This window comes from Flavobacterium sp. FG68 (genome assembly GCF_057808895.1).
Genome location: NZ_JBMDIY010000014.1, coordinates 57,672 through 115,342 on the forward strand (window position 1 = coordinate 57,672; position 57,671 = coordinate 115,342).

The 57,671-nt window shown below is 34.3% G+C and carries 51 protein-coding genes (2 of these 51 cut by a window edge); 17 read left to right on the forward strand and 34 right to left on the reverse strand.

Annotation, left to right across the window (positions count from 1 at the left end; genetic code table 11):
- From ACODSB_RS10805 to ACODSB_RS10825, 5 genes are all read right to left on the reverse strand, one after another.
- Positions 1-470: the 5' portion of a hypothetical protein gene (locus ACODSB_RS10805; RefSeq protein ID WP_488937041.1), read on the reverse strand. It extends 367 nt beyond the left edge of the window; only the first 470 of its 837 coding nucleotides appear in the window; its start codon is at positions 468-470; its stop codon lies off the left edge, out of view.
- A 43-nt stretch (positions 471-513) separates the two neighbouring features.
- On the reverse strand, positions 514-1,164 hold the full coding sequence (locus ACODSB_RS10810; protein ID WP_488937042.1) for a hypothetical protein: 651 nt from the start codon (positions 1,162-1,164) through the stop codon (positions 514-516).
- Positions 1,165-1,203: 39 nt separating this feature from the next.
- On the reverse strand, positions 1,204-2,298 hold the full coding sequence (locus ACODSB_RS10815; protein WP_488937043.1) for an acyltransferase family protein: 1,095 nt from the start codon (positions 2,296-2,298) through the stop codon (positions 1,204-1,206).
- Between the two features lie 133 nt (positions 2,299-2,431).
- Entirely contained in the window at positions 2,432-3,211 is a 780-nt protein-coding gene (locus ACODSB_RS10820; protein WP_488937044.1) for a bestrophin-like domain, read from the reverse strand.
- A 121-nt stretch (positions 3,212-3,332) separates the two neighbouring features.
- Positions 3,333-4,763: an FAD-dependent oxidoreductase gene (locus ACODSB_RS10825; RefSeq protein WP_488937045.1), complete on the reverse strand. Its 1,431-nt coding sequence runs from the start codon at positions 4,761-4,763 to the stop codon at positions 3,333-3,335.
- Positions 4,764-5,116: 353 nt separating this feature from the next.
- Between ACODSB_RS10825 and ACODSB_RS10830 the strand changes: the two genes are divergently transcribed.
- Entirely contained in the window at positions 5,117-6,751 is a 1,635-nt protein-coding gene (locus ACODSB_RS10830; RefSeq protein WP_488937046.1) for an NADP-dependent glyceraldehyde-3-phosphate dehydrogenase, read from the forward strand.
- Between the two features lie 72 nt (positions 6,752-6,823).
- Entirely contained in the window at positions 6,824-7,402 is a 579-nt protein-coding gene (locus ACODSB_RS10835) for a Crp/Fnr family transcriptional regulator (protein WP_053470378.1), read from the forward strand.
- 91 nt (positions 7,403-7,493) lie between these two features.
- On the opposite strand, the gene ACODSB_RS10840 is transcribed toward ACODSB_RS10835, so the two are convergent.
- From ACODSB_RS10840 to ACODSB_RS10850, 3 genes are all read right to left on the reverse strand, one after another.
- Positions 7,494-8,240: an SDR family oxidoreductase gene (locus ACODSB_RS10840; RefSeq protein ID WP_488937047.1), complete on the reverse strand. Its 747-nt coding sequence runs from the start codon at positions 8,238-8,240 to the stop codon at positions 7,494-7,496.
- Between the two features lie 45 nt (positions 8,241-8,285).
- Complete coding sequence (locus ACODSB_RS10845) at positions 8,286-8,885, reverse strand: NADPH-dependent F420 reductase (RefSeq protein ID WP_488937048.1); 600 nt, start codon at positions 8,883-8,885, stop codon at positions 8,286-8,288.
- A gap of 116 nt (positions 8,886-9,001) precedes the next feature.
- A complete protein-coding gene (locus tag ACODSB_RS10850; RefSeq protein ID WP_488937049.1) occupies positions 9,002-9,610 on the reverse strand; it encodes a Crp/Fnr family transcriptional regulator in 609 nt (202 codons plus the stop codon).
- Positions 9,611-9,772: 162 nt separating this feature from the next.
- Here ACODSB_RS10850 and ACODSB_RS10855 point away from each other — a divergent pair, with 162 nt between their 5' ends.
- Positions 9,773-10,270, forward strand: a complete 498-nt coding sequence (locus ACODSB_RS10855; protein ID WP_488937050.1) for a DinB family protein — start codon at positions 9,773-9,775, stop codon at positions 10,268-10,270.
- 268 nt (positions 10,271-10,538) lie between these two features.
- Here ACODSB_RS10855 and ACODSB_RS10860 read toward each other — a convergent pair whose 3' ends face one another.
- The 8 genes from ACODSB_RS10860 to ACODSB_RS10895 all read right to left on the reverse strand — a co-directional run bounded on the left by ACODSB_RS10860 (position 10,539) and on the right by ACODSB_RS10895 (position 18,375).
- Positions 10,539-11,120 (reverse strand): Crp/Fnr family transcriptional regulator, encoded by a 582-nt coding sequence (locus tag ACODSB_RS10860; RefSeq protein ID WP_488937051.1) that lies wholly within the window; start codon positions 11,118-11,120, stop codon positions 10,539-10,541.
- 94 nt (positions 11,121-11,214) lie between these two features.
- On the reverse strand, positions 11,215-12,201 hold the full coding sequence (locus ACODSB_RS10865; RefSeq protein WP_488937052.1) for a VOC family protein: 987 nt from the start codon (positions 12,199-12,201) through the stop codon (positions 11,215-11,217).
- 59 nt (positions 12,202-12,260) lie between these two features.
- Positions 12,261-13,328 (reverse strand): alpha/beta fold hydrolase, encoded by a 1,068-nt coding sequence (locus ACODSB_RS10870; protein ID WP_488937053.1) that lies wholly within the window; start codon positions 13,326-13,328, stop codon positions 12,261-12,263.
- A gap of 7 nt (positions 13,329-13,335) precedes the next feature.
- A complete protein-coding gene (locus tag ACODSB_RS10875; RefSeq protein ID WP_488937054.1) occupies positions 13,336-13,971 on the reverse strand; it encodes an NAD(P)H-dependent oxidoreductase in 636 nt (211 codons plus the stop codon).
- A gap of 65 nt (positions 13,972-14,036) precedes the next feature.
- A complete protein-coding gene (locus tag ACODSB_RS10880; protein ID WP_488937055.1) occupies positions 14,037-14,894 on the reverse strand; it encodes an SDR family oxidoreductase in 858 nt (285 codons plus the stop codon).
- Positions 14,895-15,024: 130 nt separating this feature from the next.
- Complete coding sequence (locus ACODSB_RS10885) at positions 15,025-15,603, reverse strand: Crp/Fnr family transcriptional regulator (protein WP_488937056.1); 579 nt, start codon at positions 15,601-15,603, stop codon at positions 15,025-15,027.
- Positions 15,604-15,698: 95 nt separating this feature from the next.
- On the reverse strand, positions 15,699-16,148 hold the full coding sequence (locus ACODSB_RS10890; RefSeq protein WP_488937057.1) for a VOC family protein: 450 nt from the start codon (positions 16,146-16,148) through the stop codon (positions 15,699-15,701).
- Positions 16,149-16,383: 235 nt separating this feature from the next.
- Positions 16,384-18,375, reverse strand: coding sequence for a response regulator (locus ACODSB_RS10895; RefSeq protein WP_488937058.1), 1,992 nt, complete (start codon positions 18,373-18,375; stop codon positions 16,384-16,386).
- A 315-nt stretch (positions 18,376-18,690) separates the two neighbouring features.
- Between ACODSB_RS10895 and ACODSB_RS10900 the strand changes: the two genes are divergently transcribed.
- The 4 genes from ACODSB_RS10900 to ACODSB_RS10915 all read left to right on the forward strand — a co-directional run bounded on the left by ACODSB_RS10900 (position 18,691) and on the right by ACODSB_RS10915 (position 21,137).
- Complete coding sequence (locus tag ACODSB_RS10900; RefSeq protein WP_488937059.1) at positions 18,691-19,335, forward strand: GNAT family N-acetyltransferase; 645 nt, start codon at positions 18,691-18,693, stop codon at positions 19,333-19,335.
- A 108-nt stretch (positions 19,336-19,443) separates the two neighbouring features.
- Positions 19,444-19,638 (forward strand): hypothetical protein, encoded by a 195-nt coding sequence (locus ACODSB_RS10905; RefSeq protein ID WP_488937060.1) that lies wholly within the window; start codon positions 19,444-19,446, stop codon positions 19,636-19,638.
- Between the two features lie 290 nt (positions 19,639-19,928).
- Positions 19,929-20,576 carry a hypothetical protein gene (locus ACODSB_RS10910; protein WP_243408700.1) on the forward strand — a complete coding sequence of 216 codons (648 nt, stop codon included), beginning with the start codon at positions 19,929-19,931 and terminating at the stop codon, positions 20,574-20,576.
- Between the two features lie 108 nt (positions 20,577-20,684).
- Positions 20,685-21,137: a hypothetical protein gene (locus ACODSB_RS10915; protein WP_053470390.1), complete on the forward strand. Its 453-nt coding sequence runs from the start codon at positions 20,685-20,687 to the stop codon at positions 21,135-21,137.
- Between the two features lie 86 nt (positions 21,138-21,223).
- Here the strand turns inward: ACODSB_RS10915 and ACODSB_RS10920 are convergent, their stop codons facing one another.
- Complete coding sequence (locus ACODSB_RS10920; protein ID WP_488937061.1) at positions 21,224-22,444, reverse strand: DUF763 domain-containing protein; 1,221 nt, start codon at positions 22,442-22,444, stop codon at positions 21,224-21,226.
- Between the two features lie 71 nt (positions 22,445-22,515).
- Positions 22,516-23,073 carry a GNAT family N-acetyltransferase gene (locus ACODSB_RS10925; protein WP_488937062.1) on the reverse strand — a complete coding sequence of 186 codons (558 nt, stop codon included), beginning with the start codon at positions 23,071-23,073 and terminating at the stop codon, positions 22,516-22,518.
- Positions 23,074-23,463: 390 nt separating this feature from the next.
- On the opposite strand from ACODSB_RS10925, the gene ACODSB_RS10930 reads away from it, so the two are divergent.
- Positions 23,464-26,406, forward strand: a complete 2,943-nt coding sequence (locus ACODSB_RS10930; RefSeq protein WP_488937063.1) for an Ig-like domain-containing protein — start codon at positions 23,464-23,466, stop codon at positions 26,404-26,406.
- Between the two features lie 249 nt (positions 26,407-26,655).
- Positions 26,656-27,414 (forward strand): phosphatase PAP2 family protein, encoded by a 759-nt coding sequence (locus ACODSB_RS10935; protein WP_488937064.1) that lies wholly within the window; start codon positions 26,656-26,658, stop codon positions 27,412-27,414.
- A 69-nt stretch (positions 27,415-27,483) separates the two neighbouring features.
- Here ACODSB_RS10935 and ACODSB_RS10940 read toward each other — a convergent pair whose 3' ends face one another.
- From ACODSB_RS10940 to ACODSB_RS10965, 6 genes are all read right to left on the reverse strand, one after another.
- On the reverse strand, positions 27,484-28,368 hold the full coding sequence (locus tag ACODSB_RS10940; protein ID WP_488937065.1) for a diacylglycerol/lipid kinase family protein: 885 nt from the start codon (positions 28,366-28,368) through the stop codon (positions 27,484-27,486).
- Positions 28,368-30,320, reverse strand: a complete 1,953-nt coding sequence (locus ACODSB_RS10945; protein ID WP_488937066.1) for an LTA synthase family protein — start codon at positions 30,318-30,320, stop codon at positions 28,368-28,370. Before ACODSB_RS10945 ends, ACODSB_RS10940 begins: the two co-directional genes overlap by 1 nt.
- 75 nt (positions 30,321-30,395) lie before the next feature.
- Positions 30,396-32,807 carry a TonB-dependent receptor gene (locus tag ACODSB_RS10950; RefSeq protein ID WP_488937067.1) on the reverse strand — a complete coding sequence of 804 codons (2,412 nt, stop codon included), beginning with the start codon at positions 32,805-32,807 and terminating at the stop codon, positions 30,396-30,398.
- 63 nt (positions 32,808-32,870) lie between these two features.
- Entirely contained in the window at positions 32,871-34,136 is a 1,266-nt protein-coding gene (locus ACODSB_RS10955) for a sensor histidine kinase (RefSeq protein ID WP_488937068.1), read from the reverse strand.
- Positions 34,129-34,806 (reverse strand): response regulator transcription factor, encoded by a 678-nt coding sequence (locus tag ACODSB_RS10960; RefSeq protein ID WP_057119489.1) that lies wholly within the window; start codon positions 34,804-34,806, stop codon positions 34,129-34,131. Before ACODSB_RS10960 ends, ACODSB_RS10955 begins: the two co-directional genes overlap by 8 nt.
- A 55-nt stretch (positions 34,807-34,861) precedes the next feature.
- Positions 34,862-35,623, reverse strand: coding sequence for a phosphatase PAP2 family protein (locus ACODSB_RS10965; RefSeq protein ID WP_488937069.1), 762 nt, complete (start codon positions 35,621-35,623; stop codon positions 34,862-34,864).
- Positions 35,624-35,776: 153 nt separating this feature from the next.
- On the opposite strand from ACODSB_RS10965, the gene ACODSB_RS10970 reads away from it, so the two are divergent.
- Positions 35,777-37,159, forward strand: coding sequence for a leucine-rich repeat protein (locus ACODSB_RS10970; protein ID WP_488937070.1), 1,383 nt, complete (start codon positions 35,777-35,779; stop codon positions 37,157-37,159).
- Positions 37,160-37,246: 87 nt separating this feature from the next.
- Here the strand turns inward: ACODSB_RS10970 and ACODSB_RS10975 are convergent, their stop codons facing one another.
- The 4 genes from ACODSB_RS10975 to ACODSB_RS10990 form a co-directional block, all read right to left on the reverse strand.
- Entirely contained in the window at positions 37,247-38,857 is a 1,611-nt protein-coding gene (locus ACODSB_RS10975; protein ID WP_488937071.1) for a class I SAM-dependent methyltransferase, read from the reverse strand.
- A 138-nt stretch (positions 38,858-38,995) separates the two neighbouring features.
- Positions 38,996-42,211 (reverse strand): TonB-dependent receptor, encoded by a 3,216-nt coding sequence (locus tag ACODSB_RS10980; RefSeq protein ID WP_488937072.1) that lies wholly within the window; start codon positions 42,209-42,211, stop codon positions 38,996-38,998.
- Between the two features lie 681 nt (positions 42,212-42,892).
- The gene (locus ACODSB_RS10985; RefSeq protein ID WP_488937073.1) at positions 42,893-44,260 is read right to left on the reverse strand and encodes a HAMP domain-containing sensor histidine kinase; all 1,368 of its coding nucleotides are present in this window, start codon (positions 44,258-44,260) and stop codon (positions 42,893-42,895) included.
- On the reverse strand, positions 44,250-44,942 hold the full coding sequence (locus tag ACODSB_RS10990; protein ID WP_488937074.1) for a response regulator transcription factor: 693 nt from the start codon (positions 44,940-44,942) through the stop codon (positions 44,250-44,252). The genes ACODSB_RS10985 and ACODSB_RS10990 overlap by 11 nt, the downstream gene beginning before the upstream one ends.
- Before the next feature lie 608 nt (positions 44,943-45,550).
- Here ACODSB_RS10990 and ACODSB_RS10995 point away from each other — a divergent pair.
- The 3 genes from ACODSB_RS10995 (at position 45,551) to ACODSB_RS11005 (ending at position 51,150) form a co-directional block, all read left to right on the forward strand.
- Entirely contained in the window at positions 45,551-48,733 is a 3,183-nt protein-coding gene (locus ACODSB_RS10995; protein ID WP_488937075.1) for a SusC/RagA family TonB-linked outer membrane protein, read from the forward strand.
- Between the two features lie 12 nt (positions 48,734-48,745).
- A complete protein-coding gene (locus ACODSB_RS11000; protein ID WP_488937076.1) occupies positions 48,746-50,170 on the forward strand; it encodes a SusD/RagB family nutrient-binding outer membrane lipoprotein in 1,425 nt (474 codons plus the stop codon).
- Between the two features lie 377 nt (positions 50,171-50,547).
- Positions 50,548-51,150, forward strand: a complete 603-nt coding sequence (locus ACODSB_RS11005; protein ID WP_053470418.1) for a murein L,D-transpeptidase catalytic domain-containing protein — start codon at positions 50,548-50,550, stop codon at positions 51,148-51,150.
- A 214-nt stretch (positions 51,151-51,364) separates the two neighbouring features.
- Here the strand turns inward: ACODSB_RS11005 and msrA are convergent, their stop codons facing one another.
- Positions 51,365-51,856, reverse strand: a complete 492-nt coding sequence (gene msrA, locus ACODSB_RS11010; RefSeq protein WP_488937077.1) for a peptide-methionine (S)-S-oxide reductase MsrA — start codon at positions 51,854-51,856, stop codon at positions 51,365-51,367.
- Between the two features lie 135 nt (positions 51,857-51,991).
- The gene (locus ACODSB_RS11015) at positions 51,992-52,318 is read right to left on the reverse strand and encodes a helix-turn-helix domain-containing protein (RefSeq protein WP_488937078.1); all 327 of its coding nucleotides are present in this window, start codon (positions 52,316-52,318) and stop codon (positions 51,992-51,994) included.
- A gap of 168 nt (positions 52,319-52,486) precedes the next feature.
- On the opposite strand from ACODSB_RS11015, the gene ACODSB_RS11020 reads away from it, so the two are divergent.
- Positions 52,487-52,696 (forward strand): hypothetical protein, encoded by a 210-nt coding sequence (locus tag ACODSB_RS11020; RefSeq protein ID WP_488937079.1) that lies wholly within the window; start codon positions 52,487-52,489, stop codon positions 52,694-52,696.
- Between the two features lie 158 nt (positions 52,697-52,854).
- Here the strand turns inward: ACODSB_RS11020 and ACODSB_RS11025 are convergent, their stop codons facing one another.
- Together ACODSB_RS11025 and ACODSB_RS11030 are read right to left on the reverse strand one after the other, a co-directional pair.
- Positions 52,855-53,178, reverse strand: a complete 324-nt coding sequence (locus tag ACODSB_RS11025; RefSeq protein WP_488937080.1) for a nuclear transport factor 2 family protein — start codon at positions 53,176-53,178, stop codon at positions 52,855-52,857.
- 39 nt (positions 53,179-53,217) lie between these two features.
- Positions 53,218-54,012: an SDR family oxidoreductase gene (locus tag ACODSB_RS11030; protein WP_488937081.1), complete on the reverse strand. Its 795-nt coding sequence runs from the start codon at positions 54,010-54,012 to the stop codon at positions 53,218-53,220.
- 123 nt (positions 54,013-54,135) lie between these two features.
- Here ACODSB_RS11030 and ACODSB_RS11035 point away from each other — a divergent pair, with 123 nt between their 5' ends.
- Positions 54,136-54,516 carry a winged helix-turn-helix transcriptional regulator gene (locus ACODSB_RS11035; protein ID WP_488937082.1) on the forward strand — a complete coding sequence of 127 codons (381 nt, stop codon included), beginning with the start codon at positions 54,136-54,138 and terminating at the stop codon, positions 54,514-54,516.
- Between the two features lie 33 nt (positions 54,517-54,549).
- On the opposite strand, the gene ACODSB_RS11040 is transcribed toward ACODSB_RS11035, so the two are convergent.
- Together ACODSB_RS11040 and ACODSB_RS11045 are read right to left on the reverse strand one after the other, a co-directional pair.
- Entirely contained in the window at positions 54,550-55,020 is a 471-nt protein-coding gene (locus ACODSB_RS11040) for a hypothetical protein (protein WP_488937083.1), read from the reverse strand.
- Positions 55,021-55,022: 2 nt separating this feature from the next.
- Complete coding sequence (locus tag ACODSB_RS11045) at positions 55,023-56,003, reverse strand: cytochrome P460 family protein (protein WP_488937084.1); 981 nt, start codon at positions 56,001-56,003, stop codon at positions 55,023-55,025.
- Between the two features lie 191 nt (positions 56,004-56,194).
- On the opposite strand from ACODSB_RS11045, the gene ACODSB_RS11050 reads away from it, so the two are divergent.
- The gene (locus ACODSB_RS11050) at positions 56,195-57,319 is read left to right on the forward strand and encodes a LytTR family transcriptional regulator DNA-binding domain-containing protein (protein WP_488937085.1); all 1,125 of its coding nucleotides are present in this window, start codon (positions 56,195-56,197) and stop codon (positions 57,317-57,319) included.
- 228 nt (positions 57,320-57,547) lie between these two features.
- Positions 57,548-57,671, forward strand: partial view of a TetR/AcrR family transcriptional regulator gene (locus ACODSB_RS11055; protein WP_488937086.1) — the 5' portion only. It continues 467 nt past the right edge of the window; the window shows 124 of its 591 coding nt (coding positions 1-124); the start codon lies at positions 57,548-57,550; the stop codon falls past the right edge of the window.

Consider the following 57,671-nt stretch of genomic DNA (forward strand, 5'->3'; position numbering starts at 1 on the left):
CTGCAATCATCAATTCTACAGATTACTTCATCAACCTTCATTTCTGCAAAACCTTTAGTTCCGTAAACATAATATTTAGGTTCGATGATTTTTTTAATCTCCTTTTCTAAGTTTTTACTTTTAATAAGTTTGACAATTCCTAAAGTATCATAAAATTCAAGTTTTTTATTTTTTACAGCTTTAGGATCATAAAAACCAGCTTCTAATGAATCTGTTTCATTTATTCGTCTGTAAATTTCTTCGTATTTGGATATGGTGTCAGATTCAAACATGGTAATAACAATGGCTGTAGTATTATCTGCCAGATCATAAACAGGATAAATGCTATCCTCTTTTATTTCTAATTCTAATTTTGAGTTATCTTCTGCTATTTCTTTTAACGGGATATTCTTGTGTTTTTTCTTTTTTTCCTGACAAGAAAGGAACAGGGAAAATGAAATTATAAAGAGTATAAAAGTTGTTTTTTGCATTGGATATTTTTAAATAGATTTCGAAATGTTTTTATAAAGATGATTAACAACAGCCTATAATATCAACTGCTTTTTTCAGTCTTTTAGAATATCCAATATAAGTCATATCTTCTTCTGCAAGTGAAATGGAGAACAAAGGCCTTTTATCATTTTGACATTCTATAAAGGCATCATAGTTCATAAACTCATCTTTTGACTGACCGAGAACATCATCCTTTTCTATTTCATTTTTGTCAGATATATCAGTAAAAGAATTTGGATCAACCATTTCTTTAGCTTCAGTTAAAATGTACTTTTCCATTTCTTCATCATTTTTAATATATATCAAATGATAACCATTTGCTATGTATCTTGTTTTAAAAGATTTTTCATATATCAATTCACCAATGCTGTTAAAAATTTGAAATACTGATGTTGTCTCATTTATATTTCCCTTTGGAACAGTAATAATAAATTTATCATCAGTTGACAAATCTGAGAATTTTGCAGACAAAGAGTCTTTAAATTCTTCTTTGATTACAGTATTAACAGGATCAAAATATACTTCTGCCGGCGGGTGTGCAACGGTTAAAGTATCTTTTTTGGATAAAGTATCGCTTACAATTGCAGTTTTTTTGATTGGCTTTTTTTCAACTTTATTGCAGGCATAAAAAAGTAAAACAGATAAGAAAAAAATCAGCGTATTTTTATACATATTTGAGTATTTGATTTGAGTTTTAATATTTTAAATAACTTATTTAACCGCTTTCCCATTCCATTTCTCAGTCAAATATTTTCGAAGCGGAATATCATAAAATACCATTCCCAAATAAGCAAATGCAACCAGCAAAATTGTTCCGGAAATAGTAATAATAGTTAGCTGTAAAGTATCTGGTTTATGAGAAGTATAATAATTACCAAACATCCACAAGGCGGCATAATGCGTCATGTACAACGGATAAGAAATCTTTCCGGAAAATACGCAGATCTTTTTCAGGTTTGGCGTCAGTTCTGCGCCGGCTCCCAAAGCAATTAACAAAGGAAAATAAAATAAAACAATCAAAGGTTCAGAAAGCCAGTTCCATTCTGAAGACGGCATTAAAAAAGCCATAAGTAATAATATAGTCAGACTAATAAATCCAAGTTTGTTTTTAATAACCCAGTTGCAGCGATAAATAAGCAAACCCGCTAAAAAAGAATAAGAAATTCGGGCACAGCCGTCCCAAAATGTCGGACCGCTCCAGCCTCCCAGTAAATTATCTGAATTATAAGCTACATAACAAATAGCCAAAGCAGCCAGAATTGTTAGAATTTGAAGGTAAAATCGATTAATACGACACAGTACAAAAGCATATACAATATTGGCAATATATTCCCAAAAGAGCGACCAGGCCGGAGCATTAAAGCTGAACAAATTAAAACCACGATCAGCAATTACAGGCAGCGGAATAAGAAATAAAGAACAAATAAAAGTTAGAACAATTTTACCCGTACTATACAATTCTGGATGACCGCCAAAAGGATCAAACAAAAACGCCAGTAAACCTAACACAGAACCTATAATTACAAGTGGATGAAGCCTAATAATTCTCGAAATAAAAAACTTACGAAGTCCCATTTTTGCTATACGATCATCATAAGCATAACCGATTACAAATCCGGAAAGACAGAAGAAAAAGTCAACCGCTAAAAATCCATGTCCGATAAAATTTTGAGTAGGATCAGTAAAAACCCATTCCATAAAATGAAAAATCACAACCGCAATCGCAGCAATGCCTCTTAGTCCGTCAAGAATTTCAAAATGTTGTTTGGTTTGTAGGTTTGATGCAGTAATTGTATTCGTATTCATTTCAATGTATATCCGGTCATAATTAAACTAAAGGCGTCGATAAGCACACGCATACTTTCATGGCAAGATATATAAAATTATCTTGCCAAGTAACCAGAAAAAGACAAAAAAATGATGATAATTGTTAGAATAATTACTCAAAATTTTTCCTCAAATCAATTATAGTTTGATTTGGAACATCAAGATTTACAAAACCTCTGCGTGGTCTGTCTAAATCGAGTGTAAATAAAATTACTAGCGAAACCAAAAGACAAAAACCAATTTGAACTAACCAGTCAATTTTGCCTTTAAGCCCTTCAGAATATCCAGAATAAAACGCAATTATCATAGAAAGAAAAAACAGCATAACTAAAATGCTTTCGGGAACTTTTGCTTTTTCTCCGGATAGGCGGGAAGTAGTAACATCAATTAAGTCATTAAGTGCTGGAATCATTTGCTGTGTCGCAGCAAGATTAGCCGGATCTTTTGAAAGAGTGGTCGCACGTTTCCATAATTTCGCAGAAATAACCTGTGATAAACTATCAGCTTTTAAAATTCCTTTTGTGTCGGGACCTACTTTGTAGTATGAAATTCTTGTTTCGACATAATCCTTAAAATCTTTTCGAAACAATGCACGTGTTGAATCCGGATATAAATCACTTCTCAGTATAGCAGTACCAATAATATTGGATTCTTCAACCACAATTTTTCTTCGGGAATCGTAACGATCGCTGCTCATGCTAAATGTAAACGCTAGTAAGAAAAAAAGCAAGGCAATAAGTGAAGATGTTTCTGTCGTTTTTTCTTCTTCAGGGTTTTTCTTCCGAATATGATTTCCGGCTACTTTCCCAATAAAACTTGAAATAAGCATTAATACAAAAAGCAATAGCGCAATTACCCACGCTTCAGTTTGATAGAGAATACCTGTATCCATACGATTAGCTGTTTTTTAGAAATAATGAAACGACTGAATTAACAGAAAAAGACTCTCAAATATAACAAAAAAATGTAGGATTTAATTATGATACAGCAAGTTATAATTTGCAGTTAGTTTGTCAGGCTTCTTTTTTCTTCAAACATCGTCCTCTCGGTTCATCACCTTCATGAAGCACAATATCAGAATGCAAAAACTGAGCAGCATCAGCAGAATCTCTTACTTTGGCTGCGCTGCGTTCTAACATTTCAGTTTCAAACTCTGTTAATACACTTTTCCTGATTCCGGATTTTCTCCATTGCGATAAAGGTTTACATCCTTTTGCAATTGCTCTTGCGAGCGACAATGCATCCAGTAACGCTTGATTGGCGCCTTGTCCTTTAAACGGACTCATTGGGTGCGCAGCATCTCCAATTAATGTTGACGAGCCTCCTTTATCTAATAATTCAGAATCAAGTAATTGACGATCATAAACAGGATAACCCGAAATCTGAGTGGCTAAAGTTGCCTCTAAAATCTGCGGAATTGGATTGTGCCATTGTGTTCTTCGGCAAGCTTCTTCTTTTAAAGCTGAAGGCCCTAAAGCACTTAAAGATTTTGCTTCATCTTCAGACATTGGAAAACTCAATTGCCACATCACAGAATCTGAAGTATAAGGCATGATATAAATTCGTTCATTGCCATTTGCGGTTTGAAATACAGTTGCAGAATCCAGTAAAGAACTATCAATTCCTTCAAGCGCGCTTAAAGGGCAAATGCCTAATATTACAATACAATCCAAATAACGTAAAGGTGTAATATCATCGCTAATTAAAAGCTTTCGTACCGAACTGCGAATACCATCGGCACCCACAATAAGATCAGCTTTTGTGCTTTTTATTTCACCATTTACCAGAAAATTTATGTCGAGACTTTCATCCTCACATTCTTTAAAATCAACTAATTGATGTCCCCATTGTACAACATCATCTCCGCCAAGCTGTTCGAGAAGTTCTAAGCGAAGCGATTGTCTTGCGATATGCACATTAGAACGTTTTGCAGCTACTTTAGCATCAGTCTGCAGCCATTTTCTAATTCCCCATTCGCCAACCACTTTTCCTTCGGGAGTATGAACCAAATGTCGTGTAGAAACTACGCCGTCTTTTAAGGAAAAAATACCTAAACCTTCGATCGCTTTACTAGCTTGCTGTAAAGTAAGTCCGTAACCCTGAGAACGGGCAGAGAAGTTGTCATCGCGCTCATAAATAGTAAAAGGAATTCCTCGGTGCAAACAAGCCACAGCAAGCGCAGTTCCGCCAATTCCGGCACCAATAATAGCAACGTGAGGGAAGTTTTCTGTATCTGGCTTGGGAAAAAAGTTAGATTCAATTAATCCAGATCCGTTGCAGTTAAGGCATTTGTATAAGTTAGCCTTAGGACGAACAGGAGGAGTTCCATTGCCTTGTGTTTTTTCAAATTCTTCGAATGCCATTTGGTAATTAAGCCGTACTTTTTTGCTAAGCCTTCGACTTTTTTTACCGCGACCTTGGCATTCAGGGCAAGTAGTCCACATATTCGTTTGTTTAAAACTAAATTTTTGTACCAAATTTAGAATGGGCAAATTTAGAGCGAAATTAGTATATACACAAATTCAATTTTTATTGAAGTACAATCGCGGTTCTATTTTTTAAATATCAATAATTTTCAATAACAAATTAGCGAAATAAAATAAATAAGATTTTTTCTATAGCTGTAAGGTGTTGAATTCTTTGGTTTTACTAAAAATGTATATTGATTGCTTATGAATTGAAACTGATAACAGAATTTTAACATAGTTCTGTTTAACATTCCTTAATTTGTTAAGGAAATAAATTAAAAACCAAAAACGAATTTTATTAAAATTAATTCCCAATTAAACATTTGTATATGGAAAATTTAAAAGCATCCCAAACGGCTATTGACGGCCTTTTTACAGCAGAAAATCTAATCCCCCAAGAATATCAGATTTCAGAAATTCATCAAAGAGAATATCTCTTAAACGGTAAATTAGTTCCCTGGAACGGAGAAGTTACAGAAGTTTTTTCTCCTGTTTTTGTGAATGGAGCAGACGGACTTAAACGCAAACTCGTTGGAACAATTCCGCATACGTCTGCCAAAGAAGCATTAGAATCGCTAGACGCAGCGGTTGCAGCTTACGACGACGGACAAGGCGTATGGCCAACAATGAGCGTTGAAGACAGAATTAAATGCATGCAGAAATTTGTGTATTTAATGATTCAGCAGCGTGAACTGGTGATCAAACTTTTGATGTGGGAAATTGGAAAAAGTCTTCCCGATTCAACCAAAGAATTTGACAGAACTGTAGAATATATCAATGCCACAATTGATGCCTTAAAAGATTTAGACAGACAATCATCACGATTTGAAGAAGCAGAAGGCGTTTTGGCACAAGTGAGACGATCTTCTCTTGGTGTTGTTTTGAGTATGGGACCATTTAATTATCCTTTAAATGAAATTTTTACCACGCTGATTCCGGCCTTAATAATGGGAAATACCATTTTATTTAAATTACCAAAACATGGCGTTTTAGCACATTATCCTTTATTGAATGCCTTTAAAGAAGCATTTCCTCCGGGAACGGTAAATACACTTTATGGAAGAGGCGCAGAGATTATTTCTCCATTAATGGAAAGCGGAAAAGTAAATGTATTGGCTTTCATTGGGTCAAGTAATGTAGCAAATGGATTAAAGAAACTGCATCCAAAAGCCAACAGACTGCGTTCTATTTTAAGTCTTGATGCAAAAAACGCAGCCATTGTAACGAAACACGCCGATATAAATGTGGCTGTAAATGAATGTTTACTCGGAGCCTTATCTTTTAACGGACAACGCTGTACGGCATTAAAATTAATTTTTGTGCAGAAAGATGTTGCCGATGAATTTGTTCAAAAATTGAGCGAAGCAGTCGCAGCCTTAAGACCGGGACTTCCTTGGGATAAAGATGTGAAAATTACGCCGCTTCCGGAAGTTGATAAACCAGCTTATCTTAAAAATTGTTTAGATGATGCGTTGGCAAATGGAGCAAAAATTATAAATGAAAACGGAGGATATACCAATAATTCATTTGTATTTCCGTCTGTTGTTTATCCTGTAAATGATAAAATGAAATTGTATCACGAAGAACAATTTGGGCCAATTATTCCGGTTGTTCCTTTTGATTCTATCGATGAACCAATCAATTACCAAATCAACGCATCGCACGGAATGCAGGTGAGTATTTTTAGTGAAGATCCGAGAGAAGTAGCAAGTTTAATTGATCCGTTTGTGAATTTAGTAAGCCGTGTCAATATCAACTGCCAGTCACAGCGCGGACCGGATGTTTTCCCGTTTACCGGAAGAAAAGACAGCGCAGAAGGAACTTTATCAATTTCTGATGCATTGCGTTCGTTTTCAATTCGTTCGCTTGTTGCCACGAAAGCTACAGACGCCAATAAAAAATTGTTTAACTCAATTGTAAGAGATCACGATTCTAATTTCTTGAGTACAGATTATATATTTTAATAGAAAACGAGCAATTGTATTATCTTTGTTAGGCTAGAAAAATTAGCTTTTTAAAGTTTTTATACCCAAGATATGTTTGAAGTTTTTGCCAAATATTTACTGAATCAGATACAACTGAGTGATGAAGAATTAGAAATGATTCGGGAAGTTACCGTTGTACGCAAACTTAGAAAAAATCAATACCTGCTTCAGGAAGGCGATATCTGGCGTTTTAATGCTTTTATAACAAAAGGCTGTTTGCGAACGTATAGTGTAAATGATAAATCAAACGAACACATTATTAATTTTGCTATTGAAAATTGGTGGATAGGAGACCGGGAAAGCCTTTTGAACGGAACGCCTTCACGTTTTAATATCGATGCAATCGAAGACAGCGAAGTATTATTGATAAGTAAAGATAATTTTGCAATGCTTACCAAAAGTATTCCTCAATTTCAGGATTTGGTGAACCTTATTATTGAAAGAAGTTTTGTCGCAAGTCAAAACCGAATTAACAGCAGTATCAGCCATTCTGCCGAAGAAAAGTATAAAAACTTTATGGAAAAACAGGCTCATATTGCCTTAAGAGTTCCACAGCATATGGTCGCTTCTTATTTGGGAATTACGCCTGAAACTTTAAGCAGGATTAGAAAGCAGACTTTAAAGAAATGAGTTGATAATTGTTAATTATTAATTGCTAATCTGAATACAAAAAGGGTAGAAAACATTGTTTTCTACCCTTTTTTATTTTTATAAAATTGAATTATGCATTTTGTCCGCCGTCAACTGTGATTGTTGTTCCAGTTACGAAAGAAGCTTCGGGGCTTGCGATAAATGCAACCACATTTGCAATTTCAGATGGATCAGCATAACGTCCTAATGCTACACTTGCTTTTACAACATCTGAGAAATCAGTATTATCAGGATTCATATCTGTAGCTGTTGGCCCAGGATGAATGGTGTTTACCGTAATTCCTTTTTTTCCTAAATCCCAAGCCCAACCTCTTGAATAGGCAGCCAGAGCAGCTTTTGAAGCGGCATAATCTGCAAATCCTGCAAAAGGTAAACGGTCTGCAAAAGTAGAACCAATATTAATGATGCGTCCGCCTTCGCCTAAATATTTAGTTGCAGCTCTTACACCTGCAGCAACTCCAGCCGTATTTACAGCGTGTAATTCTTTTAAAGCATCCAGTGTTTCATCTGCATTGTCCACAACGCTGTAAACAGAAACTCCGGCGCTGTTTACTAAAATGTCTAATTTTCCAAATTTTTCTGCTGTTTGGTCTACCGCATTTTTAACAGAAACAGGATCTCCGCTGTTTGCTTTTATGGCAAATGCTTTTCCGCCATTATTTATAATTTCATTGGCTAATGCCTGAGCTTTTTCTTCAGAACTTACATAAGTAAAAGCTACTGCAGCTCCTTCTGAAGCTAATTTTTTTACGATTGCAGCACCAATTCCACGACTTCCACCAGTTACTAATGCTACTTTATTTGCTAATTTTTCCATGATCTAATTTTTTAATTTGTGAATTTTATTATTGTATTAATTGTTTTAATTTGAAGTGTTTAATAAATGCAATCCCGCAAGCGGTCCGCCCGGAAATTGCTGCATGGCGCCGCCGCGAACCAAGCTTCCTAGATCAACTCCAGAAAAGTTTAAGGTTTCTAAAAATACTTTTACGCTGTTTTTAGCTTTTGAATTGTCGCCAGAATAAAAGATGGCAGTTCTTTCACTATTTTTATTATTTGGTCCAATCACCGCAGGCTGTAAAGTATTGAATGCTTTTACAATATGTGCATTTGGTAAAAGTGAAGCCACAATTTCGCTTGAAGTTTTTCCGCCCAAATCAGGAAGAATAAATCCGGGATTAATAATGGGATTGTTGGCGTCAAGAATAATTTTTCCGGTCATATCTGGTAAATCCTGAACCGAATCTTCCAGTTTTTGCCACGGAATAGAAAGCAAGATAATATCAGCTTCTGCAGCTTCTTGTTTGCTCACAGCTTTTACATTATTACCTATTCTTTGTGCTGTATCTTTTAATGAATCTGCTCCACGGCTGTTGCTGATAAAAACTTCGTGTCCGGATTGAGCTGCTCTTTGAGCAAAAGCTAAACCTATAGCTCCGGCTCCTATAATTCCTATTTTCATATCGTTTATTATTATATTGTTGATATTGATTTTAATAAGACAAAGTTATAGCAGGAGCGAGGGGAAGACCAATGACCTTTAAAGCAAAAAAGCCTTGACATAGGTCAAGGCTTTTGTTATTTTTTGACAGATAAACTTCTGATTCTGCTTAATCTTTCGGCGGAAACGCCCAAATAAGAAGCAATCATGTGAAGGGGAACACGATTAAAAATATCGGGAAATTTTTGAATAAACTGATTGTATCGTTCTTCTGTACTAAACGTCATGGCATCATTTACTCTGTTTTGTGCCGCGATATACGTTCTGTTTATAAGATTATTAATCATCGAGAGGAATTCAGGAATCGCAATAAATAAGTTATCCATATCTTCTCTTTTAATTAGTATCAAAATTGATTCTTCAAGAGCATCTATATTATATTTGGATGGCGTGGCATTAAGTAAAGCTTCGCGATCGCCCGCCCACCAGTTTTCAATAGAGAATTTTATAATATGTTCGGCACTTTTTTCATCTACAGAATATGTTCGCAGACAGCCGGAACATACAAAAGCATAATGCTGCCAAAGATCGCCTTCCTGAAGCAGATATTGTTTTTTGCGCAGTTTTTTAATTTTTCCAACTTCACGAATCTTTTCAAAATCACTATCAGAAATAGTGACTTTACTATTAATATAGGTTTTAAAAAATTCGAAAGCGCTATTTTGAGTTTCCTCAGTATTTTTCATAATCGTATGCAGACTTTTTGATGAGCTAAGTTACTTCAAAAAAAGATAATTTAAGAGCTAAAAACCTTGATTAAAGTCAATTTGTTTGATATTATATATCAATGTTTTCCAAAGTAAGAAACAAGAACTTTGTAACATTTATAATAATTAAAGTATTGTATTATGTCACATTTTAAAAGCGATGAAGCGCTCTTGTTAACTACTAAACTTTATATAGGAGCGTGGCTTTTATCCAATAGAAGATTACACAATTTAATTATCAAACTTTCTGAAGAAGAAATCTATAAAGAAATTTCTCCCGAAAGAAACCGGGGGATTTATCTTTTGGGGCATCTTATTTCAACAACCGATACGATGATTGAGTTATTGGGTTTTGATAAAAAAAGATATCCTGAACTGGATTCAATTTTTGTTTCTGCTCCGGATAAATCGGGCAAAATTTTTCCTGATTTTGAAGTTTTAAAACAGAATTGGGAAAAGATAAATACTGTTATGTTAGAACATATCGAAAATATGTCACCGGAACAATGGCTTGAAAAACATGCTTCTGTAAGTGAAGATGATTTTAAGAAAGATCCAACTAGAAATAAACTTAATGTTTTGATTAGCAGAACCAATCATCAAAATTATCATTTAGGGCAATTGGTTTTGTTATTGTAATATTTATATCAATTTCGTTTTTGATATAAAATTTTTATTAACCACATAGAAACATAGATTTAAAAATGTCTTATTAAGAGGATTAAAAAAAATCTAGATTTTAACACATAACTTTGTGTGTTTTTCGATGACGCAGCTTTGTCAAAGTTTTAAACTTTGACAAAGCTCTACGCATACAAATATGTGAATTAATGCAAGTGAAACGCCTTTTAAACACACAGAAAAACTATGTTCCTATGTGTTTAAATAATTACACACAACAGGATATTTATATTTTTTTGGTGTTTTGATTTCTAATTCGACTAAGTGTTTCTGCAGAAATTCCCAAATAAGAAGCAATCATATGCTGCGGAAATCTGGAATGTACATCCTGAAATTTATGGAGAAAATTGGTATATTTTTGTTCCGATGTCAAACTGATATTCGACAAAACCCGATTTTGAGATTCTATAAAACTAATCTCAAACAGCTTTTTCATGAATTTTGCAAAATCAGGAATTTCAGTTAAAAGCTTTTCAAAATTTACTTTCGAAATCAATATTACTTCAGAATCTTCGAGCGCATCAATATTTAGATTAGAAGGTATTTCAGAAGAATAACTTTCCATATCTCCAGTCCAGGAATTCTCTAAAGAAAAATCAATAATATGTTCAATTCCGCGGTCGTCTACACTGTACGTGCGTAAAAGTCCTTTTAAAACAAAAGCATAATAACGCCAGATATCACCTTCCTGCAGTAGAAATTTTCTTCTCTTAATATTTTTATGAATAAGAGTTTCCTGTATTAATTCAAATTCAGTTTCAGAAATTTGAAGTTTTGTTTTTAAATAATCGAGAAAATCCTGATACATAAAAATGAGTTTGAGTAAAATTATCGATTTTTTGATATATAATAAAAAAATCCCGCCATAAAGCGGGATTTTCAAGTTAAAAAGACTTAGATATTTATTTTTTTAATCCGTCGATAAAAATGTAAAGCGATTTAATTTTGTTGTTTTCTATTGCAAAAACATCCTGACCAGTAATGGTATCCGGTTTGCTTTCTGGACCAAACTGCCAAAAAAGGCGTGCAATATTATTATGGGTTTCAATTGGTTTTGCCAAAGAAAATTTAAATCCCGGATGTTTTTTCTGAAGATCATCAATAAACGGATTCAAGTTCGTAGTTCCGTTTAAAATAAAAAACGGATCTACAATATTCACATCTTCGGTATAAATCAGTTTGAAGTTTTTGGTTCTTTTCTCTACATTTTTTTCGCCCCAAGTTGCCAAATGCAACTGAAGTAATTTTTCTACTTCGTTTGTAGCTGTAATTTTTGTTGCGCTGGTAATAGCAAAAGATTCTCCAGCCAGTTTTGGCGACCATAATTTAGTCTGCGGATTTTCTTTTTCATACGCTTTTCCGTTAGGATACGAAACAAGTTCAAACTGTGCTCCCCAAGGTGCTAAAAAATAAACCCATGATTCGCCCGCAGTTGGCCCCACAGTACTTACAATAGGATCACTTAAAACGGTTATCCCTTTTGATTTAAGATATTTTACGCTGTTAGTAATATCATCAGTATAAAAAGCAGTATGATTCCAGCCAAGATCATCTCCGTAAGGCACTTCTTTATTTCCTTTTGGCGATTTGTATTCAAATAATTCAATATTTGCTCCGTCACCGGCTCTTAATGATACGATTTTTTCGACCTGAGCACCAGAGTGAATTTTGTATTTTTCTCTCCACGCGTCATCAAGTTCAAAAGGGCCAATTTCTGTTACAGGTGTAAAACCTAAAATATCTTTAAAAAAGGGCAAAGCCGTTTTCATGTCAGGAACCGTGATTCCAATGTGTTCAATGCCTTTAACTACAGGAGTTTGAGCAGATGTGTTTTGGGAAAAAATAGTGGTAAGAGCTAACATATAGATGGATTTATAAATTGTTTTCATTTGTTTAATTTTTAGAATTAAAGGTTCTTATGGATAAAAATCCAATCAAATGTGTTTAATTATTTTAAAAAATCAGTGATGTATTTTACAGTTGCTTCCGGCTTTTCTTCAGGAATAAAATGTCCGCTTCCTTCAACTCTGTAAATTTTTAAATTGGTTGTTTTGTTTTCCAGAACGGCTTTCATCCAATAAAATCCTGGACCCCCTAAAGCCAAAACCGGCATTTGAAGTTTAGTATAAGTAGCATCGTCTAAAATATCCTGCGGAAATTCCTGATACCATGCATTTCCGGCACGAATTGCATCTGTGCTGTCATAAGCGTTTGCATAAACCGCACGATCAAATGTGTTGATGGCGCTTTCATCTAAAAGCAAATATTTAAAGAACCATTCTTGTTCTAAATGCACGCGTCCTTCCAGAATTTTCTCAGGCAATCCTTTTACCTGATGAAAAGCAAACCACCATAAATACGGATGCATTTCGTCTAGTTTATCACCAAAAGTACCTTTTGCAGGAAGTATCGGAATACTCATTAAACCTTGGTCAGGATGCGGAACATCTAACATAATTAAATTTGCAGTTCCGTCTGGATGATTGGCAGCATAGCTAAAAGCGACGTGAGAACCAATATCATGTCCGGCAATATTGGCTTTTTGATATCCCAATTGATGTACCAGTTCGTAGATATCTTTTGCCATTGTTTTTTTATCGTATCCGCTTGCAGGTTTGTCAGAAGTTCCCATTCCTCTTAAATCAACTGCGATAACTTTGTATTTTTTAGCCAGTTCCGGCATCATTTTATGATATGACCACCACGTTTCCGGCCAGCCCGGTAATAAAATAAGAGGTTCTCCTTGTCCGCCCACAACATAATGTAATTTTACACCGTTGACAGTGGCAAAAGCATTTCTGAAACCCGGAAGTTGTTTTACTAAAGCTTCATCGGTTAAAGTTTTTTTATTAATGCTTTGAATGTTTTGCGCATTTGCATCGGTACTAAAAATAATTGCGGTGAAGAATATTACTGCAATATTTATTTTTCCGAATACGATGGTAAAGATTCTGTTTTCTAAATTGATCTCTTTTGAGATCAAGTAATTTTCTATTGTATTAAGTATTGTTTTCATTTTTAAGTTATTTTATTTCTGTTAGAAATTCTGAAATTGGTTTTCTAACCTTTTTTGCTTTTAAATTATAATCGTTGGTTTCGTCTCTGTAGCCTAAAGCCAAAAGCATGGAACTTCTTAATCCTTTTTCGGGCAATCCTAATAATTGATCTAATTGTGCCGGATTGAAACCTTCCATTGGTGTTGCATCAATTTTTTCGAGTGCGGCGGCGGCTACAGAAAGTCCAAGTGCAATATGTGCCTGTTTTGCGGCGTGATGGAAATTTTCTTCTTTAGTGAAATTTCCAAAGTAACTAATGGCGAAATTCTTCTGACGTTCGGTTACGGTTTCTTCTTGATTTCTTTGTTCGTTAAGATGTTTAAAAACACCATCAATTCTTTCCGGCGTATAATTATCCCAGGCGGCAAATACCAATAAATGTGAAGATTCAACGGCTTGCGGCTGATTCATAGCGATAGGTAGAATTTGCTGTTTAAGTTCGGGATTGCTGATCGCGATAATTTCATAAGGCTGTAAACCAATTCCCGAAGGTGCAAGATGAGCGGCTTCAATTATGCGTTCCACAATTTCATCCGGAACTTTTTGACCTGTCATTTTCTTGGCTGCATAACGCCAGTTCAGTGCTTCTATAATAGATTTCATAGTAGTTTATTTTGAAGAGTGAATAAGGCTTTACGAGTTTTTGCAAAGCCTTATTTTAAGTTGAATTAGTTGCTGTAAGCAGAAAGCCATTTCGCTTTAATCTCAGCTCTTGCAGTAATAAATTCCTGATCTGTTCCTTGTGCGATAGCGTCAAGTGGTAAACGTAAAGGGCGTGTACCTTTTTCCATGTTTACAAGAGACAAAATACCGTCGGCAATGGTTTGAGGGTTCATATCGTATTGTGCCATTTTTCCAAATAAAGCACCGCCAAGAGCGTTGAATTTAGCTGCTGCTTCTTCGCCGTATTCGGCAATGATATCTGCTTTATCAGCTTGAAGACCTGATTTTTGACCGTTGTTCATTTCTGTTGGATAAACACCCGGCTGAATACTTACGTTTTCAATTCCAAATTCGCTTAATTCATCCTGAATTCCTTCTGTAATACTTTCTACACCAAATTTAGAAGCTAAATATGGTCCCATAAAAGGTAAAGTGTGACCGCTCGCGCCAGAAGTAAGGTTGATAATCAAACCGTTTTTAGCTTTACGCATGCTTGGTAAAACGGCTTGATAGGTACGAATAACACCGTAGAAGTTAACTTCGAACATGTTTCTGATCTGGTCTAAAGTCCATGATTCCCAAACACCATATCCGGCAACTCCGGCATTGTTTATAAGTACGTCGATTGTACCATGTTTTGCTAAAGTTTGTTCGAATGCTTTTGTTACAGACTCATCGTTTGTAACATCAATATCAACTACTTCAACATTTGGCAAAGCTGCCAATTCTTTTGCAACGGCTTCATTTTTACCGTTTGTTCCGCGCATACCCGCAATAACGGTATGACCAGCATTTGAAAGTGTGATTGCAGTTAATTTACCAAATCCTGTACTTGTTCCTGTAATAAAGATTGTTTTTGACATTTTGTATATATTTTAATTAGTGAAATATTTATAGTACAAAGTTGCGTCAGGAACACTCTTTAAGCCATTGATGTTTATTACAAAAAATCTTGACATTTATCAAGAGAATGGAAGAACGGGACGTATTGTTTTATTTTTTATAAGCTAATTTTCTTATTCTGCTTAGGGTTTCGGGGGTAATGCCTAAGTAAGAAGCTAACATATGCCTCGGAACACGATTGGCAAGCTGTGGATAAAATTCAAGAAAATGAAGGTATTTTTCTTCGGCAGTATAACTAATATCGGCCTGAATTCTTTTTTGGGTGGTATTCATACTCTTTTGAAGTATGCTGCTTATAATAGAACTGAAGGTTGGGATTTTTTCGCAGATTTTATCGAAGTCGTCTTTATGTATTAAAAGAACTGTTGCGTTTTCGATGGCTTCGATATTTAGTTTGGAAGGTGTTTCGTTTAATAAACTTTCGCGATCGCCTGTCCACCAATTTTCGATTGAAAACTGAATGGTATGTTCGACATTATCTGCGTCTACAGAGTAGCGTCTGACGCAGCCGTCGCAAATAAAAGCGTGAAAATTCCAAACATCGCCTTCTTTTAATACCAGTTGATGTTTACGGAATTTTTTAACGTTGCTGACAGATTCTATAAATGCCCATTCGTCATCAGACAGAATAGCTTTACTTTCGATATATTTTTTAAATACACTAAACATAATTACAAAGATATAGTATTTATAAACGGGTTAAATGAAATAAAAAGGCCGGAATTAGAGATTAATTCCGGCCTTAAATTATAATGTTATGATTGTTAGTTTCCGATAAGAGTATTAGTCTGGAAAATGTTTATTTTATTTCCGTCAACATCTGTAATCATGGTACATAACATTTTATCACCTGCCAGATATTGTTCTTTCCATACAAAATTAACGCCTTTTTCTTCAAGTTCTTTTGTAGCAACTGCCAGATCTTCAACCTGCAAAACAATTGATTTATTGCCAAGCGGAATTAAATGGAGCGGGGCATCAGCAAATAAAGCTTCGATTCTTTCGGGATTGGGGATATTTAAAAGTTCGATGCGCATTCCGCCAGCTTTTAAAATAGCAGCTTCTGCAGATCCGGACGGAATGGCAAATGTAGTACGGCTGACTAATTTGAAATCAAATATATCAGAATACCATTTGATGGACTGATCGATATTTGAAACCGTAAAAGCAATATTGTAAAGAGAGAAGGAGGCAAGTCCTGATTTATTTTCCATGTTTAGAAGATTTTAAAAATTTGTATTGTGGGTAATGCACTTTTATTATGCAAATTTCAAACAAATCTTATTTTAAAACATTGACATTTGATAGGAAATGGATTGATGTAGATCAAGAACATTTGATAAATTAATGATGGATGCGATAAAAGAGGCGATAAAAAATTAAAAGCTGCCACTCAATATTTAATCTATGAATGACAGCTTTTAATTTTTAATCGTTAATTTTTTGCAGTTATTTAATATCCTTTAAAATCGCAATGATTTCGGTAATTTCACTGCGTAGGGTATTTATTTTGCCAACCGTTTCGGTACTAAATTCTCCCAGATTGGCTTCTTTCTCAATAATAGAGACATAATTACTAAGATCCTTCAGCAAAAAAATATCTAAACTGGATTTCATAGTATGCGAAAGCTTTTTGGCAGTATCCACATCATTTTTATGAATGGCTTCTTCCAATTGCGTTACTTCATTCGGGATTTTTTCTAAAAATAAATGAATCATATCTTGTCGAAAATCAGGATCTCCGCAGGAAACTTCATCTATAAAAGACAAATCGATATTTCGTTTTTGAGAAAGCGGAATATCTTTGTTCATTACGGTTTTTATCGCATCTAAAAGTACAGCCTGTTTAAAAGGTTTTGGAACATAACCATTCATTCCTTCCTGATAACAGCGTTCCTGTTCGCCAACTAAAGAGTGCGCTGTCATGGCTATAATAGGAATATTCAGCTTCATTTCGTTTCTAATGTACTGCGTAGTTTGATACCCGTCTTTAACAGGCATCTGAAGGTCCATTAGAATTAAATCATATTTATTTTTTGATAATAATTGGATTCCTGCTTCACCATTTTCGGCAATATCGACTTCATAACCAAAGTTGTAAATAACGCTTTTCACCAATTTTTGGTTTAAAACATTATCCTCACAAAGCAGTATTTTATATTTATCCTGATTATGTTCCGGTAAAGTTGTTTTTATTTCTTCAACATCATCAGCTTTTTTATAAGTAAGGGTGAAGAAAAATTCTGAACCATGACCCAATTTACTTTTAACCTGAATTTCTGAATGCTGTAATTCAATTAATTGCTTTACAATATTAAGTCCAAGTCCTGTACCGCCAAATTTTCGTGTCGTGCTTTCTTCTGCTTGCGTAAAACGTTCAAAAATAGTTTTAAGCTTTTTTTCAGCTATTCCGATTCCGGTATCTTTAACAGAGAATCTAAGCGAATAATTCTCAGCTGTTTCAGCAGTCTTTTTTACAGAAACGGTAACTTCGCCTTCTTCAGTGAATTTTAGAGAATTTCCGGCAAGATTTACCAGTATTTGATTCAGTCTTCCCTGATCGCCAATAACCATTTCCGGCATATCGGCATCCAGGAAAAGATTAAATTCGACATTAGCAGGAACTTTTACCTTTAATAAATCATAGATATGCTTAAGGGTATTTTTTAAATTGAATGGATGGGCATCGATAGTCAGGTTTCCCGATTCGATTTTGGATAAATCCAAAATATCATTCACGATTAAAAGCAGGTTTTCTTCTGCAATTTGGACACTATTAATATAATCGCGCTGAATAGTATCAAGTCTTGTTTGGGCAAGAAGATCCGTAAAACCAATAATAGCATTTAAAGGCGTTCTGATTTCGTGGCTCATATTGGCTAGAAAACTGTCTTTTGCTAAAACGGCGCGCTGTGCAATTTTTTTCTGCGCAGCAAGTTCAATATTTTTAGTTCTTAATTCGAGTTGATTGATAATATGCTTTGCTACAATCGAAAGCGCATTTTTTTGATTTTCATTCAGTTCTTTCGAAATGTGATCGATCGCGCAAATAGTTCCAATATTATATCCATCAGGAGTTGTAAGCGGGATTCCGGCATAGAACCTAACTTTAAAACCATCGACTACATTAGGATCGTCTTTAAATCGTTCGTTTAAATGGGTATCGCCAATTTCAACCATTTCGGAATCTAAAATAGTATAACGGCAAAAACTAATTTCACGCGGCACTTCAGATACTCCAATTCCAATTTCAGATTTAAACCATTGTCTGGTTTCATCTATAAAAGATATGTGTGCAATAGGCACGGCACATATATAAGAGACAAGTTTGGTAGCATCGTCAAAGATGTGCTCAGGAAGTGAGTCCAATATATTATAACGTTTTAATGCTGCTAAACGTTCTGTTTCGTTGTGTGGTAGAGGTTGTTGGGGATTGCTCATTCTAATGAAAAGTAAAATGCAAAAATAGAATAATATTAAATAAAACTTGCCAGCTTATTCTTAAATCTGTCTGTATCAGGAAGAAAATTAGATTATCATGTCTGTTGGTATTGCTAAATCAAAATGATAAAAACGTATCATTTTGAGAAGTATTTTATATACGGCACTATTTTCTTTTTTAAATATAAAACACTTGTAAACAGATGATAATGCTTAATAATGGATTATAATACAATAATTGGTATCTAATTTGAAAGACGAGTTTGAATTATAGAATTACGCTTTATTACTAAATTAAAATGCGATAAATCAAATATGAAAACCCAAGAAACGCCCGTAGATTTTTCAGACAAAGATTTTCTGTCTGCCTCCATTTTAGATAAAACCAACTTATTTTCCCACAATCAAAACCTTGAAGATCCAATTGAATTTTGGGTTGAAACCGCTAATTCCGATCATATTTTTTGGGTTCAGGAAATTTGCGACATGACATTATCATCTGCTTTAGCGCGGGGAACCGGTATTTCCGGACGGTCGCCGGAACTTCTTAAAGAAAAAATAGAAAAAGGTGAGGCCGTTATTGCGTTTGCATTAGACGGAAGATGGGCCGGTTTTTCTTTTATTTCTTCGTGGGATGATGGCCGTTTTGTTTCTAATTCAGGTTTAATAGTTGCTCCTGAATTCAGACATACCGGACTTGCAAAAAACATTAAAAGAAAGATTTTTGAATTAAGCCGTCAAAAATATCCCGATGCCAGTATTTTTAGCCTTACCACAGGTTTGGCAGTAATGAAAATGAACCACGAACTCGGTTTTGAACCCGTTACTTATTCAGAATTAACTACCGATGATGTTTTTTGGGAAAACTGTAAATCCTGTGTCAATTGTCCGATATTAAGCAGTAAAGAAAGAAAAAACTGTTTATGTTCGGCAATGTTGTATGATCCTAAGAAACATTAAGATTTAGCTTGTTTGGTAAAAAGTAATATCCTGTAACTTTTAAAAATGATTATATAAGTGATTGATTTTGAGTTTAAGTAATTTTAATAAAATTTAAAACTTAGAGTTATGAACACAAAAAATCCAAATCCGAATAACACTCCAAAGAGTGGTTCTGATAATCGAAGTGATATGAGAAAACATCAATATAAAGATCATAATGAAGTTTTAACAAACGACGAGAAATATGATGTTGATACTCATAAATTTAAAGGTAAAGAACCTGATTTTGACGATAAGTTGAACAACGAAGAAAAAAAATAATTTTAAAACGTCTCAAATTCCTGTTTGAGACGTTTTTATTTTGACTTCATAATAATTGTTTACTAACAATAATAACAATGCTTTGCTAAGTATTCAACCAGAGAGCAGTTTATATTTGTTAATAAATTTTGCGAAGTAAAAAAAACTATGGTTTGATTTTTATAGATTTGCAAATCTATAATTTCCAAAAATTAGTTTTTTGGAAACAATTATAAAAGCCAAAGACAATGAAATCCGTTACCTCAATATTTTTATTTTTAATATTCGGTTATTCAAATTGTTACTCTCAATTGAGCTCAGATCAAATATGGGAAAGCTTTAAACAAGGAGAACGTACCAACTGCTCATCGATTGCTTTAATCAAGGCTGCTTTAAATATTTACGGGTTAGACAATCTTTTTATAACTCAGAAAATAAACGAAAACGAGCAAAAAATTACACTAAAAAATAATGCTTCCTTTACTCTAAAAAGTGCTGAACTCGATAAAGCCAGATTTTCTGCCGGGTTTGTTCTTATTAAAGATAATTGTGAGGCCGAAGCCATAACAGACTATGCAATACTGGCTTATGCAGTAATGGCAAAATACAAACAGATTATTGACAAGGATGCCACTTTTGATAAAGCATTAGAAGATTTAGAAGATGGTGAAGTTTATACACCAACTATTTATAAATATCTGGGATTTGAAAAAGGCAAGCAAATTCAAAAATTAAAGCGACAATCCGGAAATGAATTTTGCGGTGTTGTGGCCTGGTCAAACGCACATGCCGTGTTTGTTTGCGAAGAATTTATGGATTATTACGGCAACAAAAAGAGTATTTGGATAAAATATCCGGGAAGATTTAGAATTATTAAGTCGCCAGATGATATAAGAAACAGTCATCAAATCGCCGAAATTCCTAAAGATACTCTTACTTACGACGACGAAATTGAATGATATTACACTCATTGTTAAAGTTTTCTAAAAAAAAGAAATGAAATAAGTTGTGATTTAAGTTAATTTATATATTTTTGTCACAACCAACAACTAATTTACATCTACAAAATGAAGAGCAAAATTATACTATTATGTGCCCTTTTCTTCTTGACGACTGGCGCTATCATGGCACAAGCAAAAAATGCCCCAAGAAGTATTATCAGTACAACAGCCTTAATTCGTAAATACCACGATCAAAAAGAATTAAGCGGTATGCAAAAAGGTGAACTTTTAGAATTGTACATCGAGCGTATTAAAGTTTTAGTGAAAACTCTTCCTTACATCGCTTTGGTTACAAAACCAGGAGTTACTATGGCAGATTTAGGTATTCCAGACGATGGAGACCACAAAAAAATCTTAGATAACCAAGCAATTGGTACTTCTACTTTCTTAGATACTACAGTAGAATTTCAAAGAAAAATGATGCCTTACTCTGATAAAGGAAACCTTATCGCAGCAATTTTATTCTACGAAAACACATTAAAATCTTTACACGAATTCAACGACTTGAACGAAATGTAATAAACATACAAGTTTGAAAAAAATTAAAAAACTCCAAAGTCATTTGATTTTGGAGTTTTTTTTATGCTTTTTCTGAATCCGATATTTTAAAATAATTCCAATTGATTATTGGGATTCGAAGGTTTATTTTTCGGAGGTTTTGCATGGCCAAAAATAGTTCTTCCGCCATATTTATAAGATTCATCACGTTCTTTTTGAATCAAGGCTTCAAAATTAGCATTGGGCGTAAAGCTTTCTTCGGCTTTTCTGGAGATTTCAGATAGCTTTTTAATTGCATCTATTTTATCACTGTTCCCAATTTTAGCCCGATTGATGGCTCTTTGCAAAGTATCAATTGTTTCATCGTATATTTTTACAGGAACAGGAAACGGGTGTCCGTCTTTTCCGCCGTGAGCAAATGAAAAACGCGCCGGATCTTCAAATCGGGTAGGAGTACCGTAAATAATTTCACTAACCAAAGCTAGTGACTGTAAAGCTCTTGGTCCCATACCTTTTAAAAGCAATAATTCCTGAAAATCTTCAGGTCTGTTTTCGTGCGTTGTCCACAGCATTGCGCCAAGTCTTTTCATGTTCACATCTTCCATTCTAACATCATGATGTGCAGGCATAGAAAGATATTGCATTTCCTTCATGATTTTTGCTGGAGATTCTTTCGATAATTCTAAAATACCTTCTCTTGATTTTTCGGCCGCCTGAGCCGTAAGATTTAAAATAGTACCTTGATTTTCGCCATAAATAAATGTATGAGGCTCATTTATAAATGATTTTAAATCCTGCGAATGCCAATGGTATCTTCTGGCAGTTTTAGAATCGGGATTCATTCCCTGCTGGATAACAGCCCATTGTCCTTTATTATCGACAATAAAATTATGCTGATACAATTGAAATCCGTCCTGAATTGCGGTGTTGTCTACTTTAGCCGTAAGTTTGCTGCAATTGGCGAGATTGCTGCCGTCAAGACCAGTTTTTTCGCCCACAAATAAAAGTTCCTGCGGTGTTAAAAGTGAATGTTTGCCTTTGCCGCCGCAAATGTATATTCCGAGTTCTTTTGAATGCGGGTTTACCGATTTTTTTAAGGCTCCAAGTACAGAAGTTGTAATTCCTGACGAGTGCCAGTCCATTCCCATAACAGCGCCAAAACTTTGAAACCAAAAAGGGTTGCTGAGTTTACTTATAACTTCAGAAGTAGAAAATTCCATGGCAATCGTTTCTACAATTGCAAAGCCAAGTTTAGCCATACGTTCCGAAAGCCATAAAGGAACTTGCCCATAGTGTAATGGAAGATCTGCTGTACCGGAACGTTTCATGGAATATTGAGTTTTTACAAAAATACGAAAAAAGACGTTAGTAATAGTTTGCTGTTCAAACCATTGAAGAACTACTTTTTATCGTCCCATTCTCTTTTTAGCATGGCATATTGAAATTCGCTTCCCCATTTTCCTTTAAAAAATATATTTTCAATAAAATGTCCTTCTTGTCTAAAACCAATACTTTTTAGCAGATTAATTGAAGCAGTATTTTCTGCATCCACGATTTCGACTACACGGTGTATTTTTATTTCATCAAACAAAAATGATAAAATCCCCAGAAGAACTTCTTTAGCATAACCTTTTTTTTGTTCCAAATGCGAAATAGTAATTCCTATTTCGGCAATTCTTGGATCATATTCGTCCAGTTTGATGGCGCAGTCACCAATAAGTTTTCCTGTTGTGCGATTTTCAATTCCGTATTGTACCCATTCTCCAGCTTTACCAAAATACTTACTCGAATTATCTGTAATAAAATCTTCTGCCTGTTCCATTGTCATAACATCAAAACCCTGATATTTTGTGACTTCTGGATTGGAACGATAGATAATAAAGTCTGATAAGTCAGATAATGTTAAATGTCGAATAATAAGCTGCGGAGTTTCTATATGTAAAGGTTTGTCGATCATTTAGTTATCTAAAGTTTTAAAGATGAATTTTGATTAAATGAAAGTAGGCCAATTTCATTTAATTCACAAATTCAAAAATTACAGTTTTTCAGTTAATATTTTATGTAAGTAAATATTTATTTTAATTGTAAAAAGCGAATGTCATTATAAATGAGGTCTATTTTTTTTATATTCTCATTTTCAGAGCCTTAAATTATCAAGTTTGCATCTATATTTATTCTTGATTTTTTATTTCTTGAAAAATTATATATAATTGATTGTTAAGGTTTTATGTAAACGAAATCGTTGTATAAGTCTTGATTTTTTGTCAACCTTTTCTTTAATTTCTTTTTTAAGTATAGTTTCGTTATGCCCTTTTTTAAGGCACTAACTATTTAAAAACCAAAACTTATGAGAAACAAATTACATGCTATTTTTTTTAAAAGAGACTGCCATATTTTATTATGGATTTTTTTCGTTCTCTTAACTTCAACTTCTTATGCGCAGAGAGGTTATTATGATGCGCCGTACAAAAGATACGAAGCTAATTTAGGCCAACTGTCTAATGGCGCTACAACTACTTCAAAATCATATGTGCAGTCTGATCTTCAATCAGAAGCTTCAGATCAGCAATGTGTGAATCTTTCTGCAACAAACGCTACAGTGCAATGGACACTTACAGAAGCTGCCGACGGACTTGTAATTCGTTACAGCGTTCCTGACGGACAATCGGGTACTGTAGGTATTTATAACGGAAACACAAAGCTTACAACGCTTACTTTGACTTCTACCTGGTCTTGGGAATATTTGTGGAGTAACGGAAATCCGAATAATAACGGAATCACAAATCAAAACCCAAGAATGCGTTTTGATGAAGTGCGTTATAAACTTCCTGCTAAAATTCCGGTTTCGGGAACTTTAAAAATTGTGAGAGAATCGGGTAACATTCATTTGGATTTCGCAGAAATGGAACCAATTCCAACAGCGGTAACGGCTCCATCTGGTGCGGTAACTTATTCTGGAAACGGAAGTGATCTTCAAACTTTTATTGATGCAAACGGCGGTAAAAAAATCTTCGTTCCAACGGGTGTTTATAACGTAAACCGCGAATTGTATTTTGGTTCGGCAAACACTTCCTTAATTGGTGCCGGAATGTGGTATACTCAAATTAATTTTACCAACACAAGCAGTTTAAACGGAGGATTGCGTGCTAATGCCAGTAATATTTCATTTACGGATCTTTATTTGACTACTAATTCGGCTTCGAGAAGTAACTCTTATAAAGGTATAAATGGCGTTTTTACAAGTGGTTCAATCGTAAAAAATATTTGGGCAGAACATTTTGAATGCGGCGCGTGGATTGCACAATACAATACGGGAGGTCCTGCCATTGCCGACGGATTTACATTATCTCATTGTCGCTTTAGAAACAATTATGCCGATGGAATTAATCTTTGTAAAGGAACTGCAAACTCTGTTGTAGAGCATTGTAATTTTAGAAATAACGGAGACGATGATCAGGCGATTTGGTCTGCTGACGGATTGGAATGTATCAATAATACGTTTCGATACAATACTTCAGAAAACTGCTGGCGTGCTTGTGGTCTTGCTATTTACGGCGGAAAAAACAACAAAGGCTACAATTTAATTATCAAAGACAATTTAGAAGCGGGTATCAGAGTGAGTAATAATTTTCCGGGTGCGCCATTTAACAATGACGGAATGCACGAAATTCACGATATCACCGTATCAACCTGCGGAACTTTTAATGATACGTACAATAATCCTGTAGCGGCTGTGGATATTTTCAGTGCTACAAATGCCGGATCTCAGGTTAAAAATGTACAGCTTTATAATATCGATATAAATGATTCAAGAAATGATGCTATTTCTATAAGCAAAAGATCGGGCGATGGAATTTACAATCTTTCATTTAAAGACATAACGGTTAACGGAACTGGGAAAGAATTTCCAAACAATAATGCCTTAAACAGAAATTGGGGTAGAGGTTACTTTGTATTGATTGCTGGTTCTCCAAGTGGAAATGGTACCTATTGCAATATGAATTATTCTAACAGAGGCGGAAATGCTGCTGCAAATGAAGAAATCAGTGCCATTGGTTCTTTTTCATGGACACAAAGTTCTAATTGTTCTACTGTAAATGTTCCGGTTACAGATGTTACCATTTCTCCAACAACAGCTACTTTAGGCGTTGGCGCAACGCAGCAATTAACACCAACTGTTGCTCCGGCAAATGCTACGAACAAAAACGTAACGTATAGTTCTAATAATACGGGCGTAGCAACGGTTAATGGTTCAGGTTTAGTTACTGCGGTTGCTTCGGGATCAGCAACTATTACGGTAACAACACAGGATGGAAATAAAACAGCAACAGCTGTAATTACCGTAAATTCATCAAATATTGCGGTTACAAGTGTGAGTTTGAGCCCAACATCTTCAACATTATCTGTAGGTGGAACACAGCAATTAACGCCAACAGTTTTGCCATCAAATGCAACAAACAAAAACGTAACGTATAGTTCTAATAATACGGGCGTTGCAACTGTAAATGGTTCAGGTTTAGTTACAGCAGTTGCTGCAGGAACCGCTACGATTACAGTAACCACTGTAGACGGAAACAAAACTAGTACGGCATCGATTACGGTTAATGCTGCAACAGGAAATTATTTTACAATTAAAAACAGATGGACTGGTAATTATTTATATGATGCCGGAGCAAATGTTGGCTACGGAGCAACGGTTGCGAACAACAATTATAAATGGGAAAAAGTTGCAGTTGATGCTACTTTTTATATCCTGAAAAATGTGGGTACGGGAGATATAATGAATATCGAAAACTTAACCGGAGCAGTACAATGTACGGCAGGATCAAATGGCTGGTGGAGTGCACAATGGTCAAGTGAAAATGTGGACGGAACTTACGTGAGAATTAAAAACAGATGGCAGACAGGAGCTATGATTCACATTGAAAACTTAAACGGTTCTGCTCAATATAACGGAGGTCAAAACAATTGGGAAAGTGCGCAATGGCAGTTTCAATCAACTTCTGCATCTAAAAAAGCGAATGTTACCGCAGCAGAAGTAACAGTTGAAAATTCTGTAGTTAGTATTTATCCAAATCCGTCGATTAACAATGAATTTAATGTTGTTTTACCAGAATTAGAATCAGGTGATTCGGCAACTGTAACGGTTACAGATATAAACGGAAGAAAAGTTTTGGTAAACAAAATCAATTCTTCTGCAAAAATTAATCATCATTTAGCTTCTGGAATTTATGTGGTTACCATTAATTGTAATGCTTTTAATGTTTCTAAAAAGTTGATTATTAAGTGATAAAATAGAATTTTATGTAAAGGTTTAAACTTTTACAGTTCAAATTCTTCCTCTTTAAAAACGATCAGATATGTTTTATATCTGGTCGTTTTTTGTTTTCTCTAAATATTTTTCCTAATACTTTCAAAATGCAGAATTTCTTCAAAATTGGTGTTCAACTTTGCCAATAATTTAATTGTTTTCTATGAGGAAAAACTACGTTTATTTTAATCACCAAGCGTAATTATTAATTTCTAATTTTCATTTAAAATGGGAAAATCGTTCCTCTTATTTATTTTTGGTATGACTTCTATTTGTGCGCAAAACACAGTAAGTGATACAATTGCAGTACAAGACACTGTACACAATTTAAAGTTTAACTACAAACAATTGATCATTCCAAGCGTTCTTATTGGTTATGGTTTTATTGGTTTAGAAAGTGACCAGCTCAAAACTTATAATGCACAAATTAAGGAAGAAGTTAACGAAGATATTGATCACAAAATCTCTATTGATGATTTCTCGCAATGGGCACCTGCGGCTTCTGTATACGGCTTAAACGCTTTGGGTATAAAAGGAAAAAATAATTTGAAAGACCGTTCTATTATTTTAGCGAGTTCTTATTTAATGATGAGCGCTTCGGTATTTGCTCTAAAAAACATTACTAAAGTAGAAAGACCGGACGGATCTTCTAACAATTCTTTTCCTTCAGGACATACTGCAACCGCTTTTGCCGGAGCAGAATTTATGTATCAGGAATATAAAGACCAATCGATTTGGTATGGTATTGCAGGATATGCGGTAGCGACAGGAACGGGACTTTTTAGAATGTACAATGACAGACACTGGCTTACAGATGTTGTTGCAGGCGCAGGAATTGGAATTTTAAGCACTAAAGCGGCGTATTGGATGTATCCGTATTTGCAGAATAAAGTTTTTAAATCTTCAAAAGAAAACAAAACCACATCGATGATTATACCTTTTTATAACGGAAAAGAATTGGGCTGCAGCTTTGTGAAACAATTTTAAATCAGACTTTAAAACAAAAAAATATTCCATAGAGAGAATTAAAAAGGTTCTTTCTATGGAATATTTCTTTTATAAATCTACTAAAACGTTGAGTGCTCCGGGCAGTATTTTTATGTTTAATTTATTTGTTTTTAAATTATGCTGTTCTCCGTCAATTTGAGAATCGATAAAGATTTTTGACGGCATTTCAATTTGAATTTCTTTTACTAAAAAGTGCTGTGCTTTTTTGAATTTTTCGATTGAATTTCGAAGGACATTAAACCCCAGCATTATTTTTTCTAAAAAAGATAATTTCGGAATTACAATCATATCCAATAATCCGTCCTGAAGGCTTGCTTTTGGAGTAAGGCTCATATTGTAACCCATTTCGTTAGAATTGGATATAAACAACATCAAAGGATTTATTTCAAGAGTTTGATTGTCAAAATGTACAATCGTTTTTTGAGTCTTAAATTCTAAACTCGAAGACATTGCTGCTTTGATATAAGCCGGAAGTGTTCTTTTTCCTGCTCGTTCGTATTTTTTGATAATAAGTGCATCAATGCCAATACCCATATTACTAAAAAAGTATTTTTCATTTACTTGTCCCACATCCATTGCTGTTGAATGCCCTTTTTTAATGATAGCAATTGCTTTATCAAAGTCTCTTGGAATATTCAAATTAGAAGCCAATCCGTTTCCTGAACCTACAGGAACAATTCCTAATTTTATGGAAGTTCCTATAAGTGAAGAAGCTACTTCATTTATCGTTCCGTCTCCGCCGCATGCAATTATGTAATCCGGGTTTTGTGTAATAGCCGCTTTTGTGAGTTCTATTGCGTGCTTTTTTTGGTTTGTATAATCAACCTCAATTTTATATTTATCTTTAGGAAACTGGCTTAAGATATAAGACGCAGACAAATTGTGTTGGCCGCTACCGGAAATTGGGTTGATTATAAAATGAATGTAAATCATTATTGTAAAAGTTTATTTGTAAAAAGGAAATCGGCGGTTTGGTACCACGAAATTGTTTCTTCTAAAAAAGACTGATCTATTGGAAGTGATTTCAAACTATTATCTTCTTTATTCCAGGAATAAAAGGCCTGTTTTTTCTGATCAGATAAAATCATTACTTTATCTTTTTTCATCAAAACTAATTTTCGATAAGTTCCCATTAAAGCGCGCTGTTCAAATTGAGAATCCAAAACATTTTTTCCAAAAAAATCAGACTCGTAATTCCAATGAAAAAGCGAAAAGAGTGTAGGCCATAAATCAATTTGAGAACATTGTTTCGTTATTTTCTGATTTTCAGGTAAATTAACAATGAAGGCCGGAATATGATAGTTTGCCACATTAATTTCATCTTTACCGGCACTGCTCGCACAATGATCTGCAATTATTACAAAAACAGTATTTTTAAACCAAGGTTTTGTCTGGGCTTTTTTGAATAATTCTTTCAGTGCAAAATCAGTATATTTTACAGCGCCTTCACGACTTGTTCCAGAAGGAATATCAATTTTTCCCGAAGGATAAGTAAAGGGCCTGTGATTAGATGTTGTCATCACAAAATTGAAAAACGGCTTTCCGGTTTTGTATTTTGAATCGGCTACTTTTAGCATTTTATTAAAAATGTCTTCGTCGCAAATTCCCCATGCATTTTCAAAAGTTACTTCATTGTCGTTTATGTTATTACGAGTAGTTTTGATCTCATCGCTCAATACACTACCGCGTCCGCGATCGTAAATATTAAATCCGTTTCCTCCAAAATAGGCATTCATATTATCAAAATAACCATCGCCGCCATAGAAAAAATTACAATCGTATTTTCTGGATTTGAAAACGCTGCAAACCGTATACAAATTCTGATTATCAGGTCTTTTTACAATACTTTGACCCGGCGTAGGCGGAATACACAAAGTAACGGCTTCCATTCCTCTAACGGTTCTGGTTCCTGTGGCATATAAATTTTCAAAGAAAATGCTTTTTTGGGCAAGACTATCTAAAAAAGGCGTGATGTTTTCTTTATTTCCAAATTCTTTCAAAAAGCTTCCGCTCAGACTTTCTACCAAAATAAAGACAACATTTTTATTTTCAAGAGATGGAATACTGTCAGTAATTTTTCTATGAATAGAATAATCGTTTCTGGAATAAACAGAATTAGGACTGGTTAATTTTTTTCTAATAATACCAAAAGCTTTATCATTAGGAATCGAAGTATAGAAATCAACATATTTCATTTGGTTGTTTCTAAAAGCTGCAAAAAAGGAATAAATACCGGATTTTGATATTTCTGAATTGTATCTGTTTTGAGACCATTCTGCCTGATTATTGGTGATAAAGAAACCAAAAAATAAAGCAATGCCAATCGTACAAAATAAAACTGAAAGCCTCGTTTTCAAACTCGCTTTAGAAGTAAAAGTAGTTGTAAAAGCACCTCTTTTATAAAAAATAAACAGAAACACAAAAGTAAGCAGTAATACACCGCCAATTAAAACGGGCAGGGGATAGGACTGTTGAATGTTAGCTACAACTTCATGCGTATAAATAAGATAATCAACGGCTATGAAATTAAATCGTGTTTTAAATTCATCCCAAAATGTCAATTCGGCAAAAAAAGTAAAAACAAGAATAAAAACGGTTAAGGATGTAAAAAAGTAAATTAAGATTTTATCTAAAAAAGAACCAACCCATTTATTTGGCATTACACTATAATACAATACACTGCAAATGGAAATGAATGCAACAGTACCAAAATCAAAGAAAAGACCTGTTAGCAAGGTTCTTAAAACATCGATAATATGCCACGAAACTTCACTATACTGCCATATAAAAAAGGAAATTCTTAAAAATTGAGATAGTATTAAAAACCAAAAAATAAAATGCATCAACAGTAAATATCTGCCGTACTTTGAAGATAATTTATTCATAATTATTATTTAACATTCGTCTGCAAATTTTATATTGCAATTCTGAATTAATTTTGAATTTCATTTTGGATACCGTTAAAACTTGTAACTGTAACCAAAACGAACGACTTGTGTTTCATAATAATCCTTGCTCGTATAGCGGAATCCTTCGCCTTGAATTTCTTTTTTAATTACCAGTGTATTGAAAATATCTGTGGCATTTAAAAATATTTCGCCTTTTCCTTTCTGCACTATCTTTTTTACACCCAAATCTGTAGAAAAGCGGGAATCCATTTTTCCCTGCGGAATTATATCGGGTGCGAGATATACCATAGAAACCTGCCCGGAAAGTGTTTTATTGAACAAAAAGGTATTGTTCCATTTTACATTTCCCGAAGTTATTTCCTGAAGACTGCCCGTATAAGTTGATGGAACTGGATATAAATTTGTGACCGTAAAGGCATCGATTGTATTTTTATATATGTTTCCATTGATATTAAAAGAATACCACGAATTGATTTCTTTTGCGTAAACAATCTCGGCACCAAAAGAGGAACTTTCTAATGCATTTTGAAATACGTTATAAATCAAAGAACTGCCGGGAACTGTAGTGGCGATTCGGGTAATAGTTCCATTGATAACACGGTAATACAAAGAGGTTAAAAAATAACCTTTATTAAAATCGGTTTTATAACCTGCTTCAAACGCGCTTGTATATTGAGGGCGCAGGGCAGGGTTTCCTACTTTAATAATTTCGGCATCATCGTATTTTGGGAAAATACGAATATCGACTTCATTTGGTCGGTCAACGCGGCGGCTATAAAAAGCAGTGAATTTGTTTTTATCATCAATTTTATAAGCCAGTTTAACACTTGGGAAAGGTTCTGTATAATTATATCCGTTGCTTTTATAAGTAGGATGATTGGGATTGACATCGTACTTAAGATCAACATATTCATAACGAAGTCCAAGTTCAGCTTCAATTCTTTCACTTTCATAAATGTAACTTCCGTAAACAGCCGGAATGATTTCTTTGTAAGTAGCCCAGCCTCCGGCATTTGCATCTATTGGAGAATTTTCTCCCGGAAAAAATTGCATATTGGTAGGAATTTCTCTGTTTCTAAATTTAATTCCGGTTTCAAAACGTCCGTATTTTAATGGCTGTACATAATCTAAATTAAGGTCGATTACTTTTTCATCCGAAAGCAGTTTAAAAGCATCGCGACCCGTAGATGCTGGCAGGATATTATCAAAGAAATATTTTTCATCTTCCTGATGATACGTATAATTAATTCCGGCATTTAATTTACGTCCAGCCTGTTTGAATTTATGCTGATAAGAACCGCTAACCATAACGGTTGTTTTAAGTTCATCTTCTAAAAACTGCCACAAACGCAAACGCTCTGAATTATCCTGATTAAAAAAGGGTTCGTCTCCGTGATCGATAATTTTTTCACGGCCATAAAGTCCAGAAAAAGAAAAGGTATTTCGGTCGTTATAATTCCAGTCAATTCCGGTTTTAAGCGTAGTAAAATGTGTATCCCGATTTCGCTTTGTCTGCTGATTGATTATGCTGCCGTCATCATAAGTTCTGGTAACAAATTCATTTTTGTTAAGCGTTTCTGTATAAAGATAATCGGCTTGTAAATAAGCATTTATTTTATCTTTTCTGTAGTTTAGCGAAAGGCTCGGATTAATTTTAGGCGTCACTTTATATTGAGGTCTTATCGTCGGCAGATTCGCCTGACGTTCCCATAAAACTCCGTATCCCGAACTAATTCCTATTTTTCCGTTTAAGCCGTCTTGTTTGTTTTTTTTGTAAATAATATTGATGATTCCGGCATTTCCGTTGGCATCATATTTAGAAGATGGATTGTTGATAATTTCAATTTTTTCGATTGCAGAAGCCGGAATGTTATCCAGTCCAGACTGATTTCCAAATCCTGTCAAAGCGGTTTGTTTGCCATCAATTAAAATGGTGACTTTATCATTTCCTCTTAATTGTACTTTTCCGTTTTGAACGGTAACTCCGGGTAAATTTTGCATGGATTGCAAAACAGAACCTCCGCTTTGCGTAATATTATCAGCAACAGCAAAAACTTTTTTATCTAATGTTACCGGATTTTGTTGTGTTTTTGAACTCACAACAACTTCAGATAAAGTATTGATATCTTCCTGAATTTCAATGTTTCCAAGATCTAAATAATCAGAAAGGCTGCCCACAAATAAGGTTTGGGATTTGGTTTTAAAACCAACAACGCTTACTTCTAAAATGTAGTTTCCAGAATTGACAGCTGCAATTGTAAAACGTCCGTCTTCGCCGCTTACGGTGCCAAAGAAAATTTTAGAATCTTTTGAAGATTTTAAAACCACATTAGCATAAGGTATTGTAGTTTTAGAATTACTGTCTTTTACGATTCCGGAAATGGTTACCGATTTTTTTTGGGCGGATAACTGCATTACTATTATCAATAGAAAAGATAACAGTAGTATTGTTTTTGATTTCATTTGTACTATTTAAAAAAAGAATAGTACAAAGCTCATAACCGATTCTGTAGGAAGTTTGAATTTTTAAAATTTCACCTCGAAAATATGCAGATTATCATTAAAAAAATAATGAATTTCCCAATGATTGATTTCGCATATTTTTTTAATGATCGCCAATCCGAGTCCATTTCCCTGCGAAGAAGGATTTACTTTCGAAAAACGGTTGAAAATATTTTCTGCTGCTAAGGCTGTTTCCTGACCTGTGTTGGTGAATCGAACTGTATTGTTTTCTATTTGAATTTCTATTATGCCATTCTTTTTATTATGACGAATAGTATTAAGAAATAAATTATTTAATAACACTTCTGCTAATGCTGCATTTCCCTGAACGCTTAAAGTATCTTTAAATTCAGTTTGAATGGTCAGGTTTTTAGCTTTTGCCTGTTCTGTAAAGAAGTCAAGATGTTTCTCAAAATACTCATTTAAACTAATGGTGTTTTTTTCGAGATAACTTTCATTATCAATTTTAGAAAGCAATAAAAGATTTTTATTCAGTCTGTTGAGTCTTGATACATCTTTGTTTAGAGAACCAACTAAAGTCGATTGTTCTTCATTTAATTCTAATTGCTGGAGAATGTCAATTTTGGTTTGAAATAATGCTAAAGGCGTTTGAAGTTCGTGCGCTGCATTTTCTACAAATTCGCGCTGACTTTTATAAATGGCCGTATTTTTTTCGATTAAACTTTCGAGACTTTTATTTAAACGCGCAAATTCGTCGATATCGGTTGGAATAAAATGAGGCGGATTACTTTTATCAATTTCAAAATCTTCTATCTGACTTAATGTATTGTAAAAAGGTTTCCAGATAATTTTTGCTGATTTTTTTGAAATCCAGATTATTCCGGTAAGTAAAATGATGATGATAAACAGAAACATAACAGCCACACTAAAAACCATTCCTTCCATTTCAACCAGATTTCGCTTTTCTATATAAGTATATCTTTTTCCGTTGATATCAACCGGAGCGTATAATATTCTAAACGGTTCTTTTTCATTGGCTAAAGCTTCAAAGATCATTTTACCTACAATAGAATCTTTTGTTACACCCATATCTTTAACAATAGATATATTAGGATTGTATTTGTTCCAGGCGGCAATATCATTAGCAGTGTAATTGTTGTGGCTTTCGTTTACAAAAGCACCTTTATGAAAAAGCAGTACTTCATCGGTTTCATAAACATACAGCCACTGACAGATATAATAAAATACAGGAGCTGCTATCAATAATATGATAACGGCATATATAAGAAAGCTGTTTGTTGTTTTGCGAAGTAGTTTTTTGTTATTCATTTTCCCATTTATAACCTAAACCGTATACTGTTTTGATATAATCGCCACTGCCGGCTTGTGTGAGTTTCTTTTTTAGATTTTTAATATGAGCATATATAAAATCATGATTGTCAAGCATGTCTGCCATATCGCCAGAAAGATGTTCTGCAATTGACGATTTAGATAATACCTTATTTTCGTTGCCAATTAAAAAGAGCAGTAAATCCAGTTCTTTTTTGGTAATATCCAGTTTTATATCATTTACAAATACTGTCTTTGAGAAAATTTCGATGACAATTTCATTAAATGTAATGCTGTTGCTTCCCTTAAAATTCTTGCGGCGAATAAGTGCCTGCATTCGGACTAAAAGTTCGGCAAGATGAAAAGGTTTCGTAAGATAATCATCTGCACCAAGATTAAATCCTTCCAAACGGGTTTCCAGATTTTCTTTTGCCGAAATGATAATAACACCTTCTGTTTTATTCTTCGCTTTTAGTTCTTTTAATATATCAAATCCGTCACCATCCGGCAGCATTAAATCCAGCAGAATACAGTCGTAATCGTAGCTGTCGATTTTGCTGAGTGCCAAATCGTAATTTTCGGCTGTTTCGCATTGAACGCCATTTGTTTTAAAGTACTCTTTGATGCTTTGTGCAATTTCTTGCTCATCTTCAATAATAAGAATTTTCATGCCGCAATTTACAAATGAATTTTGAAGAAAATCTGAATATTAGTTTCCTGTAAGCTTAAAATGTTTTGAAATAGCAGATTGTCAAATTTCTGCCATCATAAGATGGAGTTATGAAAGACATCGATTTTTTTTGTTCACCATGCCATAATTTTCTTGTAATATATGGATTAATCCAATACGCAATTTTGGTACTCAAAATCCCAATTCCGGCACCAGCGGCAACATCTGTAAGCCAGTGTCTGTTATTGTACATACGAAATATTCCGGTTCCTGTGGCAATAGCATAACCCGCAACGCCATACCATATTGATTTGTCTTTATATTCCTGATATAAAAATTCTGCTCCTGCAAAAGCAATGGCGGTATGACCTGAAGGAAATGAATTGTTTGAAGTTCCATCCGGACGCTCCACATTACTGAGTGATTTTAAAGCAAAAACAGTTCCCACATTTATAATCGTTGAAGTGATTAAAATTACAGAACGGTCGCGCATATTATTTTTTCCTTCAACTCCAAAGGCATTGAGTGCATAAACAGAAACTGCGGGAACATATCGAGAAAAATCATCTATCGAAACCTTACGATCAATATCTTCTGTAAATTCGTCGCGTATTTGATTATTGAAACTTTTTATCTGTCCGCTTTCATTTCCCCAAAAACCATATCCAATTAAAATTCCGGGAATGATCAATTGTTTGTAATTGAAACGAATGTTTTTTACCGTATCAGTTATTATAGAATCCTTTGGCGCAGTATTTTGCCCAAAGACAGAACAAGTCAAAAACGGTAACAGAACTAAAAGAATAATTTTCCTCATCAAAATGATTTATTTAGAATTATAAAATTAGGGTTTTTATTATAAATGAAATTTAATTAAAATATACTCATTTATAGTGATTTTTTTGATTTAGTCAAAAATTAACTTTGCCCGGCTTTAATGCTGCCCTATTTAAAAACAAAAAAAAACATTATGAGATTTTATTTAAAAGGATTTATTTTTTTGATGCTGACTTCACTATTATTATCGTGTAATAAAGAGGAAGAAACTGATTCTCAAAATTCAGCAGATTTATCAATTGCCGTTACGACCAGTTCAAATAACCCAATTGCAAATACCAATTTGACATTTACGCTAACTGCAGCGAATGCCGGACCATTAGATGCTACAAATATCCAAGTTGTAAGCAAAATTCCTGCCGGCTATACATTTGTTAATACAGAATCATCTGCCGGAACTTACAATGAACAAACAGGTGTCTGGTCTATAGGCGACTTGAGTAACGGCGCAGCTGCTACATTAACGATTCACGTAAAAATCAATGCATCAGGTGAATACAATACAAAAGCAATTATTTCCGGAGAGCAGACAGATTTAATAACCGCTAATAATGAAACCACAACTGCAGTGAATGTTAAACCTCTTACAGACGACCTTTTATTTACTTATGAAATAGTACAGGGAGCAAACCCGGAAGTTATTATTACAGGATTGTCTCAACTTTGGAAAGACTTGTCAATTTCGTCAAAATATGATTTGACCATACCAGCCAAGATAGAAGGATATCCGGTTACAAAAATTAGTGGTCACGCATTTGAAAGCCAAACAGAAATTAGCAGTATTGCGATTTCTAACCGAGTTACAACTATAGGGGAATATGCTTTTGTGTTTTGCGATAATTTAACAGCCGTTTCAATACCAAACAGCGTTACCAGTATCAAGCCATATGCATTTAAAAGCTGTCCGGGTTTATCTAATATAGATGTTCCGGATACAGTTGAAGAGATTGGTAATGGTGCTTTTACAGATTGTATTAACTTAACAAGTTTTGCAATACCTAACAATTTGAATTCTTTAGGAGATGTCGTTTTTTTAAATTGCCCTCTTGTTGATTTTACTTTAAAATCCAATTCTTATTTTAGTGTAATTGATGAAGTATTATTTAATAAAGAAGTTACGGCATTGCGATATTTTCCAAGTGCGAAATCCGGTGCTTATGCAATTCCCGAAGGTGTTACAATGATAGAAATAGCAGCTTTTGCCTATGCTGCAAAACTAACAGAAATTACGATTCCTGAAAGTGTTACAACAATTCAGCAAAATGCATTTGCTTACTGCACCGCTCTAACAACCCTTACAATCCCGAAAAATGTTGTTCAAATCTCTTTCTTTGCTTTTAGCTATAATACGAACTTAACAAGTGTAACGATCCATTCAACTGCTCCGCCAACTACTGACAGGCCTTTTCTTAATTGTAAAAACCTTAAAGAAATAAAAGTACCAAATGCTTCTTTAGAAGTTTATAAAGCAAATGCAGACTGGTCTATTTATCAAGATATTTTAGTGGCTCAATAATTTTTTCAGGATTAAATTAATCATACATGAATTATTAATTGTTAATTATAAATTGTGAATTAAGAACTAACAATTTATAATTAACAATTAAAAACCTCCTTTCAATAAATTAATACTCACCGTAGCAATATCAGCTTCCGGAAATCTTTTAAAAATGGCTTTATCGGGAAATAATCCGGCTTCTGAAGCGACATCATTAAAAACATCAATTTCAATAATATATTGATCCGAAAATCCGTGAGTCGCGTCGTAAGCTGTTGCAGGCGTTTTTCCTAAATTTTGGGATGCAAGTTTTGGATTAATCGTATGCAATTCGATCAAAAGCAAACCGAATTTGCGTACATAAGGCGACCATTTTTGCAAATGTTCCAAGAGATTATCTTCGACCAAATTGTTACTGATTCTTTTTCCTCTGTAAGCAAATGCTCCGGTAGATTTACTGACTCTGTTTTCGTCAACGTGCTGCGGATCTTTCCAAATTCGGTTGTGATCTAGAAAAGTTCTTACGTTTAGTAAATCTTTTAAATCGATATTATAATTTTCTCTCAAATCATCCGAAAGCACATCCGGACGTCCAATATCTCCCCAAATAACTTTGGCCCAAATATCAGCTTTTATAAGATTAGCTCTCGTCACTTTCAATGCAGCCTGATTATAATCGGCACCAACGAGAAATAGGGGATATTCATCAAGCATTTCGCCTCGTAAAGTCTGTCTGTCAATTACTTCAAAAATATGTTCCAGGAAAGCGCCATTTCCACAGCCCATATCGAGAATTCCTTTTGGCTGCTGTTCAATTGGCAGATTAAAAAGTTTGATGATAATTTCGTCTACTACTTTAAAATACGTGTCGTGAGCGCCACCGCTTCCCCAAACATTCATTTCACGATCCACATGAATTTCGTTTTCGCCATCAGCAATCATTCTTAAAACGGCTGGATCGCCAAAAATTAATTCTTCAATTTTGGCAAATGTCGGAAGATAAGAAACCGTAACGCCGTAAGCGCTGGCTCTTTTTGCAAAAAACAAACCTGTTTCGGTAAATTGATAATTGCCGTTTTTCTCCAGAAACCAACCCAGATGCACAAAAAAGTCTAATATTTTTTTGAAATTTTCAGGAGATTTATGAAACTCTTCGGGTCTGAAAGAAGTCTCCATAAAATATTTATGAAACATTCCGTTCATGGCTAAACGCACAATTGTAGGCCCAATTAAATAACCTTCAACATGTTTTAAAATTTGTTCCTGAATGCTGTTTTTCAACGGATTATCAGAAGGTTCGATTCCGTAATTCTTTTTATATTTTTCAAAAATAAGATTGAGTTTTTCAAACGGAACATCTTCAAAAAGACGGGGATGAAACTGAGTGGAAAACTGAAGCAGATCGACAACATCTTCATAAAGATAAAACAGCGAAAAAGCGGTTTCGGTTTTTTCATTTACAGCGATTGTAATTTCCTGCGTTTTATTATCGACTTCATAATCCAGAAATCCCTGAGAAGCTAAAATTCTCAGACCAACATTCAAATAACCTTCATTTGCTTTAAAAACAGTTACCAATTCTGATAACTGAACTTGTTTTTTGTTCAAGATAAATTCTAAAACAGCATGCTTTTTTAATGCTATTGCTACCGGAGCAGTCGCTAATCCGTCGAGATGTCTGAAAATGGAGCTTCGAAGTTGTGCTTTGTCGATCATAGTGCGAGAGTAAATGTGTACTAAAAATAGTGATTTTTTTTAACTGTTTACGTATCGTTATATCGGAAACAAAATAAAAATCCCCCAGTTTCAAGCAATTTGAAACTGGGGGATAGTAAAAAAAATAAAACACAATCTTTAGAACGAATACCTTACGCCAAGTTGTCCCTGGAATCTTGAAGCTAATTGATCTATAGTATAAGGTGCAGTTGTAGGTTTTTGGAAAGTGTAAGTTGGGTCGCCAGTAGCAACTCCGCCTAAGTTTCCTGATTTTGTTAAACCTAAATTTGCTGTTGAATTGTATGTATTTGGAACAAAATAACTTCTTCCCCAATCTTTATTGATAAGGTTTCCGATATTAGCCATGCTGAATGAAACCTGGAATGTACCAACGTGTGCTACATTAATTTCATCCATTAATTTTAAATCAGCCTGAATATTCCAAGGCGTAGTATCGCCATTTCTTTCTGTGAAGTTTCCTCTTCTGCTTTTCAAATAAGAATTTCCGTTGATGAAAGCTTCGTAATCTGCTACTTGCTGTGCTGCTGTTGCAGATGGAACTCCTGCTGCATTTACTCCGATATATTTAGCTGCTTCTGTTGCATCTTTAAAGATATAAGCTAATCCCGCTGCTTGTCCTGTTCCTGCAATTGTTGAGTTTACAAATCCCCATGAAAATGGATTTCCTGATTGTGCATTGAAATACACGTTTGCAGAGAAAGTATTGTTATCTGCTAATTTTACTGCATATCCTACATTAGAAACGATTCTGTGTTTGATATTAAAGTTAGAAGTTGCCAATTGAGGATCATTTGGAGTTAACGATTGGTTCATTTGGAAGTTACTTTCCATAGAGTTACGAATTCCGTTTGTAACGTCTTTTGAATTTCCATAAGTATAAGCAACCATAAAGTTAAACCCAAAATCGTATGTTTTTGAGATCATTTCTGTAATGCTGTATCTGTATCCTTTATTTGTATTTGACAATAAATAAGCATTTGAAAATGCTGGATTTATGTTAGCCACGTAAATTGGCATTTGGTGATTGGTATCGTAAGAGAAATAAGTTGGATTATCTGTCTTATTTACTTGTTGAAACTCCAAATCACGAATTACTTTTGTGTAAATACCTTCAGTCGTAAATTTATATCCGTCGATGATTTTATCAATAGCCAATGAGTTTCTTAAAACAGCCGGCATTTTGAATTTATTATCTACTAAATCTGCCTGAACTTTTGGCGTTGCATCGTGATATCCGTTTAATCCGTTGTTTGCCAATGGATCGCCTGCCGCTGCAACCTGCGCCGGAGTTAAGTTGTTTTTATCGTAACTTCCGTAACCTACACCATCATTGTAATAGGCATATCCTAACCAAGCAAACGGAATTCTACCTGTAAATACTCCAGATCCGCCTCTTAAAACAAGTGTTTTATCTTCGTCTACATTATACGTAAATCCTATTCTTGGAGAAACTAAAGCAGTGCTGAAAAAGTTGTTTTTTATTTGGTTTAAAGGCGTGTAAGTATATGTTGTTCCGTAGTTTGGATCAGCTGGAGAATTTTGTACTTGCGAACTCAAGTTTGGTTTTGTTGGCAAATCAGTATAATCAACTCTCACACCTGGCGTAACTTTTAATTTGTTACCAATTCTAATTTCGTCCTGCGCATAAACGCTGTAAAGATTTACTTTGAATTGTGCATACGGATTATTGAAAATCTCATCTCTTGTAGATCCGTCAAACGGATACGTTCCACGAACACGAGTAGGAAGTTTGTTGTAGAAATCAGCAAGAGATTTATACGCAACTCTTCCGTTAAGGGCATTTACAAAACCGTAATTAATGTCGTAGAATTCGTTGTGTGTACCAAACAATAAAGTATGATTCCCTGTTTTGTAAGTAAGGTTGTCTGTAATTTCAGCTGTGTTCTGTTTCATATTAAAAACAGTTGCTTCACGATCATTTCCTAAGAAAATAGTTCCTCCGTTATAGCCAATTTCTGTTTGGGGAAACATAACATTGCTCGATTTTGGATCACGATAGTCTTTAATGGCTGAATAACTGGCAATAAATGAGTTAGACCACTGGCTGTTAAAATGACTTTTTAACTCTAAAACAGTACTAATAGATTGGTTTTTTTGCGTAAAATCCATACTTGAAAACCTGAAATTTGCAGCATCGCGTTCCAAATTTGAAGCTTGAGAAATAACAGTGTTGTTTCTTAACGAAAGAGAATGTTTGTCATTAATTTTCCAATCTAATTTATTGAAGAATTTCTGGCTTTTTGAAAAGTTGTTATACGAACCGTAGCTTCCAGGATCAAATCCGTAGTTAGTTTTTACGAAATTTGAAATTTGTTCTGCTGTAGCATTATCTACTAATGAAGTTAATTTTCCGGCAGAATTGGTTTCTCCTGCATTGTAAAATAAAGGATCAGTTCGTTCCGCATATTCCATGTTGGTAAAAAAGAATAATTTGTCTTTTACAATTGGTAATCCCAATCTAAAACCTACTTGGTAATCACCAAAAGAACTTGGCATTTTAGAACCGTCGCCAGCATTATTTGGACCTGTAATCGCAGCACTTCTTCCGTAGCTGTAAATAGATCCGCTTACTGTATTTGTACCGCTGCGAGTTACAGCATTTACACTTCCTCCTAAAAAGTTTCCTAATTTAATATCATAAGGAGCAATATAAACCTGAATATCCTGTATCGCATCTAAACTGATAGAATTAGAACGCGTACTGCTTCCCGGCATTCCTGAAGTTCCGGATTGTCCGCCTAAAGATGGGCTGAAACCAATTGCGTCATTGTTTATAGAACCATCAATTGTTACGTTATTGTATCGAAAATTGGTTCCTGCAAATGAGTTGTTAGAACTCTGCGGAACTAGTTTTGTAACATCCTGAATTCCTCTGTTGATTAACGGAAGTCCATTTACTTGTTTCTCGTTAATATTAGTTCCGTTGTTTTTAGAAGATGGTTTAGAACTTGTAATTACTACTTCTTCTAATACAGTATTATCTGCTTTGCCAACTACAATTGTAGGTAAATCATTGTCACCAAGTGCTAAATGTATTTGTGCGTTAGAATAATCTTTAGTGTCTGCACTTTTAATTTCGAGTTCATAAGGCCCGCCTGCATTTAGATTTTCGAAACTAAACCGACCTTGTTTATCTGTTACAGCTCTGTAAACAGCATTGGTTGGTAAATGTGTTAAGGTAACTTCTGCGTTTGTAACCGGGCTTGTACCATCACTAACTTTGGCAGATAATGAAGAGGTTGTAATTTGAGCAAAAATGTTTCCCATAACAAGAAGCATAAATGCCGAAAAAAAGAGTTTGAGTTTTGTCATGTTGTTTTTAGTTTTTATTTGACAAAGTAACTCGGTTTGTTTCGATCAGATTTAACGCTTTTGTTAACTTAAAATCATAAAACAATTCATTGTTAAGAGACAATTATGAAGATGTTATTTTCTTAAAAATGATTTAAGCCTTTAAAATCAATTGTTTGTGTAAAATGCTTTAAAATAGCGGATTAGAAGTGGATTTAAAGTAGATTAGAAAAAGATTAGAGTGTTAAGTGAATGTTACCGATTGGAAAAAGAGCGTTTTTGGTTTCACGCAGATTTGGCAGATTTATGCAGATTTAAATGGATTTTTATTTTTTGTATATGTTGAATTTTTCTCTCGCAGTTTTTGGAGATTGAGGTGATATAATTTTGAATTCATTGATGTTTTTCATGACATTTTTATTGTACCGTTAGGTACAAAATATCGGTAGCATTTAATTTTAGATTTCAATAGCGTGCCGTAGGTACGCCACAAGGAAGACACGCTATATTTATTTTCGTTATAGTTTTGTGCCTAACGGCACAAACTTAACGTGGTATCTTTTTTTCTACCGATATTTTGTACCTAACGGTACAAACGCAAATTCAATGACGTAGTTCTAACAGTTCAAATTTTAAATTTAATTTGGATAAAAAATCCATTTAAATCTGCATAAATCTGCCAAATCTGCGGGAAAAAACATTTTAAGGAAATACCAAAGAAAACGAAGTCCCCTTTTCAAACTCAGAATCTACAATTAATTCAATATTGTGAAGTTTGAGAATCTGCATCGTTATAAAAAGCCCTAATCCTTGTCCCTGAATATGGCGTGTATTATCACTTCTAAAAAAGAGATCAAAAATAGAATCTTTATCAGCATCTGAAATTCCGGGGCCCTGATCTGTAATTTTGATTACAAGTTTATTATTTTTTGAAAGTGCAAAAACATCAACTTGTGCCGGAAATGAAAATTTAACCGCATTATCTAAAATATTGTATAACGCAATAAAAAGCATGTGTTTATTGGCATAAACAGAAAGCAAATCTTCATAATCTGCAATGGCATCCAGATTTACGGCAATTTTAGATTCAGGATATTCAATGGCTTTCTTTTCGAGAACATTCCACAGAATCTCATCAATTCTAACCGTTTCCATTTGCTGAGGTTCAGAAAGTTCTAATCCCGATAATACCAAAAGACCTTCGAGAGTGGCTTTAAGATGTAAAGTATCTTTTCGGAGGGATTTTAAGATTTCTTCATATTGTTCGTTCGTTCTCGGTTGTTGCAGCGAAACATCAATATCACCAATAATAATAGTAAGCGGTGTTTTTAATTCGTGCGAAGCATTTTTTAGAAAATTATTCTGAATCATAATACCACTTTCCAATCTTTCCAAAAGATAATTAAAAGTAGTAACCAATTCTTTAATTTCATCTTTGCTTTTAGTCTGCGGAACTTCTAATCTCGAATGAAGATTTTCGGTAGTTATCGTGTTTACTTTGGCAATAACATCTGTAAAAGGACGAAAAGTCTGCTTGGCTAAAAAAGTTCCTAAAAGATAATTTAACGGAATTCCAATTAAATAAAACAGAATAAACATTAAACCCAGAATTTCTAATTGGTGATTTCCGGCGCGATCGATTCCGGAAACTATAATGATAAAATCTCCCTGATTGTCTTTATAAAATAACCCAACAAACTGTCTGTTGTTTATCGTAAAATGTTCAATCTTATTTTTTTTAATTGCATTTAAATATTGATCACTTAAATTAATATCAATATTATCTTGTACAAAAAGTTTTTTGGTTTTGGCATTATAAACCCGTATCGATTCATTGTTAATTCTGTTGTATTGAATTTCAATCTGGCGATAACGTTCGCTGTTAATTGCATTGATTTCATCTTTTTCAAAATAAAATAATGCCGATGTCATCGCATGATCTTCAAGATTATCAATGTAAAGATCTTTCATGTGGCTTTTGAACAAAAGAAATGATCCGGCCATAAGAAGCCCGACTATAAAAGCAAAAAGCAGAGTAGAGTTTACGGCTAATTTATTTTTAAGATTCATGACTCTTTTGTTTGAGCATATAACCCGTTCCTTTTACCGTATGAATCAATGGAGTAGGGAAGTTTTTATCTAATTTATTTCGGAGATAATTAATATACACATCTACGGTATTTGAGGTTGTATCAAAATCGATATTCCAAACCGCCTGTGCAATTGCAATTCTGGATAAAGCCCTTTCTCTGTTTTTCATAAAAAAGATCAAAAGTTTTAATTCTCTTGAAGATAGATTCAAATCTTTTCCGTCTCTTGTCGCACTTTGTTCCTTCATATTAATTTCGACTCCGGCATAGGATTGAAAATCCAAAATTCCAGAACTGAATTCTGTACGACGCAGCTGCGCATTTATTCTGGCAAGTAATTCTTCAAACAAAAATGGTTTTGCAAGATAATCGTCGGCGCCGGCTTGTAAACCTTTTACTTTTTCCTGCGGCGTATCGAGCGCGCTTAAAATAAGAATGGGCACTATTATTTTTCGGCTTCTTAAAACTTCACAAACTTCAAAACCTGTTATATCGGGAAGCATAATGTCGAGAATAATAATATTGTATTCATTCTCCATAACTTCTTTTATGGCATCAAAACCTTTTGTAATGGTTTTAATTTCATAAAGATGTTCCTCAAGTCCTCTTGTAATGAAAGATGCAACTCTTGGATCGTCTTCCACTAATAATATTTTATTCATACAAATTGATGTGCTTACCTATGTCATAAAAGTAATAAAATAATGGATGACGCAAAACAGCATTGAATTTTTATTACTATTTGATTGTTTTAGTAAAACGTTTTAGGTATTTCAGAATTAAAAAACGACATAATGTAAATAAAGTTCACATTAATTTAGAAAAAATCTTACACGGTAGAAAAATATGGGTAGCTATTAACTATCTTATTTTTAAGTGTTTAAAAATATAGTAAAATATAATTAACATTTTTTTTGCAAAAAGAACAGTTAAAATTTTTGATTTAAAATTTTTAATTTACTTTTGTTCTATCGAATTAGTAGAGTTTATTGTATTTGCTGATGTTACAAATATTTTAATCACAAATTAGCAGAAATTTTCTATAAGATGAAACCTAAAAGGTTGAACCAAAATACTATACAGGCCAATTAAAATAATAATAATCAAAAAAAAATAAAAATGAAAAAACGAATGCGTTGCAGATAAAAAAAAACCATCTCTGTTGCAGCAGAAATGGTGAAGCTTAAAGAAATTGTACATCTCTATAAGGAAGCGAAAATGGAATAAATCTGTTTTCGGCTCGTCTTATTTTTTAAACCAAAACAAAGTAATGAAAAAAAAATTAAATAGATATACATGGATATGTATTTTGTTGATTTCCATAGGGATTAAGGCTCAGGAAACGAAACCTTTAATCCAGTCAAAACTTGAAGGAACAGTAATAGATGCTGTTACAAAGGAGCCTGTTATTGGGGCTTCGGTAAATATTAAAGGTACTACACACGGTGTTTTGACAGATTTTGATGGGAAGTTTTTTTTCCAAACCGGACAAAAATTTCCTTATACGTTAGTAGTAAGTTTCCTTGGATATAAAAAAGCAGAAACTGTAGTTACTCAAAACGCAGTTGTTATTGGTCTTGAACAGGAACAAAACCAATTATCTGAAGTGGTGGTTACCGCTTTAGGTATTTCTAAAGAAAAAAAATCTTTAGGATATACTACTCAATCCCTTAAAAACAAGGAAATTGTAGATACTAAAGAAACTAACTTTTTAAATAATCTTACGGGTAAACTGGCAGGTGTGCGTATCACTAATTCACAGGGAGATATGGGATCTTCACGTATTATTATTCGTGGAGAAACTTCTATTGCAGGAAATAACCAGCCCTTATTTGTGGTTGATGGAGTTCCGGTAGACAACTCTCAGTTAGGAAGTGTTGGTGGAGCAACCCGTGATTTTAAAAATGCAATTGCCGATTTAAATCCGCAGGATATTGAATCACTAACTGTATTAAAAGGCCCGAATGCTGCGGCACTTTACGGATCTCGTGCGGCGCATGGTGTTGTACTTATCACAACAAAATCTGGTAAAAACCAAAAAGGACTTGGTATCAGTTTTAGCACTGGTATAACAATTTCTCAGGTTACTACTTTACCTCGTTTTCAAAATTCATTTGGACAAGGTTCTAACGGAAGATTCAGCTTTGTAGATGGTAAAGGAGGCGGAATTAATGATGGTGTTGATGAAAGCTGGGGACCAAGACTAGACGGACGTCTTATTCCTCAATTTTATTCAAATGGAGAAGCAGTACCTTTTGTAGCTCATCCTGATAACGTTAAGGATTTCTTTAATACGGGTGTTACTTATGACAACAGTGTTTCGGTAGCAAAATCAGATGAAAAATCAGATTTCCGTTTAGGAGTAAACAACCAAAAACAATTAGGAACAGTACCTAACAGTGAAGTAAATAAAACAAACGTTAGTATTAATTCTAATTACCAAATTTCTAAAGGTATAAAAGTAGGAGTAACGGGTAACTATATCGTTACAGATGCTCCGGCTTTACCGGGAGGTCCATCTGGAAACCGTGCTGCGGGTGTAATGCTGCAGTTTATCTGGTTCGGACGTCAGGTTGATATCAATCAGCTTAAAAATAACAGAAACGTAAACTGGAATAACAGTTACTACAGCAACCCATATTGGAATGCTTATTATAATACTACAAGTCAGCAGCGTAACCGTATAATTGGAGATATCCATTTAGATGCAAAGCTTGCAGAAGGACTTAATTTTAGATTCCGTACCGGAATTGATTACTATAACGATCGTAGAAAATACAAGATTAAATATGGTACAAACGGAACTCCTTTTGGATCGTATGCGGAAGATGCTTATACTGTAAGCGAACAAAATACAGAAGGTATTTTTACTTATACTAAAAAACTAAGTGATGACTTTACTGTAGATGCTCTTGGAGGATTCAACGTTCGTACACACAGTGATGCAAATAATTATCAAAAAGCACCGCGTTTAGCTGTACCGGATTTATATACTATAACAAACTCAAGAGATCCGTTGACTGCATCAAACTCTTATTCAAGATTGAAAGTATATAGTGCTTATGCATCGGCTCAGTTTGGTTATAAAAACTATGCTTATTTAAACCTTACGGCTCGTAATGACTGGTCATCTACATTACCAAGCAGTAACCGTTCTTATTTTTATCCTTCTGTTAACGGAAGTTTGATTTTATCTGAGGCTTTAAATTTAAAAAGCAATACACTTGATTTCTTAAAAGTGCGAGGAGGCTGGTCTGAAGTGGGTAACGATGCAGATCCATATCAATTGTCTACAGTTTACAATTTCCAAACTGCATTTGACGGAAACCCTATTCAAACTTCTTCACAGAAAAAATTGAATGAAAACCTGAAACCGGAAACTACTCGTTCTACAGAGGTTGGTTTAGAGGCTTCTTTCTGGAAAAACAGACTTCATTTTGATGCAGCTTATTATAACACCAATAGTTTTGACCAGATTTTAGAAATCAAAACAACAGCTTCAAGCGGTTATAATTCACAATTAATCAATGCAGGGAAAATAAACAACCGTGGTATTGAACTTCAATTAGATGGAAACCCAATTCAAACGGAAAATTTCAAATGGAATGTGGCTTTAAATTATTCTAAGAATAAAAGTGAAGTAAAGATTTTGGATTACGACAGACAAATTCAAAACTACACCATTGGTACTTCAGGAGGTGTTGATGTATTGGCTTCTGTTGGACAAGCTTACGGAGCACTTTATGGAACTGCTTATTTACGTGACGCAAATGGAAATATTGTGGTTGGTGCAAACGGATTACCAAAAGCTGATCCGCAAAAGAGAGTATTAGGACATTATACTCCAGACTGGATTGGTGGTATTACAAATACAATTACTTATAAAAACCTTGAATTATCTTTCTTAGTTGATGCAAGTGTAGGAGGGGAGCTTTTCTCAGGAACTAACAGAACTGGTAATTATACAGGAGTATTAGCCCAAACGCTTCCGGGTCGTGGTGCTGAAAATGGCGGATTAAATTACTATTTGGCAGGTACTACAAAAACCTTATTGCCAGCAGGTGCAAGTGCACCAGGTGGAGCTACGGTATACGATGATGGTATGATTTTTAACGGTGTTTATGCTGATGGAACTCCAAATACTCAGGTACTTAGTGCACAGGAATATTACAAAGCATCATACAATATCAGCGAAGCATACATTTACAGCTCAACTTTTGTAAAATTAAGAGAAGTAAAACTGACTTACAATGTAGATAAAAAACTGGCTAGAAAAATTGGATTTGATGGAGCAAGCATTACTGCAGCAGGTCGTAACTTGTTCTTTATTTACAAAGATGCACCAAATATTGATCCTGAAACAGCTTTCAATACAGGAAATGCTCAGGGATTGGAGAGTTTAGCGCTGCCAACAACCAGAAATTTCAGCCTTAATTTAAATCTTAAATTTTAAAAACACGAAATCATGCTAAAAAGAATAGCTTATATAACTCTATTTGCATTGACACTGACCTCATGCAGTGATGATTTGGATGAGATTAACAAAAATCCAAATGCAACAGAAACTCCATTGGCACCTTACTTATTAACGGGAACATTAAAGCAAGGAGCTGACTTATACTGGGGATCAACAAATAACTTTGATTCGTCTTTGTTATATGTACAGCATTGGGCTAAAATCCAATATACAGAACCAGACAGATATGATGTGTCTAATGCTTCTTTCACTTCTTTGTGGAACACAGGATATGCAACTTTAATTACAGATTTGAACACTATTTTGAATTTCCCGGCAGATCAGGCCAATTCAAATTATAAAGGAATTGCTTTGACTTTACGTTCATGGACTTTTTTATTGTTGACAGATGCTTACGGAAGTATTCCTTATAAAGAGGCAGGTCAAAAAGTAACTCCGGCATATGATACTCAAAAAGACGTATACACAGGATTACTAGCAGATTTGAAACAAGCACAGATTTTGCTAAATACAGCAAACGGAACTGTAACGGGTGATTTGGTTTACAAAGGTGACATTACAAAATGGAAAAAACTGGTAAATTCACTTCGTTTGCGTATTGCATTGAGAATTTCAGACAGAGAACCTGCTTTGGCAAAACAAGCTGCAATTGACGCAACAAGCGATGCTGCAGGAGTTTTAAGCAGTAACAGCGATACTTTTAAATTTACTTATACAAGTTCGCCTCAGCAAAATCCAGCTTCGGCTTGGTTTGAAACTCGTGATGATTACCGTATTTCAAAAACATTAGTTGATAAATTAAATGAATTAGCAGATCCGCGTTTGCCAGTTTATGCTCAATTGCCATCTGATGCAACTGTAGGTAAATATGTTGGAGGTGCTAACGGATTATCAAATAGTGATGCTAATAGTCAGGGTTTTGCTAAAACATCAAAACCGGGAACTTACTTCCTGACATCTTCATCGCCGGCAGTAATCGCTTCTTATTCTGAAACATTATTTAATCTTGCCGAAGCTGTAGCTCGTGGCTATATTTCCGGAAATGCAGAACAACTTTATAATGATGCTATTACAGCATCGTTCAATCAGTTTGGTATTACAAATGCAGCGACTATTTCTACTTATCTTAATCAGGCAGTTGTAAAATACGATGCGTCAAATTATGCTAAATCGATAGGTACACAAAAATGGATTGCATTCTACGGACAAGGTCTTGATGCTTTTACAGAGTGGAGAAGATTGGATTTTCCAGTATTAACTGCTGGTCCTGCTACGGTTTTAGACGGAAAAATCCCTTCTCGTTTCTTCTATCCCGGAACAGAGCAATCGTTGAATGGTGCTAGTTACCAAGCGGCAATTGCGGTACAAGGAAAAGACTTATTGACTACGAAACTTTGGTTTGACGTAAAATAAGCGGAATGAATTACGGAAAATGATTCTTTAAAATAAATTTTCCAATAAAAATTTAAAAAAATTAAAACGGTTGTAAAGAAAAACTTTACAACCGTTTTTTATTTTTTAGTAATATAAAAAAAGCAGTTAAAACCAGTAAAAACGGGAGGTTTGGAAAAAAATAAGCTTGCTAAAACATTACTTTTAGGAATTATTTTTCTAAAATATTTTATGATAAGTATCATTATTTCAGATATTTATAATATATTTAACATTAGAAACATGGGAATTATATAAAATTTGTACATAATTTTGCAAGGTCAAAGATCAAAAGGAAGAATAAAATTTTTGGCAACTCAAATCCCAAATTTGCTGTTAAACTAACTTTATTGCTATTTATGAGAATATTTTTTGTAGCACTTCTTCTTTCATTAAGTTCCTTTACTACCTACAACGTAACGGATAAGAAAGACATTTTAAGTGAGGTTGAATTAGTAAGGCTAAATGACCATGTAAAGGAAGTCAAATCTTTTACAGCTTCGAACTATGGCTACAGCAGGAAAATAGCTTTCCTGGTAGACATGAAAATCAAATCCGGAAAAAATCGTTTTTTTGTTTACGATCTTGAAAATGAAAGAATCATTGATCAGGGACTTGTTGCACACGGTTCTGGTTCAGAAACCGGAATTAAAGGCGATATACTGCAATTTAGTAATATGCCAAATTCTAATTGTACTTCACTTGGACGCTATTCTGTAGAGAAGTCTTATAAAGGAGTTTTTGGAAAAGCTTTTAGACTTGCAGGTTTAGATGACACTAACAGCAACGCTTTAAAAAGAGCTATTGTACTGCACTGCTATAAAGAAGTTCCAGATGAAGAAAAAGAATATTACATTATAAACAGCCACGGCTGCCCAATGGTAAGCGAAGTTTTCTTTAAAAGACTTGAAAAAATAATAGACAGTTCTGATTCTAAAATCATGCTTTCTGTTTACTATTAATCAAAGAATTCTAAATAATTTAGCTGCATAGCTGTAGTGCGTTAATAAACGATAAAACAAAAAAAGAGCTTTAAAAGCTCTTTTTTTGTTTATTAAGTTGGTACCTGACTGCGATTTTAATTGTGTCATAAATGTCTATTGTTTTTCTGAAAACAGATAAAACAAAATTCTATATTACGATTAGATTTATTTTTAGATCAATACGAATAGCTCTTTACAAAAAAGTACCAAACCTTTCAAAATGACAAGTGTAGCCATTAGGATTTTTCACCAAATAATCCTGATGATATTCTTCTGCAGGCCAGAATTTTGTAAAAGGTTCAAGTGTAGTAACCACTTTTCCCTGCCATCTTCCCGAATCCTCAACTACTTTAATAATATCTTTCGCAGTTTCTTCTTCCTCTTTGTCCTGAATAAATATAGCAGATCTGTAACTTTCTCCAATATCATTTCCCTGTCTATTCATAGTTCTGGGATCATGCACTCTGTAAAAATAATCTAAAAGTTCACTGTATGATGTTTCGGCCGGATCGTACACAATTTCCAGACCTTCTGCATGTCCGGGATGATTAGCGTATGTTGGATTTTCATTATTTCCTCCTAAATAGCCAACCTGAGTATCTTTAACGCCGGGACGTACTCGGAATAAATCTTCCATTCCCCAAAAACATCCTCCAGCGATGTAGGCTTTTTTTAAATTTTCCATATTTTATATATCAAATAATGTGTTATTAGTCTGTGCGGTTATTTCTCTTTAAAAATGAAGCTAAAGATAAACCACTAATTCCAGATAAAGTTACTAAATATGATACTAAAATTGAAATCCAAAAGATAAATTCAATCAGGAAGCCCCTCGATTAAAACCTATCGTATCTCTGTAAATTTGAGGAGAGATATCGGTTTTACCTTTGAAAACCCTGCTGAAATAATATTCATCATCGTAACCCAGTTCGTAGGCAATTTCTTTAACGGTTTTGTTTGTGAGATATAATTCCCTTTTGGCTTCAACAATAATTCGTTCCGTAATCAAATCAGAGAGCGTCATGTTAAAATGATTTTTTGCAGTTCGGGCAAGAACAGTTGGGGTTACATGCAGCATGTCTGCGTAATCGCTTGCAGAATGTTTTGTTCTAAAATTAACGTCCATTATAAAGTAAAAATCATCCATTTTTCTCCATTGATTATCTCGGCAACTTTGCATCGATAATAACTCACATAAGTAGAACTTTAAAAAATAAACAATATGTCTGTTTCTGATTTATTTAAGCCTCTTACGCTGCTGCATGGTCGGCAATGAGAAACCGTTTCATGCTGGCACCATTAACAAGTCAGCAAAGTGAATTTGACGGCACTACATCCGAATACGATCAATATTGGATGGAACAATTGGCTCAAAGCGGTTACGCTTCAGGTAAAAGCAAATCCGATGTACGATAGTCCGCAATTGCCTGTAATGGCTGATTATCTGCGTCAGGGCGGATTGAGCGAACGCTTTATTGAAACCATGCGTGGATGGCAGACTTTTGTAAAGGCAGGTTCGCTGTAAAAGATTAATAACTAATGATATGCTATCATGAATCATCTTAACTGCAATACAATTATAAAAGAAAGTCCCGATGTATTATCATGGAATGAAGATAAATGTATAATTAGTTTTAATTAAACAAGGGAGTGATTAAAATCTGGCACTCCCTTGTTTTTTTATTATCCTGTAACTTTTAGATACTGAATTTGTCCATCAGCAATTTCAAAATGAAATTGTAATACAATTGGACTTCCTTCAAATGTACCTGAACACTCCGCAGATAAAACACTTGCATTGCCGTTTTCGGTATATTCAAGAGGTTTCATCACTGATTTGTATTTTTTGTTTGATTCTTCTATCCAGTTTTTTATTTCTGTTTTGCCTGTATGAGTTTCTCCTTCATCAAATGCAATTGCAGTTTCTGAAAAGCAATTGGCATAAGCTGTGCTGTCAAAATTGTTCTGAGCGTTTACTAAGTCTTTTATTACTTCTGGTAAGTTCATAATGTATCTGTTTTATTGTTCATCATTCTTTTTGAGAAATTAAATTGTTGGAACTGTTCCTCCATCGATAACAAATTCAGTTCCTGTTAAATAATTGGCTCTTGGTGAAACAAGAAAACCAACTAATTCAGCTACTTCTTCCGGCTCAGCAGGTCTGCCGTAAGGTATTCCCCCAAGTGCATCTATGACACCTTGTTGAGCTTGTTCTACAGTAATATTTGAGTTTCTTGCAATCTCACCCAGCCAGGCTGTCGATGCAGATGTATTTATCCATCCCGGCGAAACTGTCAGCACGCGGACACCTTTTGGAGTAACTTCATTTGATAAACTTTTACTGTAATTTATCAATCCGGCTTTTGCTGCGGCATAAGGTAAAGTAGAATCATAAAGGGGCAGTTTGCCCTGAATAGAAGCGATATGAATAATAACACCACTTTTTTGATCTATCATCTGCGGTAAAAATCCTCTGTCTAATCTCACGGGAGCTAGCAAATTTGCCTGCAGGGTTGATTCCCAGTCTTCATCACTTAATACGCTGTAACCTCCAGCGGGTGTTGAAGAAGATCCAAGGTTGTTCACAAGAATATCCAATCTCCCGTAAGCCGACAGCACTTCGCTAATTACTTTTTGTGTTCCTTCTGCCTTACTTAAATCTGTAGCAATGAAATGTAAATCCTCATCGGGTATTTCGGGTTGATTTCTGGCGCTGATAATTACTTTGGCACCTGCATTTTTTAAACGTTCGGCAATGGCTTTTCCAGCACCTTTTGTTCCTCCTGTTACCAGTGCAATTTTGCCTGATAGTTCGTTCTGATAATCGAATTGTTGTTTCATAGTGATTTCTTTTGTACAAATTTCAGAACTATGTAACTTTCTCACAAGTACGGAATTACGATTCAGATAGGGATAAATTTTTCCCCTATTGTACAAATCAGAACATAGGTTTACTTTTGTAATATGTATGAAAGAAAAACAATACCAAATTTAAACTGCGGACTCGACCTGATAGGTGAAGTGTTGTATGGCAAATGGAAGATACGCTTGCTTTGGTTTATTAACGAAGGCCATAAAAGACCAAGCGAATTGCAGCGCAAAATACCAGATGCTTCACGCAGGGTTTTGAATATCCAGTTGAACGAATTGGAGGAACATGAACTTGTTGTGAGGAAAATATATCCTGTAGTACCGCCAAAAGTAGAATACAGCCTTACTGAATTTGGAAAAACCCTGATTCCTGTAATAGGCGCTTTAGGAGGCTGGGGAGATGAAAATCAGGAACGGTTAAGGAAGTTAATTATTAAAAAATTTTCTAGCCTAACCGATCCCGAAGAACAATAAGATTTTTTCTAAAAATATAAACAGACTTTATTTTTAAGGCGTTTCTGCCAGACGTTTCGATAGTATTAAAGCTATTCTTTTGTTTTCATCATTAGAAGAAACTTTTTTTAACGGATGTCCGGCATACAATTCATATTTAGGAACAGCATTTCCTGTAAATTGTACTTTTTCGACACTAATAATCTGATCGGGAATATTAGCGCCATACCATAGTGAATCTGCTTTTTGTTTCCAGTTTACTTCATATAAAACAGCTCCATTAGGATAAGAACTGTCTGCATTTGTTTTTGCATGCTGTAAAGCAATTTTATTTCCGTATAAAGTAGACATAACAGCTTTATTGGGATTAATGGAAAATGTAATAGGGGATAATAACAAAGGATTTTCCGGCAGCGCATCTAATGCAGATACTGAAGCTTTTTCATTAAGATTATCTTTATTATTTCCGTTACATCCAGAAAGTATAATGATAAGTGCGATTATGATAGAATGAAGTGGTTTCATAATTATTTGGTTTTATTGTAAATATTAAATTTATTAACATCAAGATGCAGCGGAGTAGTAAAAACGTAATCATTGTTTTTGACCGGATTATGACAAGAAATACATTCCTGATCAAAGTTGGCAGTATCGCCGTACGGTTTTAAATCATTTCCTTTCCATCTTGCCCATCCCCATCCTTTTGTAGCTTCATATTTTTTTGCATCTTTTATCATAAATTCAACCTGAATAAATGCTCCGGCAGATATAGTTCCGTCAGCTTCTGTCTTTTGTTTCCAGGCTGTTTTGGCAAAAATAGCACCATCGGGCCAAGGATTAGTTTGATGTTCTGCTATAGCTTTTACAGCGATTTCGTTTCCATAAATAATACGCATACTGCCGTTGTCAAAACGATCTGAAGTGCTGACAGCTTTCCAGTTTCTAAAATCGGGGATGTATGAAATGTTATTTAGTGTAGGTTTAACTTTAGAGTAATCTGTTATTTTTTTATTTGGAAGTACTTTTTCAACATCCTTTGGAGCAGCGACAGGCGGTATTTCCTGATTTGGTTTTCGGACTGCTATTGTTGCTAAATAATTTTTTAAAACAGCGATAGAGCGATCATCTAATTTGGCAGAAGGATGAACGGCTGTATAACTTTTAAGCGGCATTTCGCCTGATAGTATTTTATTAAAAGCATAAAAAAGTGTCGCACTTTGTTTTGGCTTTTCTAATTTATCCCAATCAGAAAAATTCAACGCTTTTCGGCCATCCGTAATATGAGAAGCGACTATAAAATTGGCAGGCGTTATTTTGTCAAACCACGCAAGATTTACAGTATTAGAGTGGCAGTCAAAACAAGAGTTTCTTAAAATAGTATTTACCTCTGCAGGAACATTGGTTAAGTCCTTTGTTGGAATACTATATTCAATTTCTTCAGGTTTCCAAAATTGTAAAGCAATAAATGCAACCAGTAAAATTGCGAAGATTTTAAGTCCTTTTTTCATTTGTTTTATTTTTTTAGATGAAATAAATTATCAATTCAAAATTAGGCCTAATCCCAGTATTTAAAAGATTTAATTGGCTCAAAGGGGATTTTTTGACCTTGAAGCCGAAATATCAAAAGCTAAATAAATTGCTTATTTTAGCCTAAATAAAATTTTCTAAACGGGTTTCATTTTAAGGACTATAAATTTACATGAAAAAAGCACGCCTTTATACTTTGACACTTACAGGCATTAGTATTGTTGTTCTAATTATTAGTTTGATTTCTTCCAGTTATCTTTATTTGTCTGCCAAAGAAAAGTTGTGCAATAGTAAATTAGAATCGGGCGAGAGGGAAGTTCGGGAAATTTCCCGTTTATTGGAACAACAGCTTCGCAGCGGATTATCTAAAGATCAGGTAATTCATAATCTTCAGATAAGTATTGAAAATACAGATATAAAAAGTGATTTTATCTGTATGTACAATCAAAAAGGAATTGAACTCTGCCATCCTAATCCGGCGTTAATTGGGTTAAAAATCCAAGAGAATAATTCTCAGGTTAATGGCATAGGAAATAAAGAGTTTAAACCCTTAAGTACCGTTTTAGAACAGGGAGAAAAAATAGGAGGGATGCGAACATTTCCTAATGATCCAAAAAGAAAATCGGAAATAATAAATATAAATCCCGTTGCAGGAACAGACTGGATGGTGGCTTCGCATGCTAATTTAGCTGTTCTAGAAGAAGAATTATCAGATTTGTATCTGCAGTTTGTTGTGAGTCTGTTTTTAAGTACAGTTTTTATAAGTGTTTGCTGTTACTTAATGATACGACTTATTTATCGAAAATATGAACGAGTTTTTGATCTTGAAAAAGAGGATTTAAATTATAGGGTAAATGAGTTGCAGATCCTGAATTTACAGTTGAATTCAAATCAGCAGAAATTACAAAATGTGACAGATGATACTATTCAAAATGATACATCAAAAGAGTCTGAAATTCCAAAGAAAAGAATACTTACGTATCATAAAGATGAACTGATAAAATTAGATATACAAGAGATTGCCTATATTTTACTGGATACTGGGATTACGTATATCTATACTTTTGACAATCGCCAATATAACAGCAATAACAGTCTTGATGAGGTGATGAAATGGCTCGATCCAACTATTTTTTACAGAGCAAACAGGCAGTTTATAATTAACATAAATTCTATTAGCAGTATTTTGCTTTATGGAAAAAACCAGTTGAAACTAATTATAAAACCCGATCCCAAAATCGATATTATTATCAGTAAAAATAAAGTAGCTGAATTTAAGAGCTGGCTTGACCAGTAAAAATGCATAAATAACACATAAAAAAGCGCAGTCGTATTCTATAATTGCTACGCTTTTTTTAGATGCTTAAAATTATAAAGAACCGTTATGAGCTTTAATAACAATAACATATAAATAAAAAATTGTCCATTTAAAAAAGATAAGAAAGGAAATAAAAACAAAAAAAATGTATTATTTTGATTTTAAAATATACTTTTTAGTATATTTGTGCTCAATATTTTAAGTGTGATGTTAACAAAAGCAGAAAAAACCAAGCAATTTATTTTAGAAACAGCAGTACCTCTTTATAATGAAAAAGGTATTTCTGGTGTACATATAGACGATGTGCTGGCTGCTACAAAGCTTACAAAAG

Coding starts and splice junctions, on each gene's coding strand:
- ACODSB_RS10930 (WP_488937063.1), top strand. CDS start 23,464: ATGAGAAACAAATTACATGCTATTTTTTTTAAAAGAGACTGCCATATT.
- ACODSB_RS10865 (WP_488937052.1), bottom strand. CDS start 12,201: ATGAAAACAATTTATAAATCCATCTATATGTTAGCTCTTACCACTATT.
- ACODSB_RS10925 (WP_488937062.1), bottom strand. CDS start 23,073: ATGATCGACAAACCTTTACATATAGAAACTCCGCAGCTTATTATTCGA.
- ACODSB_RS10915 (WP_053470390.1), top strand. CDS start 20,685: ATGAAGAGCAAAATTATACTATTATGTGCCCTTTTCTTCTTGACGACT.
- ACODSB_RS10820 (WP_488937044.1), bottom strand. CDS start 3,211: ATGGATACAGGTATTCTCTATCAAACTGAAGCGTGGGTAATTGCGCTA.
- ACODSB_RS10965 (WP_488937069.1), bottom strand. CDS start 35,623: ATGAGGAAAATTATTCTTTTAGTTCTGTTACCGTTTTTGACTTGTTCT.
- ACODSB_RS10870 (WP_488937053.1), bottom strand. CDS start 13,328: ATGAAAACAATACTTAATACAATAGAAAATTACTTGATCTCAAAAGAG.
- ACODSB_RS11040 (WP_488937083.1), bottom strand. CDS start 55,020: ATGAAACCACTTCATTCTATCATAATCGCACTTATCATTATACTTTCT.
- ACODSB_RS10945 (WP_488937066.1), bottom strand. CDS start 30,320: ATGAATAAATTATCTTCAAAGTACGGCAGATATTTACTGTTGATGCAT.
- ACODSB_RS10880 (WP_488937055.1), bottom strand. CDS start 14,894: ATGTCAAAAACAATCTTTATTACAGGAACAAGTACAGGATTTGGTAAA.
- ACODSB_RS10960 (WP_057119489.1), bottom strand. CDS start 34,806: ATGAAAATTCTTATTATTGAAGATGAGCAAGAAATTGCACAAAGCATC.
- ACODSB_RS10985 (WP_488937073.1), bottom strand. CDS start 44,260: ATGAATCTTAAAAATAAATTAGCCGTAAACTCTACTCTGCTTTTTGCT.
- ACODSB_RS10810 (WP_488937042.1), bottom strand. CDS start 1,164: ATGTATAAAAATACGCTGATTTTTTTCTTATCTGTTTTACTTTTTTAT.
- ACODSB_RS10830 (WP_488937046.1), top strand. CDS start 5,117: ATGGAAAATTTAAAAGCATCCCAAACGGCTATTGACGGCCTTTTTACA.
- ACODSB_RS10990 (WP_488937074.1), bottom strand. CDS start 44,942: ATGAATAAAATATTATTAGTGGAAGACGATCCAAGAGTTGCATCTTTC.
- ACODSB_RS11015 (WP_488937078.1), bottom strand. CDS start 52,318: ATGGATGATTTTTACTTTATAATGGACGTTAATTTTAGAACAAAACAT.
- ACODSB_RS10975 (WP_488937071.1), bottom strand. CDS start 38,857: ATGATCGACAAAGCACAACTTCGAAGCTCCATTTTCAGACATCTCGAC.
- ACODSB_RS11030 (WP_488937081.1), bottom strand. CDS start 54,012: ATGAAACAACAATTCGATTATCAGAACGAACTATCAGGCAAAATTGCA.
- ACODSB_RS10890 (WP_488937057.1), bottom strand. CDS start 16,148: ATGGAAAATAAATCAGGACTTGCCTCCTTCTCTCTTTACAATATTGCT.
- ACODSB_RS10845 (WP_488937048.1), bottom strand. CDS start 8,885: ATGAAAATAGGAATTATAGGAGCCGGAGCTATAGGTTTAGCTTTTGCT.
- ACODSB_RS10855 (WP_488937050.1), top strand. CDS start 9,773: ATGTCACATTTTAAAAGCGATGAAGCGCTCTTGTTAACTACTAAACTT.
- ACODSB_RS11000 (WP_488937076.1), top strand. CDS start 48,746: ATGCTAAAAAGAATAGCTTATATAACTCTATTTGCATTGACACTGACC.
- ACODSB_RS11005 (WP_053470418.1), top strand. CDS start 50,548: ATGAGAATATTTTTTGTAGCACTTCTTCTTTCATTAAGTTCCTTTACT.
- ACODSB_RS10850 (WP_488937049.1), bottom strand. CDS start 9,610: ATGAAAAATACTGAGGAAACTCAAAATAGCGCTTTCGAATTTTTTAAA.
- ACODSB_RS10900 (WP_488937059.1), top strand. CDS start 18,691: ATGAAAACCCAAGAAACGCCCGTAGATTTTTCAGACAAAGATTTTCTG.
- ACODSB_RS11035 (WP_488937082.1), top strand. CDS start 54,136: ATGTATGAAAGAAAAACAATACCAAATTTAAACTGCGGACTCGACCTG.
- ACODSB_RS10835 (WP_053470378.1), top strand. CDS start 6,824: ATGTTTGAAGTTTTTGCCAAATATTTACTGAATCAGATACAACTGAGT.
- ACODSB_RS10825 (WP_488937045.1), bottom strand. CDS start 4,763: ATGTGGACTACTTGCCCTGAATGCCAAGGTCGCGGTAAAAAAAGTCGA.
- ACODSB_RS10950 (WP_488937067.1), bottom strand. CDS start 32,807: ATGAAATCAAAAACAATACTACTGTTATCTTTTCTATTGATAATAGTA.
- ACODSB_RS10995 (WP_488937075.1), top strand. CDS start 45,551: ATGAAAAAAAAATTAAATAGATATACATGGATATGTATTTTGTTGATT.
- ACODSB_RS10885 (WP_488937056.1), bottom strand. CDS start 15,603: ATGTTTAGTGTATTTAAAAAATATATCGAAAGTAAAGCTATTCTGTCT.
- ACODSB_RS11045 (WP_488937084.1), bottom strand. CDS start 56,003: ATGAAAAAAGGACTTAAAATCTTCGCAATTTTACTGGTTGCATTTATT.
- ACODSB_RS10935 (WP_488937064.1), top strand. CDS start 26,656: ATGGGAAAATCGTTCCTCTTATTTATTTTTGGTATGACTTCTATTTGT.
- ACODSB_RS10940 (WP_488937065.1), bottom strand. CDS start 28,368: ATGATTTACATTCATTTTATAATCAACCCAATTTCCGGTAGCGGCCAA.
- ACODSB_RS10895 (WP_488937058.1), bottom strand. CDS start 18,375: ATGAGCAATCCCCAACAACCTCTACCACACAACGAAACAGAACGTTTA.
- ACODSB_RS10815 (WP_488937043.1), bottom strand. CDS start 2,298: ATGAATACGAATACAATTACTGCATCAAACCTACAAACCAAACAACAT.
- ACODSB_RS10980 (WP_488937072.1), bottom strand. CDS start 42,211: ATGACAAAACTCAAACTCTTTTTTTCGGCATTTATGCTTCTTGTTATG.
- ACODSB_RS11025 (WP_488937080.1), bottom strand. CDS start 53,178: ATGAACTTACCAGAAGTAATAAAAGACTTAGTAAACGCTCAGAACAAT.
- ACODSB_RS10955 (WP_488937068.1), bottom strand. CDS start 34,136: ATGAATAACAAAAAACTACTTCGCAAAACAACAAACAGCTTTCTTATA.
- ACODSB_RS11050 (WP_488937085.1), top strand. CDS start 56,195: ATGAAAAAAGCACGCCTTTATACTTTGACACTTACAGGCATTAGTATT.
- ACODSB_RS10840 (WP_488937047.1), bottom strand. CDS start 8,240: ATGGAAAAATTAGCAAATAAAGTAGCATTAGTAACTGGTGGAAGTCGT.
- ACODSB_RS10920 (WP_488937061.1), bottom strand. CDS start 22,444: ATGAAACGTTCCGGTACAGCAGATCTTCCATTACACTATGGGCAAGTT.
- ACODSB_RS10970 (WP_488937070.1), top strand. CDS start 35,777: ATGAGATTTTATTTAAAAGGATTTATTTTTTTGATGCTGACTTCACTA.
- ACODSB_RS10860 (WP_488937051.1), bottom strand. CDS start 11,120: ATGTATCAGGATTTTCTCGATTATTTAAAAACAAAACTTCAAATTTCT.
- msrA (WP_488937077.1), bottom strand. CDS start 51,856: ATGGAAAATTTAAAAAAAGCCTACATCGCTGGAGGATGTTTTTGGGGA.
- ACODSB_RS10875 (WP_488937054.1), bottom strand. CDS start 13,971: ATGAAATCTATTATAGAAGCACTGAACTGGCGTTATGCAGCCAAGAAA.
- ACODSB_RS10905 (WP_488937060.1), top strand. CDS start 19,444: ATGAACACAAAAAATCCAAATCCGAATAACACTCCAAAGAGTGGTTCT.